This is a genomic window from Marinobacter guineae (genome assembly GCF_002744735.1).
Classification (GTDB): Bacteria; Pseudomonadota; Gammaproteobacteria; order Pseudomonadales; family Oleiphilaceae; genus Marinobacter; species Marinobacter guineae.
Genome location: NZ_KZ319343.1, coordinates 114144 through 171814, shown reverse-complemented (window position 1 = coordinate 171814; position 57671 = coordinate 114144). Strand labels below are relative to the sequence as shown.

Below are 57671 nucleotides of genomic sequence, written 5' to 3'. Positions count from 1 at the left end.
TGCCGCACTGGCCGCCATCTGTTCCCTTGGCATCTCGGGGTGGGCGGTTCTGGCACTGGGCGAATCCGCCGATGATATCGTCCGTGCCGGCTCCCTGGGCATACTCTACTTTGCAGCGGCCGTCTTGTTGCAGTATATCTCCCGCCGAATGATGCGAAGTGAAGCCCTGGCGACCAGCCGGGCCCGCAGCATTGCCGAGCTGGAGCAGATCAACCAGCAGATTATCCAACGCATGCGCACCGGCATACTCGTGCTGGACCGGTTTGGCCAGATCCGTTTGGCCAATGCGGCCGCCGAAGAACTTCTGTACGGCGCGCCAAAAGCCTCGGGTACGGGTCATACGTACGCAACCGTGCTGCCCAAGCCCCTGAAACTGGGCCTGGATGCCTGGCTTGAGGACCCCACTCGCCGTATCGAACCCTTCCAGCCCTCCCCCACATCTCCGTTACTGCAGGCAAACTTCACTCAACTGGATCAGGAGCGAGGCGACCAGATCCTTGTATTCATTGAAGACATGAGCAAGGTCACCCAGCAGGCACAGCAGATGAAACTGGCTTCTCTTGGGCGACTCACCGCAGGTATCGCACACGAGATTCGCAACCCCTTGGGCGCGATCAGCCATGCGGCACAGTTGATGGAAGAAGCCCCGAACCTGGAGCCCGGCGACCGCCAGATGCTTGGTATCATTCGGCGCCACTCCCGCCGGGTGAATGGCATTATCGAGAATGTTCTGGACCTCTCCCGGCGCCGGGCCGCCGATGCGGATCTTATTGAGCTGGCGCCCTGGCTCCAGGAATTCAGGGAAGACTTCCTCCAGACACAGGACGACGACTGTACGGCTGCCAATATCATTCTGAAAATCGATCCGCAGCTGCCTCCCGCACGGTTCGACAGAAGTCAGATTGAACAGGTGATGGTGAATCTTTGCGATAACGGTTTACGCTACAGTGAACAGCACTCCGGCCAGCGAAAGATCGGAATACATGCCGGGGCAACCAGTGATGGCAAACGAGCATATATCGATGTCCGTGACTTGGGCCCCGGAATTGCTCCGGAAAACCGAAGCTCGGTTTTTGAGCCGTTTTTCACGACAGACAAGACCGGAACCGGGCTCGGACTTTATCTGGCACGGGAACTGTGCGAGGCTAACCAGGCGCACCTTTCCCTCGTAGAAGATAACAAGCCGGGCTGCTGTTTCCGCATTACGTTCGCTCATCCGGGGCGAATGATCTGACCCGACGCCGGCGGATATCGGGCGTATGAATAACGACATGGAACCGAAGACAAAAGATGACCACATACACAGCGCTGATCGTTGACGACGAACCGGACATCCGGGAACTGCTAGAAATTACCCTGACCCGGATGGGGATAAAAACAGTCACGGCACCCGACCTCACCACCGCTCTGGCGTTGCTGGAACATAACAAACCGAACCTCTGCCTCACCGACATGAACCTGCCCGACGGCAATGGCATTGAGCTGGTTCAGTGGATCCAGCAGCATGCTCCGGCCACTCCCGTTGCCGTCATTACTGCGTATGGCAATATGGATACCGCCATCGAGTCCCTTAAAGCTGGCGCCTTTGATTTTGTGTCCAAGCCAGTTGAACTCCCGCGCCTCCGGGAACTGGTCAACAGTGCACTGAAGCTGTCGGAACCCAAGACGGATACCGAAGACGCCGCAGATGAGCCCGGCCTTCTGCTCGGAAAATCCCCCGAAATACGAAAACTGCGAAACCAGACCCGGAAGCTGGCCCGAAGCCAGGCCCCGGTATTTATCAGTGGCGAGTCCGGCAGTGGTAAGGAATTGGTCGCCCGAATGATCCACCTGCAGGGCCCTCGCCGTGAAGGGCCTTTCGTTGCCGTTAACTGTGGTGCGATTCCCTCGGAACTGATGGAGAGCGAGTTCTTCGGGCACAAGAAAGGCAGTTTTACCGGTGCGGTGGAAAACAAGGACGGTCTGTTCCGCTCGGCCAACGGCGGCACTCTGTTTCTGGATGAAGTTGCAGACCTGCCGCTGGCCATGCAAGTGAAGCTGCTCCGTGCCATCCAGGAAAAAGCTGTCCGCCCCGTGGGCGACACCAAGGAAGTACCGGTGGATATCCGGGTGCTCAGCGCCACCCACAAAAACCTGCCGGAACTTGTTCAGGAAGGCAGCTTCCGCCAGGATCTGTTCTACCGGATCAACGTGATCGAGCTGGCCGTTCCGCCGCTGCGGGAGCGCGAGAATGACATCCCCCTGCTGGCCGGCCACATTCTTGACCGCATTGCCCGGGAATATGAGTGCGATCCCGCCACGCTAACTCCCGCTGCCATTGATCGCCTCAAGGGCTACGATTTCCCCGGAAACGTGCGGGAACTGGAGAATGTTCTGGAGCGCGCCTTTACCCTGTGCGATGCCGACCAGATTGATGCTGACGACTTGCACCTAGGGAATGGCGTGCAACATGCGGCGTCGCCCTCCCAGATCATTGCGGAGGGCCAGACCAGCGAAGGTGAGAATTTTACCGTACCGGATGGGGAAATCGATCTGGAGGGATACCTGGAGAAGATCGAACGGCAAGCCATCGAGAAGGCGCTGGAAGCGACCCGGTGGAACAAGACGGCGGCGGCGAAGCGGTTGGGGATCAGTTTTCGGGCGTTGCGGTATCGGTTGAAGAAGTTGGGGATGGAGTGATCTCCATCCCAGAAGATGCTGTTCGGGGGGACGCAATCACTTTTTTTCCGGTAAACTCTCAGGCGCTTTTCTACAGGATGTAAAAAAGCGCTTCTCGATCAATTACCAATCAACATGGATGTTGACTATGCAGCTTCTAATGAAAGCCAGGGGCTTCACTCTGGTTGAACTCGTTCTGACCCTTGCACTTTTGGCCTTCCTGGCTGGTATCGCCAGCACCTCCTGGACGCGCTTGATCTCCGAAACCCGTCATACCGATATCGTTAATGGCACGTATCGAATGTTTGCTTTGGCGCGATCCTACGCCGTACATCAGAAAACCCTCACAACCATTTGTCCGCTCTCTGCTGCACTGCGGTGCATTGATGACTGGAATAGGCCGGTGTCTGTTTTCCCCGACAGAAACAACGACAAACGCCCGGACAATGGCCGCATCCATAGAGTTTTCAATCTTACGAAAAGCAATTCGAGGCTTTACTCAAGAACAGCGGGAAGGGGCTACTTTCAACTGGCTCCCAACGGCATGAGTCACGGCACCATGGGAAGTCTTGTTGCATGCTCTCAATCTGGCGATCAGAGTGCAGCAATGAGCTACCTCGCACTTAACATCGGTGGGCGCCTGAGAACCCTTCGTGATAAGGACGGCGATGGTGCGATCAGACTTCCATGGGGCACCACAATCACCTGCCCGAGCACCTGATCAACAGATAATTTCACAACTGGCAACAAAGCGTGACTTTCGTCACAACCCGAAAAACCAGATGCCGCTTATTCCCCGACTTCAACCGTTCGTCGGTTGGCCGATGCATCCCGCTGGCACCTTTGATCTACTACTCTGAGGCTAACCAACGGGATATGGCATGTTGAAAAGAACGGCAGGTTTCACGCTAATTGAGTTGCTTATTACCATGGTGGTGCTAGCGATCATTGCCACCGTCGCGATCCCCGGTTTCGGCAGGTTAATTGAAGGTAACAGATTGGTATCCGGTACCAACCTGCTGGTGTCGTCGATCAAACTTGCCAGAACGGAAGCTATAAAGCGTGGCACTACAGTCACTTTCAGCTCTGATGGTGGCTTGGCCAGTGGCTGGTGTGTCCACGACGGTGATGCAACCGGAGACTGCGCCAATGACCAGATTCGCGGCTTCGAGTCGCCGGGCAACCTTACCTTCACTGAGACAGCGGGCGACCTGGTGTTTGACCGCCGGGGATTTCTTGTGCCCCAAACCGCCCAGACCTTTACCGTCGCACCAAACGCTTGTGCCAGTGGAGACATCACCTTCCGGACAATCCGAATCAGCCCGGTCGGACGAACAGAAATAGACGACGGAGTATGCCCGTGAGCCAAGCATTCCCTGTGCAAACCAAACCAAAGCATTGTGCGACAACACTCAAGTCACAAGCCGGCATTGGCCTGATCGAAATTCTGGTCACGGTCCTAGTACTCGGCATTGGCATACTCGGGGTCGCCTCCACCCAGGTTGTCTCCCTGCAGATGAACTCCCAATCGCAAAGCCGGAGTCAGGCTGTCTTGCTGGCAGAAGATATCCTGGACCGGATTCGCGCTAATGCAGACAACCCGGGCGCTTATGCTTTGGCTCAGGGCAATGCTCAGGGTGGTGACAATGGCGCCTGTGATACCTCATTCGTCCCGGCCAACGCCACGGTGGCAGCGAACGATATTGCTGCCTGGGAGAACAGTCTTGCCTGCCTGCTTCCGGCTGCACAACGTACCGTGGCGGTGAATGGCAACACAGTAACGGTATCGATCGACTGGGATCAGGACGACCAGGCCATGAACCCCGTAGTAGTGAGGACACAGATTTGATCATGTCAAAGCCCGCACCTTCTCGCCTTCCGGCACCAAAGTTTGCGACCGGCCAATTGGGCTTGTCACTGATTGAACTGCTGATATCAATGGCACTTGGACTTCTGCTGACCCTTGGCGTCACCCAGATTTACCTCAGTGGCAACGAAACCTACCGCCAGACCCAGGGCCTGGCCCACGCGCAGGAGAGCACCCGGTTTGTGTCGGCGGTCCTCAATCCTGATCTCCGCACGGCCGGTAGCTTCGGCTGCCTGGCGGAAATGGGGCGGCCGCTTGATCAGGTGGTTGATAACCGATTGAATGGCGGTCTGACAGTACCTTTGACGCAGGCGGTTCAAGGGTGGGAATACACTGGTACCGGCCCTGGTGACAGCATAACTTTGGCGGGCGCTCTAGCCACTCCCACAGCCGGAAACTGGACCTCTGGCACAGCGGGCGCGAACCTCCCCGCCAATCTCGTGGGTTCCGTTGTAACTAATTCCGATGTAATCATAGTTAATGCCTTGACGCCGCTGGGGGTGCCGGTGAATGCAGCCAACCCGCAAAATGGCAACAGCATTAACCTGACGGGGAGCTCCGGGGTTGATGTAAACAGGGTGGTTCTCGCAACCCGAGGAGACTGTTCCGAGGGAGAGCTTTTCCAGAAAAGCAACAACGCGAGCGCCAGTGCAATCACCATGGCGGGCGGTAATGTCAACCCTGGTAACAATGGCAATAATTTCAACCTGCCCTACGACCCCCAGACCAGAGTTTACGAGTTCACTTCGATGGCCTACTACATCGGGCAGGGAACTAATGGGGAGCCGGCACTTTTCCGTAGGCTGATGACGCCTCTCCAGGCCCCACAGGAACTGGTTTCAGGCGTGGAAACGCTACAAATATTGTACGGCGTGGATACCAACGGAACTAATGCCGCAGACAGTTATCTGCCTGCAAACCAGGTGGCTGACTGGGATTCCGTCGCGAGCGTTCGTTTCTCGGTTTTGACCCGGAGCCAGGATGAGGTCCTTGATGAGGAAAATGACCGCAGCTTCGACATGCTGGGCAGCGAAGTCGCTCAGGCGAACAACGGAGATCGGCGGGTCCGGCTCGTGTCCGTTAGCACAACGGCCCTGAGGGGGAGGATGTAATGAAAGCACTCGATAGACCGGTGACCTCGATCGGATCATTCCCCCGCTCCAACAAGCAGAGAGGCGCGACGCTCATCGTCGCCCTTGTCATGCTGCTTCTGATCTCACTACTTGCGATAGGTGGCATGCAGGGGTCAGTAATGCAGGAGCGCATGGCGAGCAATGCCCATGACGGGGCGATGTCATTTCAGGCATCAGAAGCGGCTTTGAGACAAGGTGAAAACGATATCCTGAATACTCTGGTGACTCGCCAGAACGCCTACAACGAGACCTTGCTCGCCAGCCCGTGGGACTGGGACGGCGCCAACCCTGCCGCGTCCGGTACCGGAAATGCCGGACCTGATGTAAGTGCACAGCCTGTCTATCATCTCGCTCGACTGGCCGATGTCTGCCCAATTGAACCGGGCCAGCCCTGCTTTGAACGTTATCTGACTACATCACGCGCTCAAGGGGGGAGTAATGAAGCAATCACCGTCCTTCAATCAACGGTTTTGCTACCACCCGAATGATCGATGGTTTCTGGAAATAGCTACCATTTGCAAAACATCAAAACGATTTGCTGACTCCAACTGGAGAGTTCGCCATGAAGACATCCAAGCAAAAATTACCCAACCGCTCCCGCTTTACTAAGCTTGGCACATTTGCGGCCAGCCTAATGCTAACGATATGCACGGCACAGTCTGCACTGGCACAGGTCAACATTGCCCAGGTACCCCTATTCCTGAAGGAATCTGTCGATTCAAACCTGGTCTTTATTTATGACGATTCAGGATCCATGGCATGGCGCTACATGCCCGATGATCTGGGCAATCGGGCGGGAAACAACTACTACTACTCAAGCCGCGTCAACAAAGTTTACTACGATCCTTCAGTAACCTACCGGCCTCCTTACAAGCCCGACGGCACCGGCCGTTACCCTAACTCAAGCTATACCAACGCCTGGGTGGATGGTTTCAATACTTCGGCTGGTACAGACGATCTCAGCGACTACATTCGCTTTGACCAGATCGGAAGCATTGAAGAAGGCTTCTACATGCAATTCAACTCCTCCACGAGTTGTGACAGCAATCCCAGACAAGACAATTGTTATACCTCCGTTTTGTTAAACAACGCTTCAGCGGAAGTCAAGCAGAACTATGCAAACTGGTTTTCCTACTACAGCACACGAACCTTGGCGGCAAAGTCCGGAATCACTGAAGCGTTTTTTGATCTGCCTGAGAATATTCGAATTGGCTATGGCGCCATCAACGTCAACGACAACACTATTGACGGAGTGAGTGACACCGACACGTTAGTAAGTGGAGTGCGTCCTTATACGGCGGCCCGGCGTCAGCAGTTTTTGACTTGGCTGCACAACAAGAACGTTAATGGTGGCACACCACTCAGGACGGCCCTAAAAGACATAGGCGAGTACTACTCCCGAACCGACAACCAGGGCCCATGGGGAGAAATTCCGGGCACAAACGACAATACCTCTCACATCGAGTGCAGACAGAGCTTCGCCCTGCTCATGACAGATGGTATCTGGAACGGCAACAGCCCTAGTGTGGGAAATGTCGACAATACAGCAGGACCTTCCCACACCAACCCGGATCCGAATGGCTCCGACTTCAGCTACCAGGCTGTGTCGCCCTTCACAGATAGCTATTCCGATACGTTGGCCGACGTCGCCATGAAGTATTGGAAAAGTGACCTGCGCACAGACCTTGGTGACAAAGTCCCGGTTACCTCAACGGACCCTGCATTCTGGCAGCACATGACCACGTTCACTATCGGGCTAGGTGTCATTGGTGATATCAAGGAAGCAGATGCAATTGCGGCGCTCGACTCAACCAAGGGAATCACAATTAGCTGGCCAGAACCCGGTTCGAACCAGAGCCCCCAAAACATCGACGACTTACTGCATGCGGCGATAAACGGTCGCGGAGGTTACGCCAGTGCGCAGAATCCAACTGAGTTCACTACCGAAATTCAGGGTTTCCTCGGGGATGTAATAGCTCGCTCACAAACGTCGGCTTCCGCCGCCGCAGTAAGCTCTGCGGTATTGCGAGCGGATTCCCTCGGCTTCTTCGCTGGTTTTCGCAGTGAAGACTGGTCTGGCACCCTGACAGGTTTCAATTTTGATCAGGGTACCGAGATTTGGAATGCTGAAGATATACTTGCACAAACTCTTCCTGCTGACCGCAAACTGATTACCCATAATGGCAATCAGGGAATTGAACTGGAATTTTCATCAGCCAGTTCCCTTTCCAATCTCTCAGCGGCTCAGCAGGATGCTTTGAATGCTGATCCAACTCTGAATACCGCCCAGGATAATCTTGGACACAAACGTCTCGCCTGGCTTCATGGAGATAACAACGCCGACCCAACATTCAGAGACCGAGAGGTCCAAGATGCTGGTGGCGCAAAAGTTCTGCGGCTTCTCGGCGATGTCATCAACGCCAATCCACAGTTCGTTGGCAAAACCAACTATGGTTTTGCTCGTCTTGGCGGTGCTGAAGGTTCCAGCTACGGCTCGTTTCGCTCAACCTCATCTTATCAGAATCGTATCGACGTACTTTATGTACCAGCCAATGACGGCATCCTTCATGCGTTCAACAGCGAAACCGGCAAAGAGCTATTCGGCTATGTACCCTCAGAGCTGTTACTCCCTTCCGGATCAAACACTTACGCTCGAATATCAGAGCTCATGCAACCCAATTACATTCACAAGTACTTCATGGACGGCACTCCAAGAGTCCAGGATGCCTACATAGACAAGGACGGCAACGGCTCCAAGGAATGGCGCACTCTCCTTGTGGGCACCATGGGTGCGGGAGGAAAAACTGTATTCGCACTTGACATAACCGAGCCTGGATCTTTCTCGCCAGCGGACGATGTACTTTGGGAATTCCAGCACGCAAATCTCGGCTATGGCGTGACAGACCCGCAGATTTCCCGTCTCGACGACGGAACTTGGGTGGCCATCTTCGGCAACGGGTACAACGGCACCAGTGGCCAGTCCAGCCTGTTCGTGGTTGACCTTGAGTCCGGCACGCTCCTCAAAGAGCTACAGACTGGGGCTGGCAGCACATCAAGCGTGAACGGCCTCGCTTCTGCAACTATTACCAGCTTCCCCGAGACAGACGCTGTGACTCGATACGCTTACGGCGGAGACCTTCTGGGCAATCTATGGCGCTTCGACCTCACTGGCAAACTGGCAAACTGGTCAGCGACCAAGGTGTTCACTGCCTCTAGTCCTGCGGGAAATTCTCAGCCAATCACCGTTGCGCCACGGGTTGCCCTCAACCCGAACAAAAAGAATGAGATTGTCATTGGATTCGGAACCGGCAGTTTTCTGCGCAGCGGTGACGAAGGTGATTATGACATACAGTCACTCTACGCCATCAAGGACGACCTTTTTGCATCCGGGCTGGGGCGATCAGACCTTCTTGAGCAGACCATCGCCCAACAGAAGGACATTGTCGTAAACAAGGCTTCCGGCAATGGCACCAATAGCTTCACTGTTCGCGACACGTCCAACAACGAGCTCACCAATGAAGATGGCTGGTACCTGGATCTTGCCTACAACTCAAACAAGTTGGGAGAGCGAGTAATCAGCCGAGCGACCTTCCCTTTCGGAGTTAACCCGGACCGGATCCGCTTTACCACAGTAATCCCGGACAGTGATCCATGCGGCAGCGGACGAACGGGCTTTATCATGGACCTTAAGCTGACATCTGGAGCGCCGTCAGAAACTCCAGTATTTGATCTGAATAGCGATGGAACCTTCAACACGGGCGACATGGTGGGAGGCTTTAACGGTGGCGGTGGCTCCGGTGGCGGTGGCTCCGGTGGCGGTGGCTCCGGTGGCGGTGGCGGCGGTGGCGGCGGTGGCGCGCCTAGCGGCATCCAAGTAGGCTTTGGCGGCGAAAACCGTACCATCGCAACCGACGACGGCGGTGCCGAAGTCTTAATCCCGGGCCTCGATCCGACACAACTCTCCCCGGGAGATCCTTGCGAGGACGGTGTCTGCGCAAGGTCTCTGGACTCAAACATCGGGCGTCAAACCTGGGAGCAGCTTCGTTAAGAAGCTGCTCCACCCCAGACCGGGTCAAACCTTCTTTTTGAGTAGCAGGAAAACATTATGATAACTCGTTTACATTCAATTTTATCAGGTAGGGTTTACTCCGTAATCCTGTTTTCACTTGCAGTTTTTATAGCGGGTTTTCTGGTCTCGCCGACTACCAGGGCCCAGGAGGAAATGGCAGATGATTCTTCGCTGTCACTCAACGATGAGTTTTTTGAGGGAACTGTCAATTTTGTTCATTCGGACTCATCCATGTTGATTGTCGATGATTATTCGTTTGTTCTGGATCGCGTTATTCGATTCAATGACGCCTCTTGGTCGAGGGAGCAGGTTATCCAGCGAATTGAACCTGGCAATCGAGTGGGTCTGGAGCTCGGAGGCGTGGCGGATGATCGATCCGGCGCCCGCGTTGTCCGCAGCATTACAGTAATTGGTCAGTGAAACGAGACCCTGCAAAACGACAAACCACTTGGCAAGGGACAAAGATTTTGAAAACAAAGTTGCACACCGGCTTTACCCTGATTGAACTGATGATTACGGTTGCGATCATCGCAATCATTGCGGCCATCGCGTTTCCGCTCTATCAAAACCAGATTGAGCAAACCAGAAGAACCACCGCACAATCAGATCTACTCGAACTGACGCAGTGGATGGAGCGTCGGTATTCTAACGGGTTTGACTACCGCGATGCCGGGAACAATCCTGTTTTGCCATTCAACCAGTCACCACAGAACGGAACGGCCTTTTACAACATCAGCTTCGTGGGAAATGCGACTCGAGATACGTTTACCTTGCAGGCAGTCCCGACGGGAGGTCAGGCAAACGACGATTGCGGAACTCTTACGCTCGACGAGCAAGGGAATCGAGGAGCGGCTCAGGCAGGCTGCTGGTAATGCGATAGAGAAAAATCGAAGCCATTGGACTCACGTGATCTCAATGGCTTCGATTCGAAGTTCTTTTGGCATCGAAAACACAATATTCTCCTCCCTGCCCGCAATCTCTTCGGGAACACTGCCACCAAGCTCCCGAAGACGGCTGATTACATCGTTGACCAAAACCTCCGGGGCTGATGCGCCGGCAGTCACACCCACAGCCTTCTTGCCTTCCACCCACTGAGCGTTAATCTGTGACGCCTCATCAATCAGGTAAGCCGGCGTTCCCATTCTCTCCGCTAACTCCCTCAGGCGGTTAGAGTTCGAGCTATTCGGCGAGCCCACTACCAGCATCAGATCACAGTCACCGGCCAGCTGCTTCACAGCATCCTGGCGGTTCTGGGTCGCATAGCAGATGTCGTCCTTGCGAGGCCCCTGGATTTCGGGGAATTTGGCACGCAGGGCGTCGATGACACGAGCGGTGTCGTCCATGGAAAGAGTGGTCTGGGTGACATAGGAAAGCTTCGCGGGGTCTTTCACTTCCAGCTTGGCCACGTCTTCCTCGTTCTCCACGAGGTAGATCTCGCCACCGCTACTGTGGTCGTACTGCCCCATGGTGCCTTCCACCTCTGGATGGCCGTGGTGGCCGATCAGGATGCACTCGCGGCCGTCGCGGCTGTAGCGCATGACCTCCAGGTGGACCTTGGTGACCAGTGGGCAGGTGGCATCAAACACTTTCAGGCCGCGGCGGGCGGCTTCGTTCTGCACCGCCTGGGAGACGCCATGGGCGCTGAAGATGACGAGTTTGTCGTCCGGAACTTCGTCCAGTTCATCAACGAAGATAGCGCCGCGGTTGCGGAGGTTGTCCACCACGAATTTGTTATGTACAACTTCGTGGCGCACGTAGATCGGCGCGCCAAAGACATCCAGGGCGCGGTTGACGATTTCAATGGCGCGGTCTACACCGGCACAGAAGCCACGGGGGTTAGCGAGTCGGATCTGCATATCAACCTGCTGCGTTAGTTAGTGGGCCGGTCCGACCGGCTCCACATCAATAATCTGTACTTCAAACGTCAGTGTACGCCCGGCCAGGGGGTGATTGAAATCCACCTCCACTTCGTCGCCTTCCACGCGGCTGACAACACCGGGTAACTCACTCTGGCGGGCATCAGCGAACGAAATCATTACGCCTGGTTCAAGCACCATATCCGGGCTGAACTCGTGGCGCTTGAATGCTTGCACGTTGTTGGGGTTGTGCTGGCCAAAGGCTTTTTCCGGCGGTACCTGAAAGCTGCCCTGATCACCGGCCTTCATGCCCATCAGATAGGCCTCGAAGTTTTCGGGCAGGTTTTCATCGCCGATTTCGAGGGTGGCCGGTTCTTTTTCGAAGGTGGAATCGATCACTTCACCATCCGGAAACTTCAGGGCGAAATGCAGTTTGACCCGGGTACCCTTGTCTACAGGCAGTTCGTTCATAAGAGCTAGTCACTCCTTTTGGCATCCCCGTCGGAATCGGCGGGTTTGCGGAACATATCAAGAATCATCATGGCAGCACCGATGGTGATGGCGGTGTCGGCGAGGTTAAAGGCAGGGAAGTGCCAGTCCTGCCAGTACAAATGCAGGAAGTCGACCACATAGCCATGCACCACCCGGTCGTAAACGTTGCCCAGGGCGCCGCCGAGAATGAGTACGATGGCAACGGCAGTCCAGGTTTCGTGGCGCTGCAGGTTTTTCAGCCAATAGATCAGCACAACGCTGACTACCAGGGCCAGGGTTACGAAGAACCAACGCTGCCAGCCATCGGCACCGGCCAGAAAGCTGAAGGCTGCTCCCGTATTGTGGAGCAGCGTCAGATTGAACATGGGGATAACCGGAACCGGGTCACCATAGGTCAGCATGGCCGTGGCCATGGCTTTGGTGCCGAGATCCAGAATGATCACCAGCACAGCCAGCCACAGCCACTTCAACTTGTTACCGACGTCCTGCTGCTCAGACATAGCTGCGTCCATCAGGCGTAGGAACGGGCTTCACCCGGCCCTTCCACGTTGGTGACGCAGCGGCCACAGAGGTCGACGTACTTCGCGTTACGGCCGACATCTTCCCGGTGGTGCCAGCAACGCTCGCACTTGGTATAGGCAGCCGGTGTCACCTTCACCCGAAGGCCTTCGTGGGAGGTCATCTCGGCATCGCCTGCCTCGGACACCGGCTTTACTGTGGCCTCAGAGGTGATCAGGACGAAACGCAGCTCTTCACCAAGGTGTTTCAGGTCTGCCGCCAGGTCCCCTTCACAGTAAAGGGTAACTTCCGCACTCAGGGAGCCTTTGATCTCTCCCCGCGCCCGAGCCTCTTCCAGGCGTTTGTTGACGGCTTCCTTGACGCTGTAGATCTCGCGCCAGTAGTCGCGGCCCAGCTCGTCGTTTTCCGGAAGCGCGGTCAGGCCTTCATACCAGGTTTCGTAGAACACGGTATCGCCGCGCTTGCCGGGCAGGTGCTGCCAGATTTCGTCAGCCGTGAAGCTGAGAATCGGCGCGATCCAGCGAACCAGGGCCTCGGCCACATGATACAGGGCCGTCTGGCAGGAGCGACGGGCCAGGCTGTCGGCCTGTGTGGTGTACTGGCGATCCTTGATGATGTCCAGATAGAAGCCGCCCAGCGTGGCTTCACAGAAGTTGTAGACCTTCTGATAGATTCGCAGGAAGGCATAGTTGCAATAGTCTTCGTGGAGCTCTTCCTGCAACTGCAGGGCGCGATCCACCATCCAGCGATCCAGGGCAATCATGTCCTCCGGCGCCACCATGTGCTGCTCCGGATCAAATCCGGTCAGGTTGCTCAGCAGGAAGCGGGAGGTATTCCGGATCCGGCGGTAGCCATCGGCGGTCTGGCGCAGGATGTCCTTGGAGACGGTCATTTCGCCGCTGTAGTCGGTTGCGGCCACCCACAGGCGCAGGATGTCGGCACCCAGCTCGTTCATGACCTCCTGGGGCGCGATCACGTTACCCAGGGATTTGGACATCTTGTGACCCTTGCCATCGACGGTGAAGCCGTGGGTCAGGACCTGCTTGTACGGAGCCACACCGTTCATGGCGATGGAGGTTTTCAGGGACGACTGGAACCAGCCACGGTGCTGGTCGGAACCTTCCAGATACATATCCGCCGGGAACTGGCCCAGTTCCTCGCGTACCCGCAGGACCGACTCGTGGGTCACACCGGAATCGAACCAGACATCCAGGGTATCCGTCACCTTCTCGTACTGCTCGGCATCGCTGCCCAACAGGGAAGCCGCATCCAGATCGTACCAGGCGTCGATACCGCCCTCTTCGATCTGCTGGGCCACCTTTTCGATCAGGTTCTGGGTGTCCGGGTGCAGCTCCTGGGTCTCCTTGTGGATAAACAGGGTGATGGGCACGCCCCAGGTGCGCTGACGGGAGATGCACCAGTCCGGAGACTGGTTGAACATGGCCTCAATACGGTTCTGGCCCCAGGAAGGCACCCAGCGAACACCCTTGATCGCTTTCAGCGCGTCGGCGCGCAGGTTTTCCTTGTCCATGCTGATAAACCACTGGGGCGTCGCCCGGTAGATCAGCGGAGTCTTTGTGCGCCAGCAATGAGGATAGCTATGCCGGAACTTTTCCGAGCGAACAAGCTTGCCTTCACGCTCCAGCGCGCTGCAAACGGGCTCATCGGCCTTGTATACATGCACACCGGCCAGTTCACCGGCCGCCGAGGTGTAGGTGCCGTCGGCCTGAACCAGGTTGATGGTACCGATGTTGTAGGCCTTGCCCACTTCAAAGTCTTCCATACCGTGATCCGGAGCGGTATGGACAGCACCGGTGCCGGCCTCGGTGGATACGTGATCCCCCAGAATGACCGGCACCTGCTTGTCGTAAATCGGGTGCTGTAGGGTCAGGTGCTCAAGCGCGGCACCGGAACAGGTAGCCAGCACTTCATACTGTTCCACCTCCCAGCGGGCCATGATGCCTTCAACCATATCGGCGGCCAGGATCATCCGCTCTGGTCCCTGGCCCACATCGGCCTGGACCAGCGCATAGTCAAGCCCGGCATTCAGGGACACCGCCTGGTTGGCCGGGATGGTCCAGGGTGTGGTGGTCCAGATGACAACCGACACATCGCCCTCACCCTTATCCGTACCAAAGAGAGAAAGCACTTTTGCCTGATCAACCGCCGTGAAGCGAACGTCGATCTGGGTAGAGGTTTTATCCTGGTACTCAACCTCGGCTTCTGCCAGTGCGGACTGACCCACCACACTCCAGTAAACCGGCTTGTAACCACGAACCACGTGCCCTTTGGCAACGATTTTACCCAGGGCGCGAACGATACCGGCTTCCACCTTCGGATCCATGGTCAGATAGGGCTTGTCCCACTCTCCCATCACGCCCAGGCGAATAAAATCTTCCGTCTGACCGGCGATCTGCTTGGTCGCATAATCCCGGCAGGCCTGACGGAAGGTCTTGTAGTCCACCTTCACGCCTGCCTTGCCAATCTCCTGCTCCACCTTGTGTTCGATGGGCAGGCCATGGCAGTCCCAGCCCGGCACATAGGGTGCGTCATAGCCCATAAAGCTGCGGGATTTGACGATCATGTCCTTCAGAATCTTATTGACCGCATGACCAATGTGAATGCTGCCGTTGGCGTAGGGAGGGCCATCGTGGAGAATGAACTTGTCCCGCCCCTCACGCTGCTTGCGCAGGTTGCCGTAGACGTCGAGATCCTGCCAGCGCTTGAGCATTTCCGGCTCGCGCTTGGCCAGGTTACCGCGCATTGGAAAGGCGGTTTCCGGCAGATTCAGGGTATGCTTGTAGTCGCTCATGGTTTGTGTGCGTACTCTCTTGGTCGGTGTTGGCTTGGTCAGTGTTGGTCAGTCTTTTATTCGTTGGGGCGCCGCCAGGCGTTTCAATGCGCGTTTCGTTCGGAGCCGTTTGCGGAAATCCACGAACGGGCATCCTCGAAATCCCGGGCAATCTGTTCTTTCAATTCATCAACGGAAGCGAACTTTTCCTCGTCCCGTAGCCCGTGCCGGAACACGACTTCCAGATGCTGGCCATAAAGTGTGCCAGTATAGCCAAACAGGTGCACTTCCAGGGACGGCTGCTTGCCATCCACCGTCGGCCGCAGGCCTATGTTGGCAACGCCATCGTACACGGCGCCGTCATCCAGTGTGGTGGAGACCACATATACGCCCCGCAGTGCTGGCAGCCGGTGCAACAGAATATTCGCCGTTGGCGCACCGATCTGGCGCCCCAACTGCCTGCCGTATACCACCCTGCCCCGAATGCGGTAGGGATGCCCGAGCAAAGCCTCAGCCTGCTCCAGCCCGTTCACCGTGAGCAGTTCCCGCACACGGGTGCTGCTTACCCGCTCTCCTTTAACTGTTACCGTGCGGGTATTCTCAACCGTGAACCCGGCATCCGGGCCGACCTTCTTCAGAAGCGCAAAATCCCCGGCCCGGTCACAGCCAAACCGGAAATCGTCGCCCACCACCAGGTGTCGGACGGCCAGCCCTTCGATCAGGATGTCTTCGATAAAACCCATGGCCGAATAGCTGCGGAAGGCCTGATTAAAACGCAGGCACAGAACCATGTCGACGTCCTCGGCCAGCAGTTCCTCGAATTTCTGCCGGAACCCCATTAACCGTGGCGGTGCCTCGCTACCCTGGAAAAACTCCCGGGGCTGGGGCTCGAAAATCATCACCACTGAAGGCACACCAAGGGCTTTGGCCTTGCTTCTGACCTGATCAATAATGGTCTTGTGGCCCAGGTGTACACCGTCGAAATTACCGATGGTGGCGACACACCCGTTGGCGAGCGGAGAATCCTCCCGCCGGGACAGCTTTTTCAGGTTGGTCAGGCCCCGGATCAGACGCATGTAATGCGAACCTTCAATTGCCAGCTGGCTTTCAGCGTTTACCTTTTACCGCAACGCTGGTGAGAAAACGCGCGATTATACCTTACCTCTGGCGGAAATGTCTTACCCGAACCCCGGCCAGCGCCAGGGCAACGAAGTAAACCGCCACACCAGCACCCACCAATATCGCCATATCTGCCGCACGCTGATAACCACCGTTCGCCAGCCATACCGCCACCGGCGGGTTCAGCCACAAAATAACAGCGGCCAACGCACCATTGGCAAACAAAATCTGCAGCAGGAAACGGGGCCAGCCGGGCTGGCCCTGCCACGCACCTTCCTTGCGCAACCCCCGCCACAGCAAATACCCGTTCAGCCAGGCCGAAAGGGAGGTTGCCAATGCCAGTCCGGCATGGGCGAGAGGGAATACAAGAATCAGGTTGAACACCATGTTCGCCACCATGGCGATGACACCAATCTTGACCGGAGTTTTCGTATCCTGGCGGGCAAAGAATCCCGGGGCCAGAACTTTAATCAGCATGAACGCCAACAACCCCGCGGAGTATGCCAGCAAGCTCTGAGCCGACATCGCTACATCCCGGTCGGTCACCTCACCATAATGGAACAGGGTGGCGATCAGTGGTTCGGCCAACAAGGCAAGCGCCAGGGCTGCTGGCAAACCAATCAGCAGGACCGCACGGACTGCCCAGTCCAGGGTTGCCGCAAACTGGTCCGGCGAAGCCGCCGTGTGTTTGCGGGACAGGTTGGGAAGAATCACTGTGGCGATAGCAATGCCAAAAACACCCAGAGGCAATTCCGCAAGGCGGTCAGAGTAGTAGAGCCAGGAAACGCTACCGGTCTGTAGAAACGACGCAAGTACGGTGTCGAGGAGAAGGTTGATCTGGCTGACCGACACCCCGAACAGTGCCGGCACCATCAATTTGAGGATTCGGCTGACGCCTTCGTGGCGATAATCCACCCGAGGCCTGGGCAGCAGGCCGAGGCGCATGAGAAAAGGCAGCTGGAAGAACAACTGCAGAGCACCGGCAATGAAGACACCCCAGGCCAGCGCCATGACCGGCTCATCCATCAGCGGCGTCAACCAGATAGCAGCTGCGATCATGGCCAGATTCAGCAGAACCGGGGTAAAGGCCGGCACGGCGAAGCGATCATAGCTATTGAGGATACCGCCAGCAAAAGCGGTCAGGGAAATCAGAAATAAATAAGGAAAGGTGATGCGCAGCATGTCGCTGGTGAGCGCAAACTTCACCTCATCATCGAGAAACCCCGGCGCAAAAATGGCCGTCAGTACCGGTGCCCCCAGAATGGCAACCAGTGTCACACCCAATAATACCAGGCCCAGCGAACCGGCCACGGCATTGACCAGCCGCTGCACATCAGAACGAGACTGATTTTCCCGGTAGGACGACAACACTGGTACGAAGGCCTGGGAAAAAGCGCCCTCGGCAAACAGCCGGCGCAGAAAGTTGGGAATCTTGAAGGCAACAAAAAAGGCATCCGCGCCGGCTCCGGCGCCAAAATAACGGGCAATCACCATGTCCCGAACCAGGCCAAGCACCCTGGACAGCATGGTCATGATGCCCACAAGCCCAGACGACCTGAGCAGGCCAGGTGCTTTGGGTAATTGCTTTTGTTCCGGGGGTAATTCAGGTTCCGAAGGCATGCAGGCTCTGGTCTGGCATAGTGGACATGGATAGATTGCGGCGAGTTTACCACAGGCCTTCTGTGTCAGGGCATGAAATGGGTTTTAGCCTTGACATTTCGAGGTTTGAGCGGCATAGTTCCGCGTCATTAATTTCGACGCGCTGGTTTTGGCGCGCCCGCGATGTAACGAATCATTCAGCAACGAATTTGAGATTTTCAGGAGTTTTACGGTGGCAAATTCCCCGCAAGCCAAGAAGCGCGCACGTCAGAACGAGAAGAACCGCAAGCACAATGCAAGCCTTCGTTCCATGGCTCGTACTTACATGAAAAAGATCCAGTCCAAGATTGAGGCCGGCAACTACGAAGAAGCTCAGGCTGCTTTCCAGCAGGCCCAGCCGATTCTGGACAGCATGGTCAACAAAGGTATCTTCGCAAAGAACAAGGTTGCTCGTCACAAGAGCCGCCTGAGCGCAAAGATCAAGTCTCTGAAAAGCGCATAACTCGCTCTACTTCAGATACATAAAAAAACCGGCCAACTGGCCGGTTTTTTTATGGGCGGGAAATAAGCATCACACGACAATGAGATTGTCCCGGTGAATCATTTCCTCGCCGGAAATATAGCCCAGAACATCGACAATCCGGTCACTGGATCGCCCCGCAATCGCCCTGGCCTCATCAGCATCGTAATTCACGAGCCCCCGGGCAATCTCTTTGCCAGCCTGGTCAATGCAGGACACCATTTCGCCGCGGCGGAACTGACCGGCCACGCCCTTTACTCCCACCGGAAGAAGGCTCCGCCCGCCGAGACACACCACCTTTACAGCACCATCATCCAGGGTCAACTTGCCCCGGGTCTGCAAATGGCTGGCCAGCCACTGCTTGCGGGCAGCGATCCGGCCCTGCTCGGGAAGCAGCAAGGTGCCAATCACATCACCCTGCCGTAGCCGGCCGATCACACCCTCGATACGACCACCAACGATAACAGTAAACGCACCAGATCGGGCGGCCAGGCGAGCAGCTCGCAACTTGGTCAGCATGCCACCCCGCCCCAGCACCCCGGCACCACCCCCGGCCATGGCATCCAGTTCATGGTCACCAGCCTTACCCTCAGTGACCAGACGGGCGTCGGCGTTCTTCCTGGGATCCCTGTCAAACAGTCCAAGCTGATCGGTCAGGATAATCAGCCCGTCCGCCTCGATCAGGTTTGCCACCAGCGCGCCAAGGGTGTCGTTGTCACCGAAGCGGATTTCGTCGGTCACCACGGTGTCGTTCTCGTTGACGATCGGCACTACGCCAAAATCGAGCAACGCCCGGAGCGTGCTGCGGCCATTGAGGTATCGCTTGCGGTCCGAGAGATCATCGTGGGTCAGTAGAATCTGGGCAGTGTGGATATCGTGCCGCTTGAACTGGGCCTCCCAGGTCTGCACCAGCCCCATCTGACCGACTGCGGCGGCGGCCTGCAGTTGGTGCAATTGCTCCGGCCTTACGGTCCAGCCAAGGCGACTCATCCCCTCGGCCACCGAACCGGAGGAAACCACGACCACTTCCACACCTTCTTCAACCAGCTCCGCAATCTGGTCCACCCACAAGCCCAGAGCAGCAACGTCCAGCCCCCGGCCATCATTGGTCAGCAGGGCGCTTCCGATCTTGATAACCAGGCGACGGGCCTGGCGCAACTGTAGGCGTTCAGTCATGGTGCGTGAGCGGTCTCTCTGGCGTTAATCCTGCTTTACTCAGGCGCGTAAACCACTTCGACGTCGTAGTCATCATCGTCGAAGTCATCGTCATCGTCGTCCTCACGGGCAGCACGGCGGGCCTGACGCTCTGCCTCGATACGGACCCGGGCCTCGTCATCCATCTGCCGCCGGCGCCGGGCTTCGCGCTCCGCAACCTCGGGGTTCTGGGCCTCTTCCTCGGCCTGCTCTTCGATCCAGCGCATAACCGCCTGAACCAGAGGCTTGGTACCCTCGCCACTGAGGGCGGAAATCCGGAACACCGGCCCCTCCCAGCCAAGCTCATCAACAATAGCCTGGCAATGAGCGTCGCGGTCTTCCTCGGCCAACATATCCACCTTGTTCAGCACCAACCATCGGGGCCGGCTGGCGAGGGTTTCACTGAACTTCTCAAGCTCGTGCGCAATAGCCCGGACAGCATCCGCCGGCGAAGAGCCATCGTAAGGCGCCACATCCACAAGATGCAGCAAAAGCCGGGTGCGGACCAGATGCTTGAGGAACCGGATACCGAGCCCCGCACCTTCAGCGGCCCCCTCAATCAGGCCGGGGATGTCGGCAATCACAAAGCTCTGATGCGCCTGCACACTGACGACCCCGAGGTTAGGCACCAACGTGGTAAAGGGATAATCCGCCACTTTCGGGCGGGCCGCCGACACCGAGCGGATAAAGGTGGACTTGCCGGCATTGGGCATACCCAGCAGCCCAACATCTGCCAACACCTTCAGCTCCAGCCGCAGGTTGCGCAGCTCGCCTTCAGAGCCCTTGGTGGTCTGCCGGGGCGCGCGGTTAACCGAGGACTTGAAGCGGGTGTTACCAAGACCATGAAAACCACACTGGGCAACCTTCAGACGCTGCCCTGCATGGGTCAGGTCCCCAAGCACCTCATGAGTATCCATATCCACAACCGTCGTGCCAACCGGAACGGGCAGGATAAGATCCTCACCCTTGGTACCGGTGCAGTTTCGGCCAGAGCCCGGCTCACCATTCTGAGCTTTGTGTTTGCGTTGAAAACGGTAGTCAACCAGTGTATTGAGCGACTCGTCCGCTTCCAGAAACACGGAACCACCATCGCCCCCGTCGCCACCGTCGGGGCCACCCTTGGGAACGTATTTTTCACGCCGGAAGCTCAGGCAGCCGTGACCGCCCTTGCCGGCCTCCACAATGATGGTGGCTTCGTCTACGAATTTCATTAATCAACCCTTTGCGCAATGCGCATAAACTAAAAAGCCCCGCAGCCTCAAGGAAGCTTTGCGGGGCTCCGGATCGCTCTGACCTTCCTATTCTATCAGGATATCAGCGCCACCCAAGGTTCGACAGAACCGGATCGCCGCTGCTTACGCAGCAGGAACGATGCTCACGAACTTGCGACTCTGCGGGCCTTTGACTTCGAACTTCACCTGGCCATCTGCTTTCGCAAACAGGGTGTGGTCCTTGCCAATGCCAACGTTGCTACCAGCGTGAAAACGAGTGCCACGCTGACGAATGATGATACTGCCTGCAGAAACAGTCTCACCGCCAAAGCGCTTCACACCAAGTCGTTTCGACTCGGAATCGCGACCGTTACGGGTACTACCTGCTGCTTTTTTGTGAGCCATTACAAGCCTCCTTAATATAAGGGGTTACTCGAGGGTCTTAGCCCTGGATACCCGTGATCTTGACTTCAGTAAACCACTGACGGTGGCCCTGACGCTTCATGGAATGCTTACGACGACGGAACTTGATGATGTTGATCTTGTCGTGACGGCCGTGGCTAACCACTTCCGCAGTCACTTTGGCACCATCAACAACCGGCGCACCAACCTGAACCTTATCACCATCGGCGATCAGCAGAACGCGATCAAACTCGACGTTACCGCCGGTTTCCACTTCCAGCTTTTCCAGCTTCAGGGTTTCGCCTTCTTTTACACGGTGCTGTTTACCACCGCTAACAATAACTGCGTACATTTACTCGTTCTCCACGATTGACCCATCCCTGCTCTTATCCACCTGGTTCTAAGGGAAGCGCTCTGGCGACCCTATAGCAGGGAGCGCAGGTTGGGATGAGTTGGGCGCGTGATTGTACGAGAACACGCCCGGCTAAGCAAGTTGAAAATAGGGTGAACATGGGGTCAGATGAACGCTTTCATCTGACCCCGACTTAACGTTGACACCTCAACCGGCAATACCTAGCATTGCTGCGTCCTCCCCGAAATATCAACAGAAACACCAGCAAGGGATCCACAAGCCGCATGACAGCCCAGCGTATTTACGACACCGTGGCCGACGACTTCAGCCGCGTTAATGATCTGATCATCCGGCGGCTTTCCTCAGACGTTCCCCTGGTGGAAAAAATCGCCCATTACATCATCGAAAGCGGCGGTAAGCGACTGAGACCATTACTGGTTTTACTTTCCAGCCAGGCTGCAGGCTACGGCAAAAACGACCATCTGAAGCTAGCTGCCGTCATTGAATTCCTTCATACCGCCACCCTGCTCCATGACGATGTGGTAGACACCTCGGACATGCGACGGGGCCGGAGCACCGCCAATGCACGCTGGGGAAACGCCCCGAGCGTGCTGGTAGGTGATTTCCTCTACGCCCGGGCCTTCGAGATGATGGTGGAGCTAAAAAGCCTGTCTATCATGGAGGTTTTGTCCCACGCCACAGCCGTGATTGCCGAAGGTGAAGTCATGCAGCTGATGAACGTGAAAAATCCGGACCTGACCGAAGGCCAGTACATGAAGGTCATCCACAACAAGACCGCCATGCTGTTTGAAGCCGCTTCCCACACTGGTGCCCTGCTCGCCGAGGCCAGTGACGACCAGGAGCGGGGCCTGAAAGACTACGGCAAGCATCTGGGCCTGGCGTTCCAGTTGGTAGACGACATTCTGGATTACCGGGGTGATGCACAAGCCATGGGCAAAAACGTCGGCGACGACCTGGCTGAAGGCAAAACCACCCTGCCCCTGATCCACGCCATGGCCCATTGCACCGATGACGAGCGCCAACTGATCCGTCAGGCCATTCGCAAGGGCGGGCTGGACGAGTTACCCCGGATTCTGGAGATCGTTGAGAACTCCGGCGCCATTGAATACACCATGTCCAAGGCCCGGGAACAGGCCAGCCTGGCGAAAGCCTGCCTGACTGCCCTGCCGGCCTCAGGCCACAAAGAAGCAATGGAGCTGCTGACCGAAGTTGCGGTCGCCCGGGTCAGCTGATTTGAACATGGGGCAGATGAAAGCGTTCATCTGAGCTCGGCGTCCGGCCCCGGCTTCAGCCCAAGTGTTCACGCCCATGAGGCGCATCAAAGTTCAGCTCAGGACCGACCGGCACAATCTGGGTCGGGTTGATAGTCCGCTGGCTGACATAGTAGTGGCGCTTGATTTGCCCGATATCCACCGTCTCCGCAACACCCGGTACCTGATACAGATCCCGCAAATACGCAGAAAGCGCCGGGAAATCGCCGATCCGCTGGCGATTGCATTTGAAATGGCTGTAATACACCGCATCAAAGCGAATTAACGTGGTGAACAGCCGCCAGTCCGCCTCCGTTAACTGACCGCCCACCAGGTATCGCTGACCAGACAACCGATCCTCCAGCCAGTCCAGCGACTCGAAAAGTGCCTTGTAGGCTTCCTCGTATTTATCCTGTGCTGTCGCAAAGCCTGCTTTATACACACCGTTGTTGACCGTGTCGTAAACCCGGGCATTCACCTCCGCAATCTCGCCCCGCAGAGCCTCCGGGTAAAAATCCAGGTCGGTACGAACGCCATCAAGCCGATCAAACGCCGAATTGAACATCCGGATAATCTCGGCGGATTCATTGCTCGCAATCGTCTGCTTTTCCTTGTCCCACAACGTCGGCACCGTCACCCGCCCGGAATACTCAGGCGCCGCCTTGGTATAGACCTCATGCATAAACCGGAAACCATGCAGATGATCCCGATGCTGCTCACTCTCAGGCCGGAACTCCCAGCCATTCTCCACCATGTCCGGATGCACCACCGACACGGAAATATGCTTCTCCAACCCCTTGAGCTTTCGGAAAATCAACGTCCGGTGCGCCCAGGGGCACGCCATGGACACATAGAGGTGATAACGTCCGGACTCGGCCTTGAAACCACCTTCACCATCCGGTCCCGGCGAACCATCCGCCGTCACCCAGTTCCGGAACCGCGCCGCTTCACGTTCAAACTTGCCGCCGGTTTTATCGGTGTCATACCACTGGTCATGCCATTTGCCGTCAATCAAAAGCCCCATAAATCCTCCGATGAAAATTCCTGCAGGTGCGACCCTGTTCCGGGAGCGGGCCGGCACAAAGCCTGCCGAGGGTATTGAAGAAGGCCTTTGCAAACCGTGCATTGCCAGGGATGGCAATGCCGAGCCCCCAGGGACGGGTTCACGGCGTGTTTGCAAAGGCCTTCTTCAATACCCGCTGCCACCAGATAAAAACAGCCCGGTTAGCTGTCCTCCAAAGCCTGATAATTTGAAGGAAGAATAACGGCGACCCTGCTACCCTCTCAAACAAGCATTTCTGGCCAACAACCTCAGATAATTCGAACATGCATACAGCCATCACCATAGACGCCCTCAAAGTCCTTGATGCCATCGACCGCAAAGGCAGCTTTGCCGGCGCCGCAGGCGAACTCTTCCGGGTGCCCTCTGCCATCAGCTACACCGTGCAGAAGCTTGAAGAAGACCTGAACGTTGCTATCTACGACCGCACCGGCCACCGCGCCAAACTGACTCCGGCAGGCCACTACCTTCTGGAAGAGGGTCGTACACTTCTTGAGGCGGCAGAGAACCTCGCCCACACAACACGCCAGGTCGCCCAGGGCTGGGAAACCAGACTACGGATTGGATTCAACTCATTGCTGCCAGCAGAATGCCTGTTCCCGGCAATTCGGGAATTCTATGAACTCGGAGTGCCGGTCGACGTGCAAATCGTAGAGGAAGTCTTCGCCGGCACTTGGGACGCCCTGCAAAGTCGGCGGGTGGACCTGATCATCGGCGCGGACAATTTCAGCAAACCGGCGGGAAACTTCACGACCCAAGCTCTTGGTGAAATGCCATTTGTGTTTGCTGTCGCTGCCGAGCACCCTCTTGCAACTGCCGAAGAGCCTCTTTCAGAAGAGGATATCTCGCGATACCCTGCAGCCGTGGCGGCAGACACCTCGCGCTCTCTGCCCCCGGGACATGCCGGCATTTTTCGCCGGCAACGGACCCTGACCGTCGCCAACATTGACCAGAAGATTGCCATTCAGGTCGCAGGGCTTGGGGTTGGATGGCTACCCGAGTCGAGGATCAGCCAGCAGCTGAAAGACGGTAGCCTGGTCGCCAAGCAGGTGCACGAGCCCCGCCAGCCCATCATGTTGCACCTCGCCAGACATGCGGAAGACCAAGGCAAGGCTCTTATGTGGTTCTGGGAACGGCTTGGCAGGGAAGAAGTTGTACAAACAACGCCGAAGGGAGCCCTGTGATGCGGCAGCTGTCGGAACTGGACGCCTCATTCCTTTACCTCGAATCGGAAACGACCCCGATGCACATAGGTGGGGTCTATCTTTTTGACGCCAGCGAACGCGAAACACCACTAGCCTTCAGTACCTTTGTTGCCTACCTCCGCAGCCGGCTCCACGTGGTACCGGTGTTCCGCCAGCGTCTCAAAGAAATCCCCCTGCGCCTGGGCCGCCCCTACTGGATTGACGACCCGGACTTCAGCATCGAGCCGCCACCTCGCCTACGTCAATCTCGGCGAACACGGCCGCAAAGCCAGCCTGATGACACTGGCCTCCAAGATTCTGGAGGAACCCCTGAAAAGAGACCGCCCCCTGTGGCACATAACGTTCGTGGATGGTTTCAAGCTTGATGAGGAGGATGCTGGCAGTGCTGGTTTTGCGTTGATCGTGAAGTTACACCACGCGGCTATCGATGCCTTCAGCGGCGAAGAAATCATCGGAAAGTTACTCGAGTACACCCCGGAGCCTCGCTCGATTACTCCACCCCGACCCTGGCACCCTCGGCCAGAGCCTTCAGAAGAGCGGGTCATGCTGCAGGCAGGCGCGAATATCCTTCGGACGCCGCTGCAGTTCACCTCGCTGGCGGTCAATGCCGCCGAAGCCACTGCACGGGGACTGATTCAGAAGCAACTGCGCAAACTACCGCTGCCATTGCCACTGTTTTCTGCTCCCCACAGCCCGTTTAATCGGCAGATTACCGCAAACCGGCAGATAATCGCGGCCAGCGTTCAACTCTCGCGACTGAAAACGATCAAGGCATCGCTCGGCGACGTCACTCTGAATGACGTGGTTCTCGGCCTGTGCGCCGAGACTCTCCGACGCTACCTGATCAGCGAAGGTGCCGACGCCAGCAAATCCCTGGTGGCAATGACTCCAATTTCTGTTCGCTCAAACAGCTTGCGCAGGGCAACCGGAAACCAGATGTCCGCCATGCTGCTGGACCTTGCCACTAATGAGCCAAACCCTGCGCAACGGATTCGCCGGATTCACTGGAACGCAGTAGCTTCGGAGCCATACCGGGAGGCCATAGCCGCCGATCGACTCACGGAACTCCTGCCGTCGACCATGCTTGCCCTATCCGCCAGGCTATACTCGGAGTTGCAGATTGCCCAGCGCTACCAGCCGGTATTCAACCTGCCAATCACTAATGTTCCCGGACCACAGGTACCGCTGTATTTACAAGGCGCACGTCTGGTTCAGCAGTACAACACGGCGCCATTGTTCGACAGTATGGGGCTTGTGATAGTGGCAGTAAGCTATGAAGGCAGGCTGACACTGAACTTCACCACCTGTCCGGACGTGGTCGCGAACGGGGATTCATTGCAGGCCCATGTGGCTGAAAGCCTGGATGCGATTGAGGAGGCTATGCAACGGCTCGGGGCAGACGACAGCCATGGGCTAATAACCGCAAGCTCAACCCAGACCCTGGCAGATGATGCAATGACAGCACTGGAGGGACTTCTGAAGAAAACCTTGAGCCGTTTCCGGAGCTGAGTACGGCCCGGAAACGGCTGCGCAGGATCAGATATTATTCAAACGCCCAACGGAGAAACGCTTTTTTCTCCTCGTCACTGGCGGTTTCCCATACGGCCTTGAGCTGGTCCAGGGCGTTACCACCGCTCGCGGAGGTGCCATCAGACGGCGACTCAGGGATGGGAGTCCGGGACGCAGTGATCGCCTCAGCCGGGTCCCAGACGCTCGAACTTGCCACTGACTGCCCCGACGAAGAAACCACACTGGCAGAAAACTCAGGCATCATCCGCTCCGCTTCCTGCCGGGTGTCCGGCCGATCATACTCAAAATGGTAGATCTCACCAGCCGCAGCCTCAAAACGCGCCACCTGAGGCTCACTTTCGATAACGTGAACTTTCGATTCGCCGTTGCTGACCACTCCGGTTTTCGCCCAAATGGTTTTGTAAACAAAGACCACCTCGTTTTCACCGGGAAGCAAAGCGTAGTCCAGTGCCAGATCGTCCATCAGAAAATTAGTCATACTACGGTCGTTCACCCGGACCACCCGGATTTCACCCGGTGTCTTGAGCGTAGCCGCGCGCTCAGCGGCCTCAGGATTACCATCCCAGGTTTCCACCACACTGACACTGGAAGCACAACCCACCAGAAACAACGCAAGCGATGCTGCCAGCCCGGCACGAAGACTGACGGCGTGTTTATGCCAGCCTCTCATCATCGATTCGAAAACACGGTTTACGTGACAGATTCTCATTTAATCTCCTTGGCTATGCGGAACAAAACAGACTCAGGCTCGCGCCGGACCCGTAGCATTCTGACGAGTGCATCTGACAAGGGCAAGACAATGGCATCGCTTTAGCGACCTGTCCCGAGCCAGGGTCTTTGATCCCGTTTGAGACGCATCCCGTAAAAATGTAAAAAAATGTTGAATTTGTCCGGAATTGGATTAATTTTAAACAGATCGGCAGACATTAACGCGGCGCCCCAAAAAAACAGAACAGAAAAGCGGGCACAGGAGACACCATGGATACCCAATGCAGAACCGGAGAACAAGGGCCGGTTCCCTTTCGCAGTAGTCGATTCTTCTGTGTGGGGAGCAAATGGTACTTCACTACCCGGGAAGGCTTTGACAGTGGCCCTTTTGCTTCACGGGAGCGAGCCGAGACGGGCTTAAAACGGTTTTTACACGTTGTTCGATTGTTACCTGAAGAGCAGCAACTCCATTAACAGGGGGCCTCAGTGAGGCCCCCTGAATCATTACAGGCATTCCGGGGGCATGAGAGCTTATAGAGAATTCCCCGCTCAGACGTTCAGCAACCTGGGCTCAGGGACTACCCTTGAAATGGTCGAACCCGGTATCTGCACCACACGGCTTACCATCGAGAACCAGCCCGGGCCGGGATTCGACAGTACCGATCACCGACAGTTCGTTACGGATCGCGTCTGGGGCAGTTCTCCAGCACTCTGCCGGGATGGTCAGGCACAGCTCATAGTCATCACCGGACCGCAGCGCATAGCCCAGCGCTGCATCGCCTTTCAGACGTTTCAGATGCGGTGATACCGGTATTCGGGCGCTGTCGATTCTCGCGCCGACTTCAGAGGCCTCAAGAATATGCTCCAGGTCCGCAAGCAGGCCATCTGAGACATCAACAGCGGCACTCGCAACGCCTCGGGAGGAGATGCCAAGCGCCAGCCTGGGCCGCGGTGAATGATAACGATCCAACACGGCTGCAATGTCTGGCGAAGGGTTCGCCTCGTTAAGGTAATCCAGCGCAGCACCGGCGTCTCCAAGTGTTCCAGAGACCGCGACAAGGTCGCCCGGCCGGGCGCCCGTACGTCGAATGGCGGCTCCCTGCTCAACCGTTCCATGTACCTGAAGAGTCAACGTAAGCGGGCCGGAGGTTGTATCACCGCCAGCCAGCACTAACCCGAAGGCCTTACTGGCCCTTCTGAGCCCACCAGCAAAGCCAGCAAGCCATTGCTCGTCTGCAGTGGGTATGGTCAGAGCCAGAGTGAAGCACTCCGGGCTTGCCCCCATGGCGGCCAAATCACTCGCCGCTACGGCCAACGCACGCCAGCCAAGGTAATCCGGACGATAATTCCTGGGGAAGTGGACACCCTCGACCAGGGTATCCATGGAGAAGACTAGATCCCGGCCTGCCGGAATTCGCTGAATCGCGCAATCATCCCCCGGCCCCAGAATCAGGGTCCGGGATTTCTGCTGCCCGGCGAGCGGCAAAAAATACCGCCGAATCAGCTCAAACTCACCCATCGGCTAGCGGGAGCGGGAGCGGGTCTCGGCGAGCCGGAGCCGACCGCTCAGCTTGTCGAGGATGCTGTTGACGAATTTATGGCCTTCGGTGCCGCCGAAGCGCTTGGCCATTTCGATACCTTCGTTGATGACTACCTTGTAGGGCACATCAAGGCGATGCTTCAGTTCATAGGCTCCGAGCCGGACAATGGCCAGCTCCACCGGATCCACCTCATTGATCGGGCGGTCCAGAAACGGCTCAATCAACTTGTCCAGCTCACCCTGCTCCCGGTGCACACCACGGAGCAGGTCACGGAAGTACAGCAGGTCAACCTTGCTCGTGTCATTGTCGACCATGAACTCGGCCTCAATGTCAGAAATGGCCGTCTTGCTGAAATGGCGCTGATAAAGCCCCTGCATGGCCAAAGCCCTGGCGCGGCGTCGATCACCGGCTTTCGGCTGGCCGGACGGTGCCGGCTGTGGTGATGTACCTTCAGTTTCGCTCATTACTCACCCAGTTTCTTGAACAGGCTGACCATTTCAAGTGCCGTAATGGCCGCTTCGGCGCCTTTGTTACCGGCCTTGGTGCCCGCGCGCTCGATAGCCTGTTCGATGGAATCCACCGTCAGCACGCCAAAGGTCACCGGTACGTCTGTGTCGAGACTGACCGCGCCAATACCGCTTGAGGCTTCACCGGCAACGTATTCAAAATGCGGGGTTCCGCCACGAATGACGGCACCCAGCGCAATGATCGCATCGTACTCGCCCGTTTCCGCTACGCGTTTGACGGCCAGGGGCATCTCATAGGCGCCGGGCACCCGCACGATGGTGACATCATCATCGGAAATTCCGTGACGGCGCAGAGTATCCAGCGCGCCTTCAACCAGACTTTCAACAACAAAACCGTTAAATCGGCCGACCACCAGGGCATAGCGCCCGCTGCACTCGGTAAAATCACCTTCAATTACTCTGATATCTGCCATTAATGGCTCCTTCACGTGTCGCGGTAACAGGGCCGCGACCGGGTTTATCATTCAGGGGTATAGGGGACGTATTCAACCACTTCCAGATCGAAACCGGAAATTGCCGAGAACTTGATCGGCGGGCTCAGCAGGCGCATCTTGCCGACACCGATGTCCCGGAGGATCTGGGAACCGGTCCCGACGGTGAAATAAACACCAGAGCTGCCTTTGCCTGAGGCCCCCTGGCCTTTATCAAAAAATTCGTGGATGCGATCTTCCAGGTTATAGCTGTCTTCGGCGCTGTTCAGCAGAACAACCACACCCTTGCCCTCGGCTGCCACTTTTTCAAGGGCGTGGTGCAGAGGCCAGCTTCGGGAATCCTTGCGGCGGGCACCCAGAAGGTCTCGCAAGGTATCTGTAATGTGAACGCGCACAAAGGCCGGCTCGTCCGGGGAAATATCCCCCATCACCATGGCAAGGTGAGTCGCACCCTGGATATTGTCACGGTAGGTACGAAGGCTGAAAACACCGTATTCGGTGTCCAGGTCGTTCTCTTCCACACACTCAACGGTGCGCTCGTTCATGGTGCGGTAATGAATCAGATCGGCAATGGTGCCCATCTTGAGATCGTGTTCTTCGGCAAATCGCTCCAGGTCTTCCCTGCGGGCCATGGAGCCATCGTCGTTCATGATCTCGCAGATAACCCCTGCCGCCTCGCAACCAGCCAGGGCAGCAAGATCGCAGGACGCCTCGGTGTGGCCGGCGCGGCTCAGGACTCCACCCGGATCTGACATCAGGGGGAAGATATGACCGGGCTGAACCAGGTCACTGGCCTTGGCGTCCCGGGCCACGGCAGCCTGAACCGTGCGGGCACGGTCGGCCGCGGAAATACCGGTAGTCACGCCCACCGCGGCTTCAATGGACAGAGTGAATTTGGTACCGAAACCGGACGCATTCTGCTGAACCATCAACGGAAGACCAAGCTGATCACAGCGGTCCCGGGTCATGGGCATGCAAATGAGGCCGCGGCCAAAACGGGCCATGAAATTAATGGCTTCCGCCGTGCAATGCTCGGCGGCCATCACCAGATCGCCTTCGTTCTCGCGATCCTCGTCGTCCATCAGTATGACCATTTTGCCCTGACGGATATCTTCAATGATGTCTTCAATACTGTTCAGTGCCATATGGTTTTGCACCCTTGCGGAGTTCCGGCAGCCGTTTGCTGATGAAACCTCCTGAATGTATGGATTACCGGCGAGCGAGAATCAGGCGCTGATCCTCCCCCACCTGACGTCGGTCCAGCACCTTCCATTGTACTTTATCTGCCATGGTTTCCAGCGGCAGGTGCGCGGTCGGACGCCCTGTACTACCGAGGAACACCGGCGCCTGATAGAGCCAGAGTTCATCTACCAGACTTTCGCTGATGAACGTACCGGCCAGTGTGGGGCCCGCCTCGACCAGCAGTTCATTGATGCCGAGCTCGCCCAGGGAGTCCAGCAGTTCGGCCAGATCAATGCCGTTGTCTTTCCAGGCCACGCCGGTCAGACTGATGCCAAGTGCCGCCAGATCCTGGGCCGGCGCCGTCGCCAGCGTTGATGACGCACAGAACAGCTGCACATTGCCGCCCCGAAGGATCTTCGCCGAACTGGGCGTGCGCGCATCCCGGTCTGCGATCACCCTCAGAGGCTGCCTCGATGGCTCCGTAGCATCACCGATATCTCCCAGTTCTTCCCGCCGAACCGTCAACGATGGATCGTCAGCCAGAACGGTACCGACACCTGTGAGAATTGCATCGCTGATGGCTCTCAGGCGCTGCACATCCCGACGGGAATCGCTGCCGGTTATCCACTGGCTCTCGCCGGAGGCCATTGCGGTTCGGCCATCCAGGCTGGCTGCCATTTTCAAACGCACCCAGGGTCGGCCGGTATTCATGCGCTTCATGAAGCCCGGGTTCAGGCGCACAGCTTCGGCCGCCAGCAGCCCTTCGGTAACCCGGACCCCGGCTTCCCGGAGCATTTCCAGCCCACGCCCCGACACCGAAGGGTTCGGGTCCTTTGTCGCCGCATAGACATGGGCCACTCCGGCGTCGATCAGGGCCCTGGCGCAGGGCGGTGTGCGACCGAAATGGCTGCACGGCTCGAGAGTCACATAAGCCGTGGCACCCCGGGCATCCGGGCCAGCCTGGCTCAGCGCACGGATTTCGGCATGGGCTTCGCCGGCACGTTCATGCCAGCCTTCCCCGAGCACCAGATCGCCCCGGGCAATGACGCAGCCGACCCGGGGGTTGGGATGCGTCGAGTACCGACCGCGCCAGGCAAGCTGGACAGCCCGCGCCATCATGGCCCTGTCGCGGTTTTCGATCATGCCTTTCCTTCGGGAGAGTGGTTATCCGCCAGCGCCTTGGCGACCTCGGCAGCCTCACCGTTGCTTGCCGACAGCCGCTCGATTTCTTCCTTGAATTCGTTGATATCCTGGAAGCTGCGGTATACCGACGCGAAACGGACGTAAGCCACCTTGTCCAGCTGGCGCAATTCGGTCATTACCTCTTCGCCCAGCTGCATCGATTTCACTTCCCGCTCGCCCGTTGCCCGCAGGCGATACTTGATGCGGTTCAGGGCAGCGTCAATCTGCTCAATGCTTACCGGCCGTTTTTCCAGCGCTTTCATAAGCCCCGAGCGCAGCTTTTCCTCATCAAAAGGCTGCCGGGTGCCGTCCTGCTTGACCACCCGGGGCATCACCAGTTCGGCGGACTCAAAGGTGGTAAACCGCTCACGGCACGACAGGCACTCCCTGCGGCGGCGCACCTGATCACCCTCGGCCACGAGCCGGGAGTCAATCACCTTGGTATCTGCTTCACCACAGAAAGGACAATGCATAGTCAGGAGCTCCGAAGAGGAAGCCGGGTTGATCGATAATCGATCAACCCGGCGGGTCTGGCCTGTAGTCTAGCTATAAAAAGATCAGCCGTAGACAGGGAAACGGGCACACAGAGCACTAACCTGCTCACGAACCCGGCTGTTTACCGCCTCATCTTCCAGATTCTCGAGAATGTCGCAGATCCATCCAGCCAGATCACGAGACTCGGCTTCGCCGAAACCACGGGTGGTAATGGCCGGAGTGCCGATCCGCAAGCCGGAGGTTACGAACGGTGAACGCGGATCGTTGGGAACCGCATTCTTGTTGACTGTGATGTGGGCACGGCCAAGCGCCGCATCGGCGTCCTTACCGGTAATATCCTGCTTGATCAGGCTCAGCAGGAACAGGTGGTTCTTCGTACCGCCGGACACCACGTCAAAACCACGCTCAACAAACACGTCAGCCATGGCCGAGGCATTTTTGACCACCTGCTTCTGGTAGGTCTTGAACTCATCGCTCATGGCCTCCTTGAAGCACACCGCCTTGGCGGCAATCACGTGCATCAGCGGGCCACCCTGGCCGCCCGGGAACACCGCAGAGTTCAGCTTCTTCTGCAGATCCGCGTCGTCACAGGCCAGAATCAGGCCGCCACGGGGGCCGCGGAGGGTCTTGTGAGTAGTGGTCGCGACCACATGAGCGTGCGGAATCGGATCCGGGTACACACCTGCGGCTACCAGGCCGGCAACGTGCGCCATGTCGACAAACAGGAAAGCGCCGATTTTGTCCGCAATTTCGCGGAAACGGGCGAAGTCCAGCTCCTGGGAATAGGCAGAAAAGCCGGCAATGATCATTTTCGGCTTGTGTTCAACGGCCAGGGCCTCCACTTCGTCGTAATCGATCAGACCGGTTTCCGGGTTCAGGCCATACTGTACGGCGTGATAGATCTTGCCAGAGAAGTTGACGCTGGCGCCGTGGGTCAGGTGGCCGCCGTGGGCCAGGCTCATACCGAGGACGGTGTCACCAGGCTTCAGAAGCGCCATGAACACAGCAGAGTTGGCCTGGGAGCCGGAATGCGGCTGTACGTTGGCGTAGGCTGCGCCAAAGAGCTCCTTGGCGCGATCAATCGCCAGCTGTTCGGCAATATCCACAAACTCACAGCCGCCATAGTAGCGCTTGCCCGGATAGCCTTCAGCGTACTTGTTGGTCAGCACGCTGCCCTGGGCTTCCATCACCCGGGGGCTGGTGTAATTTTCAGACGCAATCAGCTCGATATGAGCTTCCTGACGCTTCTCTTCCGCCTGCATGGCGTTCCAGAGCTCGTCGTCAAAGCCGGCGATTTTCATTTCACGATTAAACATGGATGCGCTGCCCCTGTGTGCTTGGCTGGCCCGGAGAGCTTTGGAAATCTCCGCAGGCTCCCTTAAAAATTGGGCCGCTATTCTATCTTACAAACGGGTAAAAAATCACCCATTTATACCGTCCGCAGATACCGGCATGCGGCCACCTCCGGTTTCCGCTCAATTGCTATCACTGATCGGTTTCGATACCTTACCGGATCAATAGCATGCAGTCCGAACAAGGGCGATCAATATTTGAATTCACGAACCTGTTTGGTAAAGAGGTTTAAGCCGACATGGCCCAATACGTATACACCATGAATCGCGTGGGCAGAGTGGTTCCGCCCAAGCGGGAGATCCTGAAAGACATTTCGCTGAGTTTTTTCCCCGGCGCCAAAATTGGCGTACTCGGCCTCAACGGTTCCGGTAAATCCACCCTGCTACGCATTATGGCGGGCGTGGACCAGGATTACATTGGCGAAGCCCGCCCCCAGCCCGGCATCAACGTGGGCTATCTGCCCCAGGAGCCGGAACTGGACGAAGAAAAAACCGTGAAGGAAATTGTCGACGAGTCGGTCTCCGGGGTTCATGACGCCCTGGCGGAACTGGACAATGTCTACGCGGCCTATGCCGAACCGGATGCGGATTTCGACGCCCTGGCCAAGAAACAGGGAGAATTGGAAGCCTACATCCAGGCCACTGACGGGCACGACATTGAACGCAAGATGGAAGTCGCCGCCGACGCGTTGCGCCTCCCGCCCTGGGATCAAAAGGTCAGCGTTCTGTCCGGTGGCGAGCGCCGCCGGGTGGCTCTCTGCCGCCTGCTGCTCTCCGGCCCGGACATGTTGCTGCTGGACGAGCCTACCAACCACCTGGATGCCGAATCCGTCGCCTGGCTTGAACGCTTCCTGCACGATTACGAAGGTACCGTGGTTGCCATCACCCACGACCGTTATTTCCTGGACAACGTTGCCGGTTGGATTCTGGAACTGGATCGCGGCCACGGCATTCCGTTCGAGGGCAACTACAGCCAGTGGCTTGAGAACAAGGAGAAGCGCCTGGAGATGGAGTCCAAGCAGGAGGCCTCTCACCAGAAAGCCATCAAGGAAGAACTGGAATGGGTTCGCAGCAATGCCAAGGGCCGTCAGTCCAAGAGCAAGGCCCGTCTGGCCCGCTTTGAGGAGATGAGCTCCCAGGAATTCCAGAAGCGCAATGAAACCAACGAGCTGTACATTCCGCCCGGACCTCGCTTGGGCAACAAGGTGATCGAAGTGGACGGCATCAGCAAATCCTTCGGTGACCGCCTGCTCTACGAAAACGTATCTTTCAGCGTACCGCCCGGCGCCATTGTGGGCATTATCGGTGGTAACGGTGCTGGCAAGTCCACCCTGTTCAAGATGATCGCGGGTTATGACAAGCCCGATTCCGGTGACATTACCGTGGGTGAAACCGTGGAACTGGCGTATGTCGACCAGATGCGCGACCTGGATGGCAGCAAAACCGTCTGGGAAGAGCTCTCCGACGGCAACGATATCATCAAGGTGGGCAACTACGAGACCCCGTCCCGGGCGTACGTGGGACGCTTCAACTTCAAAGGCAGCGACCAGCAGAAACGGGTTGGCGACCTGTCCGGTGGTGAGCGTAACCGCCTGCACCTGGCCAAACTGCTCAAGGAAGGCGGCAACGTTCTGCTGCTGGACGAGCCCACCAACGACCTGGACGTGGAGACCCTGCGCGCCCTGGAAGAAGCCCTGCTCAACTTCCCGGGCTCCGCCCTGGTGATCTCGCACGATCGCTGGTTTCTGGACCGGGTAGCGAGCCATATCCTGGCGTTCGAGGACGACGGCGAAGTGGTGTACTTCGAAGGCAACTTCACGGAATACGACGAAGACTTCAAAAAGCGCAAGGGCGATTCTGCAATGCAGCCCAAGCGCATGAAGTACAAGAAGCTGGCCTGATGGCAAAAGCAAAAACTGCCTACGTCTGCACCGAATGTGGTGCAGACTATTCCAAGTGGCAGGGTCAGTGCACCGCCTGCCAGGCCTGGAATACCATCAGCGAAATCCGCGGCGTCAGCAGCAATGCCAAAGGCTCACGCGGCACCCGATTTGATGGCTTCGCCGGCAGCCTGTCGGAAGTCCAGAGCCTGGACGACGTCAGCCTGGCGGAGCAGCCCCGCATCAGCTCCGGCATGCAGGAGTTCGACCGGGTTCTCGGCGGTGGTTTGGTGGAAGGCTCGGCCGTGCTGATGGGCGGCCATCCCGGCGCCGGCAAGAGCACACTACTGCTTCAGGCCGTCTGCCACTTGGCGGCCAGCGTCCCGGCGCTGTACGTTACCGGTGAGGAATCCCTGCAGCAGGTGGCCATGCGCGCCAAGCGGCTGGGACTGCCCACCAAAGACTTGAAAATGCTGTCTGAAACCAGTGTTGAGCGGGTGATGCAGGTAGCAGAAGCGGAAAAACCGCGAATTCTGGTGGTGGACAGTATTCAGGTGATGCACGTGGCCGATACCGAGTCGGCCCCTGGCAGTGTGTCCCAGGTGCGCGAAAGCGCCGCCTTCCTGACCCGCTTTGCCAAGCAGACCGGCACCATCCTGTTCCTTGTCGGGCATGTCACCAAAGACGGCAGCCTGGCCGGCCCGAAAGTACTCGAACACATGATCGACTGTTCTATCCTGCTGGAAGGCTCTAGCGACAGCCGCTATCGCACACTTCGCGGCATCAAGAATCGTTTCGGTGCGGTGAACGAGCTGGGCGTTTTTGCCATGCTGGAGCAGGGCCTGAAGGAAGTAAAGAATCCCAGCGCCATATTCCTCAACCGTGGCGAGGAAGCCGCGCCCGGCAGTGTGGTGATGGTGGTCTGGGAAGGCACCCGCCCGATGCTGGTAGAGATCCAGGCCCTGGTGGACATGGCCCAGGGTGGCTATCCAAGACGTGTAGCGGTTGGCCTGGACCAGAACCGGCTGGCAATGCTCCTGGCGGTACTGCACCGCCACGGTGGCATGCATGTATCTGATCAGGATGTGTTCGTGAACGTGGTCGGAGGTGTCAAGGTGAACGAAACCAGTGCCGACCTGGCGCTGCTGGCCGCCATCGTCTCTTCGTTCCGCGACCGAGCCCTGCCCCAGGATCTGGTAATTTTCGGGGAAGTCGGCCTATCGGGAGAGATACGTCCAGTACCGAGCGGCCAGGAACGAATCTATGAAGCCGCCAAGCACGGCTTTACCCGAGCCCTGGTGCCCAAATCCAATGCTCCGCGCAAGGCCATAGAAGGCATGAAGGTGATTCCGGTGACCAAGCTTAGTGATGCGCTTTCTGCTCTGGAAGAGCTTTAGGCCTGCTTTCTTGGGAGTTAACGGAGAGGTTGGCGGGGGCTCTTCCAAAAACCGCTACGAGCACTTCCATGTGCGCTTGTTTCCGGCCATCCATGGCCTCCAACATTTTTGGAAGAGCCCCCGCCAACCTCTCCTGCATACAGCCTAGCAAGACTCCAACTATCAAGACTCTGAAGTATCGATTACCAGATCAACGGCGTTGGTCGGATTAGGCGAAGCCGTAACCTGACAAACCCACCTAATCAATAAGATGGGCGAACTCCCTGTCCAACAACGCTTGATCGCCGAGGTTAAGTTCAACAAGACGCTTAAGATGGGTAGCGCTGTCGAGGTCGATATACTGGCACTTGAAACCAAGCCTGTGCGGCTCCACATGCCGGAGCTCTACCGCCATAACAATCCCCGCTTCATGATCATTCAGGTGAACAATCACCTCACAAGGCTGCTTCAACGGAACGTTCCATCCCTCCGGTCGTTTTACCAGAACGCCTTTCAGTGAAATATCGAGCACTTCCGTTGTCCAGACAGATTCCTGGCAGTGAAGCTCACAGGGCGCGTCGAATTCGATTCTGTGGAACCGACGTTTTTCGGGATTTTTGGCGGGCAAGTGGTTACTCCTGTTTACCGATCTTGGTTTACCTGACTATAGACCGGACAGAAGGCTGCATCCAGAGGAGTTTTTTGGGTGGGTCAGAGGTTGTCGGGTTACGGCACGCTTTGCGCGCCTAACCCGACCTACGATGCTAGGAAGCAGCTAACTCCAGAATCAGCGATGATACTCAGGGCTCAATTCAACAACAGCCTCGATAAATGCCCGAGCATGCTCCGGATCCACATCCGGTGTAATGCCATGCCCAAGGTTGAAGATATGCCCGGTGCCTGAACCATAGCGGCGCAGGATATCCGCTACTTCCTGGCGAATCCGCTCAGGTGGGGCGTACAGCATGGCCGGATCCATATTGCCCTGGAGCGCAACCCGATCACCGATGCGGGCGCGGGCGTTGCCAATATCCGTGGTCCAGTCCAGACCGACAGCGTCTGCACCGGAATCAGCGATGGATTCCAGCCATTGACCGCCATTCTTGGTAAACAGAATGACCGGTACCCGGCGGCCCTCGCTCTCGTGAATCAGGCCGTCGACAATTTTCTTCATGTAGCGCAGCGAGAACTCTTCATAGGCCCAGCTGCTGAGCACACCGCCCCAGGTATCAAAAATCTGAACCGCCTGGGCGCCGGCCTTGATCTGGCCGTTCAGGTAGTCGATAACCGCATCTGCCAGATGGTCCAGCAAACGGTGCATCACCTCAGGCTGGCCGTACATCAGCTTCTTGGCTTCCCGGAAATCTTTGGAAGAACCGCCTTCGATCATATAGGTCGCGAGAGTCCAGGGGCTGCCGGAGAAGCCAATCAGGGGCACGCTGCCGTTGAGGGCGCCACGAATGGTCGAAACCGCATTCATGACGTAATCCAGATCTACTTCTGCGTCTATTTTCGGCAGTGCCGCAACATCAGCCTCGGAACGAATGGTGTTGCGGAACTTGGGGCCTTCCCCGGTTTCAAAGTACAGGCCCAGCCCCAGCGCATCCGGAATGGTGAGAATGTCCGAAAACAGAATCGCAGCATCCAGGGGGTAACGTTCCAGAGGCTGCAGGGTGACCTCGCAGGCCAACGGGGTATTCTTGCACAAGCTGAGAAAATCTCCGGCCTTCGCCCGTGTTGCGCGGTATTCCGGCAGGTATCGCCCTGCCTGTCGCATCATCCATACCGGGGTACGGTCAACGGGCTGGCGCATAAGGGCGCGCAGGAAACGGTCATTTTTCAGCTCGGTCATAGGAAATCCAGCGTTGTCTGTACAAAAGGGTCACATCAGATGGGGAGCCATGATACCCCGATTGCGGCAATAAAAAAGGGCGGCTTTCCCTTAGGATGCCGCCCTTCTGATCAGGATCAAACCTGCACTCAGATATCCAGGTAATCCATGATGCCTTCGGCAGCCTGGCGGCCTTCCCAGATAGCGGTTACGACCAGATCCGAGCCACGGACCATGTCGCCACCGGCGAAGATTTTCGCGTTGCTGGTCTGGAAGGCAAACTCGGCTTCCTCAGGTGCGGTCACTCGCCCTGAATCGTCGGTTTCCACCTTCAGGTCATCGAACCATTCGGCCGGGCTGGGACGGAAACCGAAAGCCACCAGAACCGCGTCAGCCGGAATGACCTCCTCACTGCCCGGCACCACTTCCGGACGGCGGCGGCCGTTTTCATCGGGTTCACCCAGACGGGTCTGGATCACTTTGACACCTTCAACCCGGTCTTCACCGAGGATGGCGATTGGCTGCCGGTTGAAGAGGAACTTCACGCCCTCTTCCTTGGCATTGGCCACTTCCTTGCGAGAGCCCGGCATGTTGGCCTCGTCCCGGCGGTAGGCGCAGGTCACGCTTTCGGCCTGCTGACGGATGGAGGTGCGATTGCAGTCCATGGCGGTGTCACCACCACCGAGAACAACGACTCGCTTGCCTTTCATGTCGATGAAGTCCGCCTCGTCTTTTTCAAAGCCCAGACGACGGTTAACGTTGGAGACCAGGAACGGCAACGCGTCGTAAACTCCCGGCAAGTCTTCACCTGGGAAACCACCCTTCATGTAGGTGTAGGTGCCCATGCCCATGAAGACGGCGTCATATTCGTCAAGGATGTCCTGCAGTTGAACATCCTTGCCCACCTCGGTGGACAGACGGAATTCCACGCCCATTTCCTCAAACACCTTGCGGCGACGGGTCATGACCGACTTTTCCAGCTTGAACTCGGGGATACCGAAGGTCAGCAGGCCGCCGATTTCCGGGTAAATGTCGAACACAACCGGCTTCACGCCGTTGCGAACCAGAACATCGGCGCATCCCAGGCCGGCCGGGCCAGCACCAATGACTGCGACCTTCTTGTCTGTCCACTTAACTGCGGACATATCCGGCTTCCAGCCAAGGGCGAAGGCGGTGTCGGTGATGTACTTTTCGACCGACCCGATGGTGACCGCGCCATAGCCGTCATTCAGGGTGCAGGCGCCTTCACACAGGCGGTCCTGGGGACACACACGACCGCAGACCTCAGGCAGGGAGTTGGTCTGGTGACACAGCTCAACCGCCCGCATAATATTGCCCTCGGACACCAGTTTGAGCCAGTTCGGGATGTAGTTGTGAACCGGACATTTCCACTCGCAGTATGGATTACCACATTCCAGGCAACGGTGGGCCTGAGAGGAGGCATGGTCCGCCGTAAACGGGTGGTAAATCTCACCAAACTCTTTCTTCCGCTTTCTGGCCGGTACCTTCTTCGGGTCAATCCGCCCTACTTCGACAAACTGGAAGTCGTTACTCAGTCGTTCTTTCATTTTGATGCTCTCATCAACTCAATTTCGACAGAGGTGGCAGCCAGGCCGCGCACCCCGAACCCTGTTTGACCCGTCGCCTTATTCCGGACGCGCACGGGTGCTGGCCAGGAGGCTGCGGAGGTTGGCAGCCTTGGGTTTCACCAGCCAGAAACGGCCGATATAGTCGTCGAAATTCTCAAGAATGTGCTCAGCCCACTCACTGCCGGTTTCCGAGATGTACTCCCGGATTACACCGCGCAGGTGATTGCGGTATGACTCCATGTCTTCACTGGAAATCCGCTGAATCTCCACCAGTTCGTGGTTGTACTTGTCCACAAAGGTGTTGTTGACATCCATCACGTAGGCAAATCCACCGGTCATGCCGGCGCCGAAGTTGTGCCCGGTGGACCCTAGAACGGTGACCAGGCCGCCTGTCATGTACTCACAACAGTGATCCCCGGTACCTTCAACTACAGCGTGAGCGCCGGAGTTACGAACCGCGAAACGCTCACCGGCCGTTCCCGCCGAAAACAGCTTGCCGCCGGTGGCGCCATACAGGCAGGTGTTGCCGACAATCGAGGTTTCCTGGGTCTTGAAGGTGCTGCCACGGGGCGGTTTCACAACCAGCTTGCCGCCGGTCATGCCCTTGCCCACATAGTCGTTGGCATCGCCTTCGAGGATCAGGTTGAGGCCACCCACGTTCCAGACACCAAAACTCTGACCAGCGGTGCCGTTCAGGTCAAGTGTGATCGGTGCATCGACCATGCCCTGGTTGCCATGCAGCTCGGCGATTTCACCAGACAGACGGGCACCGATGGACCGGTCGCAGTTGGTTACCCTGTAGGACCAGGCACCGCCGCTCTTTTCCTTGATCGCCGCAGCGGTGTCCTGAACCATCTGCTCCGCCAGCGTACCTTTGTCGAACGGATGATTCCGTTCCACCTGGCAGGTCTGTGGCTTGTCTGCCGGAATATGGTCATTGGACAACAGACGAGTGAGATCCAGCTTCTTCTGGCGCTCGGTGTCGCCCGGCAGCCGCTCCAGCAGATCCACACGTCCGACCAGTTCTTCCAGAGTGCGCACGCCAAGCTTCGCCATCCACTCACGGGTTTCCTCGGCCACGAAGCGGAAGAAATTCATCGCCATTTCCACCGTGCCCTTGAAATGCTCTTCGCGCAGGTAGTCATTCTGGGTGGCAACACCGGTCGCACAGTTGTTCAGATGACAGATGCGCAGGTATTTACAGCCCAGCGCCACCATGGGCGTGGTACCAAAGCCAAAGCTCTCGGCGCCAAGTATTGCACCTTTGACAACGTCCAGGCCGGTCTTGATGCCACCATCGGTCTGCAGGCGAATCTTGCCACGCAGATCATTGGCCCGAAGCGCCTGCTGGGTTTCCGTCAGACCCAGCTCCCACGGAGAGCCCGCGTAGCGGATCGACGTCAGCGGGCTTGCCGCCGTACCGCCGTCATAGCCGGAAACCGTGATCAGGTCTGCGTATGCCTTGGCGACACCGGCCGCGATGGTGCCGACACCCGGCTCGGACACCAGCTTCACGGACACCAGGGCCTGCGGGTTGACCTGTTTGAGGTCGAAGATCAACTGGGCCAGATCCTCAATGGAGTAGATATCGTGATGTGGCGGCGGCGAAATCAGCGTTACGCCAGGCACCGAGTAGCGCAGGCGTGCGATCAGGTCGTTGACCTTGCCACCTGGCAACTGACCGCCCTCACCGGGCTTCGCGCCCTGGGCCACCTTGATCTGCATAACATCAGCACTACGCAGGTATTCCGCCGTAACGCCAAAACGACCGGAGGCAACCTGCTTGATCTTGGAGCGCTTCTCGGTGCCGTAACGGGCAGGGTCTTCACCGCCCTCACCTGAGTTGGAGCGGCCACCGAGAGTATTCATGGCAACAGCCAGGGCTTCATGGGCCTCCGGCGACAGTGCCCCGAGGGACATGGCTGCGGAGTCAAAGCGCGGGAAGATATTCTCGACCGGCTCCACCTCTGAAATATCAATCTGCTTGATATCCTTGCGGAACCCCAGCAGGTCACGCAGAGTCGCCACCGGGCGCTCGTTCACCAGCCCGGCGTACTCCTTGTAATGGCCGTAATCGCCGCTGGTAACGGCCTCCTGCAGCTTGCCCACCACATCCGGGTTGAAGGCATGATACTCCTGGCCATGGATGTACTTCAGCAGACCACCCTGGGAGATCGGCTTGCGAGGCTTCCAGGCAACGGCCGCCAGTTGCTCCTGATCCTGCTGGAAATCATAGAAACCGGCACCCTGGATACGGCTGGGCACCCCAAGGAAACACAAATCAACAACATCATCGGCAAGACCGATCGCCTCGAACAATTGGGCACCACGGTAGGACGTGATGGTAGAGATGCCCATCTTGGACAGGATCTTCAGCAGACCCTTGTTAATGCCCTTGCGATAATTGTTCTTCGCATCAATCGGATCCATCAGCAATTCACCGGTACGGATCAGATCATTGAGAACCTGATAGGCAAGGTACGGATAGACCGCCGTGGCACCAAAGCCAAAGAGTACGGCGAAGTGGTGGGGATCCCGGGCCCAGCCGGTCTCCACAATGATGTTGGAATCACAACGCAACCCCTGTTTGACCAGATGATGGTGAACCGCTCCGGTCGCCATCATGGCATTTACGGGCAACTCACCTTCTTTCAGGTCCTTGTCAGTCAGAACCAGAAGAACCTTGCCATCACGAACAGCCTGCTCGGCTTGATCGCAAACCTCACGGATAGCCTCCTCAAGACCCTGCTCGGGGCGGTAACTCATGGAGATACGCGCCACTTCAAAGCCCGGTCGGTCGTTGTTGGAAATTTTGAGGAACTTGGCCGGTGACAACACCGGTGTGGTAAGAATGATCCGGTCCGCGTGATCCGCAGTTTCCTCGAATACGTTTCGCTCGGCACCCAGACAGGTTTCCAGTGACATAACGATCGCCTCACGCAGAGGGTCGATCGCCGGGTTGGTGACCTGGGCAAATTTCTGGCGGAAGTAGTCCGCCACGTGGCGCACTCTGCTGGACAGAACCGCCATCGGGGTGTCGTCACCCATGGAGCCGACTGCCTCCTGGCCATTCTCCGCCAGCGGCCGCAGAATCTGGTCACGCTCTTCGAAGGACACCATGAACATTTTTTGGTGCACCAGCAATTCATCGGAATCCATCAGTCTGAAGTCAGGTGTTTCCTGGTTCAGCGTGGTTTCAACCCGCAATGCGTTTTCACGCAGCCAGCGTTTGTAGGGTTGCGCGGTCTTGAGGCGCTGATCGATGTCGCGGGTATGCAGGACTTCACCGGACTCGGTGTCAATGGCAAGCATCTGGCCCGGGCCGACACGACCCTTGGCAACCACATCATCAGGCTGGTAGCCGTAGGTTCCGATTTCGGAGGCCAGGGTGATGAAGTCGTCCTTGGTAATTACCCAGCGCGCGGGCCGCAGGCCATTCCTGTCCAACATACAGACGGCGTAACGGCCGTCAGACATAACCAGACCAGCGGGACCGTCCCACGGCTCCATGTGCATGGAGTTGTATTCGTAAAACGCCCGAAGTTCTGAATCCATGCTGTCGACGTTCTGCCAGGCCGGCGGAATCATCATCCGGGCGGCGCGGAACAGGTCTACGCCACCGGCCAGCAGTACCTCCAGCATGTTGTCCATGCTGGAGGAATCGGACCCGGTGAGGTTTACCAGCGGCTGCAGGGTCTGCAGGTCCGGAAGTTCTGGGGAGCTGAACTTGGCAGCGCGGGCGATGGCCCAGTTACGGTTGCCATCAATGGTGTTGATCTCACCATTATGGGCCAGGTACCGGAACGGTTGGGCCAGCGGCCAACGGGGCATGGTGTTGGTGGAGAAACGTTGGTGGAAAACACAGATAGCTGTTTCCAGGTCAGGGTCGCCCAGATCCTTGTAAAAATTGGCAAGATCCGCCGGCATCATCAGGCCCTTGTAGGCCAGAGTCCGATGGGAAAGGCTGCAGATATAGAACTCGGGATCATCCGCCATATCGCCTTCGGCGTGGCGACGACCCACAAACAGGCTGATCGCAAACTCACGCTCCTCCTTGCCGGCAGGAACTACGAACACCTGTTCGATACGGGGCAGGCAATCAAGAGCCATGGGCCCGAGGCAGCTATCATCCACCGGCACTTCACGCCAGCCCAGGATCTCAAGACCCTGTTCGACCAGCCGCTTTTCAATAGCTTCTCGGCCAGCGGCGGCCCTGGCTTCATCCGGGTTCAGGAATACCTGGCCCACGGCAAAAAGGTCACCTGGCTCCTTGCCAAAAGCTGCCTTGGCGGCTTTCTTCAGGAAGCCGTCCGGGCTCTGGATCAGAAGGCCACAACCATCTCCGGTCTTTCCGTCTGCAGCGATACCACCTCGGTGGGTCATGCAGGTCAGAGACTCGATGGCAGTTTGCAACAACTTGTGGCTCGCCTCGCCCTTCATGTGGGCGATCAGACCGAACCCGCAGTTGTCCCTGAATTCGTCGGGATGATACAAACCTGTCATCATAAGCGTTCTCTCACGTAGAAATGCTTTTCAATCAAAGAGTTAATTGGCGCTCGGCCATACAACCACCCTTTGACACTGAAAATGGGGGCTGGCTATTTTACACACGTAGAAATACGTACTCAAATCAGAGTTGAGTTATTGTGGGAAGCCAAAAACGGAATTACCAATCGACAGGTTATGGAACAACGAGTTAGCGCCAGACCAGGTCCTACTACAAACTGTCGATAGATCGAACCCATGGCGACCGGGAGACCAGTTCCTGGGGCAAATCAGATACAGCCTCATTCGCCGCCTCTCGGGTGGGGAATTCACCATAGAATACCATAAACCAGGGCTGCCCCTGTCTTTCGCCAACTGTGTAGACAATCTCACCGAGCTGTGAGTGGCGCTCTACGATTCTAAGTGCCGTTTGCTCCAGGTTGCCGGCCACAAGCTGAATCGTCCACCCTTCGCGGGCTCTGACCTGCTCAAGCGGCACAAAATACTCAGGATTTTCAGGCGTAAATGCCGGCTCTGACTCTGGCTCTGGCTCTGGCTCTGGCTCTGGCTCTGGCTCTGGCTCTGGCTCTGGCTCTGGCTCTGGCTCTGGCTCTGGCTCTGGCTCTGGCTCTGGCTCTGGCTCTGGCTCTGGCTCTGGCTCTGGCTCTGGCTCTGGCTCTGGCTCTGGCTCTGGCTCTGGCTCTGGCTCTGGCTCTGGCTCTGGCTCTGGCTCTGGCTCTGGCTCTGGCTCTGGCTCTGGCTCTGGCTCTGGCTCTGGCTCTGGCTCTGGCTCTGGCTCTGGCTCTGGCTCTGGCTCTGGCTCTGGCTCTGGCTCTGGCTCTGGCTCTGGCTCTGGCTCTGGCTCTGGCTCTGGCTCTGGCTCTGGCTCTGGCTCTGGCTCTGGCTCTGGCTCTGGCTCTGGCTCTGGCTCTGGCTCTGGCTCTGGCTCTGGCTCTGGCTCTGGCTCTGGCTCTGGCTCTGGCTCTGGCTCTGGCTCTGGCTCTGGCTCTGGCTCTGGCTCTGGCTCTGGCTCTGGCTCTGGCTCTGGCTCTGGCTCTGGCTCTGGCTCTGGCTCTGGCTCTGGCTCTGGCTCTGGCTCTGGCTCTGGCTCTGGCTCTGGCTCTGGCTCTGGCTCTGGCTCTGGCTCTGGCTCTGGCTCTGGCTCTGGCTCTGGCTCTGGCTCTGGCTCTGGCTCTGGCTCTGGCTCTGGCTCTGGCTCTGGCTCTGGCTCGACAGCTTCCGGCTCTGTCACAACCTCTGTCAACAGGGTTTCAGGCTCTGGAAGTGGCTCGACCACCGGGGGCTCGACGTCTTCGGTTTCGGGGCCAATGGTTATGCTCTTGCGGGCTGGTTCAATCGCCTTCACTGACTCCTCGGCCACTGACTCATCGTACTGACGGGAAACAAACCACCACGAGCCAGCCAGTAGCAACAGGGCCAGCGCCGGCCAGCCGATCTGTTTCCAGGGCAGCCGCTGAGAACGCATCGCAGGCGATGTGGCCACCATATCCATCCAGACCCCGGGCGTTACTCGCTTGAGTCTCGCAAAGCTGCCCTGACTCAGAGCGTGAATTTTCGCCACCCGTGTAGGACTGAGTAGCTCACCGGCCTTCCCACCCGCCGCATGAACTCTCGGCTCAAGAAAGGCAACGACTTCGTCTTTCGTCAGCGGGCGCAGATGAATCTGGTGTACAGAGGTAGAAGCATCATCAAGTGCTAACATCTCAACCAGATTATCGCTTCCTGAGAAAACAGGAACCGCTGAAGACCCGCGTTCCGAAGCCAGATAGGCAGAAAGAATAAGCCTGAGTAACTCCACTGGCGCTCGGTCGGCATCGTCAATCAACAGCACCATCCGCTGGCCTTTCCGGACCCGGGATTCGGACCATTTAAAGAAACGGTAGACAAGATCCCGGGGATTCGCATCCGAACCCATTCCCGACCTCGCAACCGTTTTCAGGTCCCTGGCAAGGGCTTGGGTGCTGGTCAACGCTGACGTGGGAATCCGGTGAAAGTCGAGGCGGGACGACTCGCTTCGCACCAGCTCCGCCAGAATTCGGCTCTTGCCGGAGCCTGCCGCACCGGTGAGCAAAAGCGCCATGTCGCCGAACCCACAAAGGTGGCGCAACGTTTCCAGCGCATGATGACGCATGGCATCCGGAAAAAACGGCGTCTCCATTTCCAGAGGATTGGCGCGAAGACCATAGCGTTGCTGCAGCCTGGGAAACAGGCCGCCGCCATCAAGACTGTTCAAGCTTTCCTCGGTCATGGGTCTTCCCTGTCTGCCATTCCTTTATCGCACGCCACGCAAAACCATTGAAGCCAATGGCCTGATCTCACTCCGGGCTGCAAAAGCGGTCGAAGGTTAATGCCAGATTTTCGGGGCTTGCCCCGGAGGTTATGACGGCATCACCAAGGGAGCGGAGCAGAACAAGCCGGAGCTGCCCATCGACATTCTTTTTGTCGACCGCCATCAGATTCATGAAATCATCCGCAGTCATCCCGGCTGGCGGCTTGCCAGGCAACCCGGCACTCAGAATGAGACGGGTTATCCGGTCGCAATCGGCCCGGGAAATCATTCCTTCAAGGGCAGAAAGCTCCGCCGCCATTATCATGCCGGTCCCCACTGCCTCGCCATGGAGCCAGTTGCCATAGCCGGCAAAGGTTTCAATTGCGTGGCCAAAGGTGTGACCAAGATTGAGTATGGCCCTGAGACCACCTTCACGCTCGTCCAGGGCAACCACCTCCGCCTTGCAGGCACAGGACCGGTAGATAGCTTCGGCAAGCGCACCGGCATCAAGGGCAACGAGAGCATCCACCCTGTCTTCAAGCCAGGCAAGAAAATCCAGATCCCGGATGAGCCCATATTTGATCACCTCAGCCAGGCCGGCCGACACTTCACGTGGGGGTAAGGTCTGAAGGCTTCCGGTATCAATCAGCACGGCCTGCGGCTGGTGGAACGCGCCGATCATGTTTTTACCCAAGGGATGATTGATTCCGGTTTTGCCACCTACAGATGAGTCCACTTGTGATAACAGCGTCGTCGGTATCTGGATAAACGGAACGCCCCGTTGATAGCAAGCCGCAGCGAAGCCTGCCATGTCGCCGACAACCCCGCCTCCAAGCGCGACCAGAGTGGTTTTCCGGGTATGTCGACGCTCCAGAAGGCCATCAAAGATCCGGTTGAGGGTTTGCCAGTCTTTGTATTTCTCACCGTCAGGAAGCACAACCGTATCGATACGCTTCCCGGGAAAGCAGCCCTTCGCACTTTCAAGATACAGTGGCGCAACGGTTTCATTGGTCACAAGCATGACCTGGGAACCGCCGACAAAACGCGACAGATCGCAGGTACCGAGAAGATTCTGGCCGATAAAAATAGGGTAGCTGCGCTCCCCCAGTTCGACCGAGAGTTCACGAAGCAGGTTAGACATGATTTCGACCTTCCTTCCGGATCTGCCTTTTGTGACGCGGAGTTCTCGGATTCAGCCGATTAACCAGCTGCCGAACCACAAGCCTGGGGCTTTTGCGATCTGTGTACATGATTATATCTGCCAGGCTTGAATACAGCGGATCCCGGATTGAGAAAAGATTTCTCAGGACGGCTTCCGGATCATCGTTCTGCAGCAATGGCCGGTTACGATCTTTCCGCGTTCGCTCAACCTGCTGCTCAATCGACGTTTTCAGGTAGATCACAATCGCGTCCTTTTTAAGCAGAGGATGGTTCTCAGGCCGCATCACTGCACCACCCCCAGTGGCGAGCACCGTGTTGTTCTCGTTCGCCAATTCGTCAAGCATGGCAGTTTCCCGCTGACGAAATCCGTCCTCACCTTCGACATCAAAAATCCACGGTATGTTGGCCCCGCAACGCTGTTCAATGATGCGATCCGAATCGAGAAAACGATAGCCCAGCTCCTTGGCGAGCATCCGACCAATCGTGCTTTTCCCGGCCCCCATGGGACCAACGAGGACAACGCGTTTTGGCAAAGACATAACTTCCGCTCAGTTTCATTCAGGCGGGTGAGAATATCACAGGGCCGGTGCTTGCATAAGTTCCGTACCCGGCCGAAGGGAAATTCAGGCACAAAAAAGCCGCCGGTTCGACGCGGCGGCTTTTATCGGGGCCTCTGTTACCGGACAAGATCGCTCTTGATGATCTTGGGGGTTATGAAAATCAACAGCTCACTGCGCTCATCAATTTTCTCGGTACGCTTGAAGAGACGCCCCAGGTAGGGAATATCTCCAAGGAATGGGGTTTTAGTGGTCTGGGTTGCAACCTCGGACTGGAAGATACCGCCCAGCACCACCGTCTCACCGTTGCCCACTAGAACCTGGGTGGTTACCTGGTTGGTATTGATCGAAGGAATACCGGCGGTAACTTCACCACGGGAGTCCTGGTTAACCACCAGATCCATAATGATCTTGTCATCCGGGGTGATTTGTGGCGTCACTTCAAGAGAAAGCACGGCTTCCTTGAAAGATACCGATGTCGCACCGCTGGAAGACGCTTCCTGATAAGGAATTTCCTCACCGGATTTGATTGAGGCTGTCTGGCGATCGGCAGTCACGACGCGAGGCTGTGAAACCACTTCGGCCTGACCGTCGCTCTCCAGAGCCGACAGCTCCAGGTCAACCAGGAAGTCATCGCTACCCCAGCCAATGGCAAACGAGGAGGCGCCTTCACCGGTAACGCCGAGGTCGACCGCCAACGCACCCGGGAAGGTGATTGTGCTGCTGTTTCCTGCTGCAGCATCACGGGCTTCCTGCAAGGATTGTTGCGAGCCACCGACAGTGAATACATTATCGCCACTTACATCATAGGCAGCGCCACCCCAGCGAATACCAAGGTTCTCCGCCACGTTGGTCTGAGCCCGGACAATTCGCGCCTCGATGGACACCTGCCGCACCGGCACATCCCAGGTAGACACGAGCCGACGAATTTCCTCAAGTTTCTCCGCGGTTTCACGAACACTGATGGTGTTGGTACGGACATCGGAGGAGATAAATCCGCGGTCTGAAATCAGCTCCTCATCTTCCTTGATCAGCGCAACGATGTCTGCGGCCTTGGCGTAGTTGACCTGAACAATGTCCAGCCGCACCGGCGCCAGCTCGGCGATCTGCTTATTGGTCTCGAGTTCCAGTTTCTCCCGGGCCGCAATTTCGTCGGCCGGAGCCACCAGCAGCACGTTACCAATCTGGCGTTTGTCGAGCCCTTTGGTCTTGAGAATCAGATCCAGAGCCTGATCCCAGGGTACATTCTGCAAACGAAGGGTAATGCTGCCGCCCACTGTGTCACTGGCAACCAGGTTCAGGCCCGTGAAGTCCGCAATCAGCTGAAGAACCGAACGAACCTCGATATCCTGGAAGTTCAGGGAGAGCTTCTCACCGGTATACGGGAACTTCTCTTCACGGCGTGACTCTGCCTCTTGTTCAGTAAGCTTTTCCACACTCACTGTGAACTGGCTGCCAGACTGATAGGCAATGTAATCGTAATTCCCGTCCGGGGTGATCTCGACCACTGCATTACCACCTTCGACAAAGGTATCGATGCGGGTAACCGGCGTTGCAAAATCAGTAACGTCCAGCCGGCGACGCAAGTTGGCAGGAACGGAGATGCCATCCATAGTCAGCCGGATTTTGCCCGCCTGTTCCGACAGGTCCACAGGCGTGCTGGAGCTGCCAAGATCGACGAGAACCCTGCCTTCACCATCTTTGCCACGGCGGAAATCCACACCGGCAAGGGCGTTGACCGAAGTAGACCCCGATGCTCCCGAGTCACTCCGGGAGGACGAAGCAGGCGCGTTAGCCACGGCTCCCTGAGCCTCGCCACCAATGGTCATAATCAGTGAATCACCACTTCGAACCGTATCGTAAGGAACCAGCTCAACGAGGTTGAAAATCAGCCGGGTTCGGTCCTTGGTCTCTACCACCGTCATACTCTGGGCGTTACCAGACCCCAGAGGTATGCTGCGGCTGTCCAGACCACTGGTTGTGTCCTGCAGATCGACAGCGATCCGAGCCGGACGCTCAATGGTGTAGCCGGTGGGTTCCGGAGGTGGCCCATCGAATTCCAATGTCACTTCAAGCCGTTCGCCCGGTAGCGACGAAAACGACACGTCTTCCAGCGTGACCGCGTTGGCCAGGCCGGAGAACAACCCAAAAGCAATCACGCTGACGTATACATTGAGTTTTCTGAACATCGCTAGCCTCGACCCTAAACTTTTTTGTACGTGCATGTTTCTTTCAACTTTCATCCAGCCGCTCCTTAGCCTGCGCCTTCTTCGAGGGTCAGGGAGCGAGGACGCTCGACCCAGCCACCGCGGCCATTGGGAACGATTTCGATAAGCTCAATACGGGTTTCACTGACGCCGACGATACGGCCATAGCTCTGCCCCATATAGTTCCCGGTCCGCACCCTGTGGATTCCGCCGGTGTCGTCTTCGACAAGAGCGAACAGGTTGCCTGATGCGCCCTGAAGAGTACCGACCATCTGAAGCGACTTGAGATCAAAGTTCTCAAGCACCTCTCTCGGCCTGTCCAGATCGGGCTCAACATCACTGACCGGTTTCTCATCCACCATGGTCAACTGAACGTCGATCGGCGGCTCAAACGGTGCCCGCCGGTCTGCTGCCGAGTAACTGAATGCTTCATAGGCCTTGAACTCGGGCAAAGGCTCCACGTAACCCCGTGGTTTCGCCCTCGTTTCGGCCATGAACTTGTCAAGATCTGCAAAGCCGCTGCCCTGGGAACAAGCAGTCAGGAGAGACACCAGACACACACCCAGCCAGGCTTTTACCGCAAGCTTCGCTGTCATGCTCATTCTCCTGCCCGGTAGCGGTAAGTACGAGCCACAACCTGCATATCAAGCCGCTCTCCGTCTCCGCCAGTTGGTTTGATGGTCAAGTCGTGCAGAGTCACGATCCGTGGAAGGCTTGCGACGCTGCTGACAAAGGACGCCAGCTCATGATACGAACCGGAAACCCGGATATTGATCGGCAGTTCGGAATAGAAATCCCTGCGCTGCTCCGGCTGAAGCGCCACTTCCTGAAGCGCCAGACCACTGCCCAGGGCAGTATTGGTGATGTCTTCCAACAAACCGGGCACTTCCGTCTCACTGGGCAACTGCCGCACCAGAGCCCCGAAGGTTTCTTCCATCTCCGCCATCTGGGCCTTGAAGACTTCAAGATTCGCCACCTGGTAGGCTTTCTCTTCGTACTTCTTCCGAAGTTCCTGTTCCGTTTTCTCGACGCGATCAAGCTGGACGTACTGATCCTTGATGAAGAACCAGTATCCGCCCCCGATGATGAGCCCGAAGATGATCAGAACGACAATGGCCTTGATCGGTGCCGGCCAGATACCCGCGTTATTGACGTCGAGATCGTTAATATCAAATTCGTTAAGGCTTTTGAGTGAGTCCGCGAGGCTCATTACTTATCCTCCCCTTCGGGCTCAGGTGTTTTTTGTTGTACCGAGAGGTTGAACTGGCTGTAACCGGCCCGGCGGCTATCAGCTGCAGAAACGTTGGACAGATTGGGATTTGTGAACCAGTCTGACTCTTCGAACTGACGCATCAGCGTGGAAACCCGGCTGTTGGACTCTGCCATACCTACGATATCGAGGCGGTCTCCGGCGCGTTTGAGATCGGTGTAGAAAAGTCCATCAGGCAGTGTTCTGACCAACTCATCAAAAACCCGAACAATGACAGGACGTTTGCCCTGAAGATCCTGAATGACCTGCATCCGCGCAAGCAGCTCATCCCGTTTCCGCTTTAGGTTCTCGATTTCCTTGATCTGCTGATCCAGCTTTTTGGCCGCGGTTTCAATATAAGCGTTCCGCGACTGCTGGTAAGCGATCCGGCTGTCCATATCGGACTTCCAGAGGAATACCAGGCCACCGGCAATGATCGCCGCACCAAGAATCATCACGACGAACTGTTTCTGCTTTTCGGCACGAAGTTCTTCACGCCAGGGTCGGAGGTTAATCTTTGCCATCAGTCGAAGCTCCTCATTGCCAGGCCGCAGGCAATCATCAGAGAGGGAGCATCATTACTCAGCGCTGATGCATTAACCCGTGACCCCACTGCCATATCTGCAAACGGGTTTGCCACCAGTGTCGGTGTTCCTGTTTTTTCTTCGACCATTTCAGTCAGCCCCTGAATAGAGGCAGTACCGCCTGCCAGAACCACATAGTCGACGGCGTTGTACTGGCTGGCACCGAAGAAGAACTGAAGCGCCCGGGCCACCTGCTGCACCACAGCTTCACGGAACGGCGTCAGAACCTCTGACTCATAGTCATCGGGCAACCCACCCTGCTTCTTTGCAAGCCCGGCCTCTTCGAGAGACAACCCGTACCGGCGCTGGATTTCCTCAGTCAGCTGTTTGCCGCCGAAAATCTGTTCCCGGGTGTAAACTGTCTTTCCGCCGGCCAGAACACTAAGCGTTGTCATGGTTGCACCAATGTCGACAATAGCAACCACCAGCTCCTCACCCTGTGAATCGAGCTGCGGCTCAATCAGCGCGTATGCCCGCTCCAGTGAGTAGGCCTCGACATCAACAACTTTGGTGGTCAGTGAGGCGATCTCGAGCGCGTCTTCCCGTATGTCGACATTTTCTTTCCGGCACGCGGCCAGAAGCACATCAACCTGATCGGGATTGCTTTCTGAGGGACCCTGCACTTCAAAGTCGATGGCCACCTCATCCAGCGGGTATGGAATATACTGATCAGCCTCGAGGGTGATCTGATCTTCCATCTCGAACTCGTTGAGGCCACCATCCATCTGGATGACCTTGGTGATAACCGCGGAGCCGGAGACTGCGACCGCAACCTGCTTTACGCTGGTGCGGGACTTGGAGGCAACGCGCTTTAGCACTTCGCCCACCGCCTCGACATCCGTGATATTTTTTTCGACCACAGCGTTCGCCGGTAACGGCTCCACTGCGTAGCTTTCGACCTTGTACCGGTCGCCCTGCTTCGACAGCTCCAGAAGTTTGACCGAGCTGGAGCTTATGTCCACGCCCAGCACTGCACTGGATTTCTTTCCTAACAATCCGAACACGCGCTCACCCTATACCTGGTTAGATGCACCGGGTTACGTAACTTATGTGTTTTTTATTTAAGAGAATTTCTTCAGTATTCCGTCTACAATGCGTGTTCTTCGTTAAATTGAGAACCATTGCAGCGGTGAAGCGACCCTTCCTAAAGCAATTTCTCAAATGATAGACCTATATCCAACAGTTGTCAGAAAAAAATGTCTCATTTGTTGCGTACATCTCGCCTTCTTGCCTGGCTGTTTCTTACCGGACTGAGTGCCGCCGTTATCGTAACCTCAGGCTTCTATCTTTATCTTCGCCCCGGGCTTCCACCGGTTGCTCAGCTGCTGGAAATAAAGCTCCAGACGCCGCTGCGGGTGTATACCGAAGACAAGAGATTAATAGCAGAATTCGGTGAAAAGAGAAGGGCACCGATCACAATCGAACAGATCCCAACAATTCAGTTACAAGCCTTTATGGCCGCTGAAGACTCACGTTTTTACGAACACTTCGGGGTCGACATCAAAGGCCTGGCGCGGGCTGCCATCGAACTGGTCTCAACCGGGGAGATCCAGTCCGGCGGCAGTACCATCACAATGCAGGTTGCAAAAAATTACTTTTTGTCACGCGACAGAACCTTTATACGGAAGTTCAACGAGATACTTCTGGCTCTTCAGATAGAACGTGAGCTCGACAAAAACCGGATTCTTGAGCTCTATCTGAACAAGATTTATCTCGGCAACCGGGCTTACGGGATTGCCGCCGCAGCACAGGTTTATTACGACAAGCCCGTCTCTCAGCTTTCGCTCGCGCAGATGGCCATGCTCGCAGGCCTTCCAAAAGCCCCATCCGCCTTCAACCCGCTGGCCAACCCCGAGCGCGCGATGATTCGCCGGAACTGGATTCTGGGGCGAATGAAGGAGCTGGGATACATCACCCCGGACGCCTATGAGCTTGCACTTTCAGCCCCACTCACAGCCAGCTACAACAGCACCGAAACGGAAGTTGACGCTGATTATGTTGCAGAAATGGCCCGTTCCGAACTGGTTCGGCGCTACGGCGATGAGGCCTATACTGACGGCTATACCGTTACGCTCACCGTTGACAGTGCGAAACAGCAGGCTGCCACGGAAGCCCTCAGGGATGGCCTGGAGGCCTACGACCGGCGCCATGGATTCCGGGGGCCTATAGGCCAGATTGATCCGGAGACTCTGGCCGGCAGCGACCTGTCCGACATTGTGCAAAACTATCCACGGGTGGAATCCCTGATACCCGCCGTCATTACAAGCGTTGACGACAAGACCCAAAAGGTCCGTGTCCACGCTCGGATGCTAGGTGCCGCCATCATGCCTTTCGAAACCATGATGTGGGCAAGACGCTATAAAACCGAGGACCTCACTGGCCCGGAACCCGAAAAGCCCTCAGACGTGGTCGCAGCGGGTGACGTTGTCTATGTGCGCGCTCAGACGCCAAAGGCGGTGGCAACGACTTCCGAAAAGGAAAACGCAAACAGCAGCGAAAACACGGAGACTGCGCAGCCGGCCATCCCGGCAATCGTATCACTCGCGCAGATACCCCGCGTTGAAGGCGCGCTGATCTCTCTGGACGCCCAGACCGGGGCCATTCAGGCCCTCACCGGCGGCTACAGCTTCGGCCAGAGCAAATACAACCGGGCCATCCAGGCACAAAGGCAACCCGGCTCGACCTTTAAGCCCTTCCTATACCTCAGTGCTCTCGAAAGCGGCATGACACCCGCAACCATATATAACGATGCGCCGATTGTATTTGATGACGACGAACTCGAGTCCGCGTGGCGACCACAGAATTCATCCGGGCAATTCTATGGCCCAACCCGACTTCGCGAAGCCCTCTATCGCTCGCGAAACCTGGTTTCCATCCGGCTACTGCGCGACCTTGGCATCCAGAAAACAATTGACTACCTGGAGCAACTGGAAATCCCGGTCGAGAACATGCCGGACAACCTGTCACTGTCCCTAGGGAGCGGCCTGCTTACCCCCATGGAGCTTGCCAGAGGCATGGCGATAATTGCCAACGGCGGGTATGACGTTGAACCTTATCTGATCGAGACCATCAAGGATGTCCGCGGCGAAATCGTTTACCAGGCTCCGGAAACCGTTCTGTGCGACCAAAACTGCAACGAGATCGCAGAAAAGGCCCAAACAAATGCTGAAACCCGCGAAACGAGTGGGGAGGCAGAGCCTGCGGAAAATGCTGATAATACACCGCAGGTACGAGTGATGCGCCGACTCGCAGATGAACGCTCAGTATTCATTCTTCACTCAATGATGCGGGACGTTATCCGTCTGGGCACAGGCCGCCGGGCCCGGGCACTGGGGCGAGATGACATTGCAGGCAAGACAGGCACCACCAACGAACAGAAAGACACCTGGTTTGCAGGCTTCAATCATGAGCTGGCTACAATAACCTGGGTTGGACTCGATCAGCCGGCACCTCTGGGCAGAGGCGAGTTTGGCGCTAGCACGGCATTACCCGTCTGGCTGGACTATATGAAAGTCGCCCTTGATGGTGAGCCCCCTTCCTTCATGCCCCGCCCCAACGGCATCGTGAACATCCGTATCAATCCGAAGACCGGACAGAGGGCGAGACCGGGAGAAGACGGCGTGTTTGAAGTCTTTCGGGAAGAGGATGCACCACCACCGCTGCTGTCCGAAGAAGAGAGCGACCGCAACGGTAGCTCCGGGGAAGACGATCTTTCGCGCAGAATTTTCTGATCCAAACAGAACAGGCAATAAAAAACCGGCGGGATCACCGCCGGTTTTTTATTGCCTCGAACAACGTATCAGATGATGTCGTCCATGGTCTTGAGCGGGTAATGCGCAGGGTATGGGTTACGAGCAACTCCGGAATCCACGGCAGCCCGGGCAACCGCTGCGGGCACTACTTCAAGCAAGCGGACATCCATCGGCTTGGGAATGATGTATTCCTTACCGAACTCAAAGCTCTCTGCACCGTAAGCCTCACAGATCTCCTGCGGCACAGGCTCCTTGGCCAGTTCGCGAATTGCGTTTACGGCTGCCACTTTCATCTCTTCATTGATCACCGTGGCGCGAACGTCCAGCGCTCCACGGAAGATGAACGGGAAGCCCAACACATTGTTGACCTGGTTCGGGTAATCGGAACGGCCGGTCGCCATGATCAGATCACTGCGAGCTGCCCGGGCAACTTCCGGGTTGATT

At 57.1% G+C, this 57671-nt stretch carries 49 protein-coding genes and 1 pseudogene (2 of these 50 cut by a window edge); 18 read left to right on the top strand and 32 right to left on the bottom strand.

The window, feature by feature from the left end; all coding sequences use genetic code 11:
* From CLH62_RS19525 to CLH62_RS19480, 10 genes are all read left to right on the top strand, one after another.
* Positions 1 to 1234, top strand: partial view of a sensor histidine kinase gene (locus tag CLH62_RS19525; RefSeq protein ID WP_099619860.1) — the 3' portion only. Its footprint begins 422 nt before the window's first position; the window shows 1234 of its 1656 coding nt (coding positions 423-1656); its start codon lies off the left edge, out of view; its stop codon occupies positions 1232 to 1234.
* A gap of 56 nt (positions 1235 to 1290) precedes the next feature.
* Positions 1291 to 2679: a sigma-54-dependent transcriptional regulator gene (locus CLH62_RS19520; protein WP_099619859.1), complete on the top strand. Its 1389-nt coding sequence runs from the start codon at positions 1291 to 1293 to the stop codon at positions 2677 to 2679.
* A 127-nt stretch (positions 2680 to 2806) separates the two neighbouring features.
* Entirely contained in the window at positions 2807 to 3379 is a 573-nt protein-coding gene (locus CLH62_RS19515; RefSeq protein WP_170005832.1) for a GspH/FimT family protein, read from the top strand.
* Positions 3380 to 3539: 160 nt separating this feature from the next.
* Positions 3540 to 4022 (top strand): GspH/FimT family pseudopilin, encoded by a 483-nt coding sequence (locus tag CLH62_RS19510; protein WP_099619857.1) that lies wholly within the window; start codon positions 3540 to 3542, stop codon positions 4020 to 4022.
* Positions 4019 to 4507 carry a type IV pilus modification protein PilV gene (gene pilV, locus CLH62_RS19505; protein ID WP_170005831.1) on the top strand — a complete coding sequence of 163 codons (489 nt, stop codon included), beginning with the start codon at positions 4019 to 4021 and terminating at the stop codon, positions 4505 to 4507. The genes CLH62_RS19510 and pilV overlap by 4 nt, the downstream gene beginning before the upstream one ends.
* Before the next feature lie 2 nt (positions 4508 to 4509).
* Positions 4510 to 5637 carry a PilW family protein gene (locus CLH62_RS19500; RefSeq protein WP_099619855.1) on the top strand — a complete coding sequence of 376 codons (1128 nt, stop codon included), beginning with the start codon at positions 4510 to 4512 and terminating at the stop codon, positions 5635 to 5637.
* Positions 5637 to 6146 (top strand): pilus assembly PilX family protein, encoded by a 510-nt coding sequence (locus tag CLH62_RS19495; RefSeq protein ID WP_099619854.1) that lies wholly within the window; start codon positions 5637 to 5639, stop codon positions 6144 to 6146. Before CLH62_RS19500 ends, CLH62_RS19495 begins: the two co-directional genes overlap by 1 nt.
* 74 nt (positions 6147 to 6220) lie before the next feature.
* On the top strand, positions 6221 to 9706 hold the full coding sequence (locus CLH62_RS21290; RefSeq protein ID WP_099619853.1) for a pilus assembly protein: 3486 nt from the start codon (positions 6221 to 6223) through the stop codon (positions 9704 to 9706).
* Positions 9707 to 9880: 174 nt separating this feature from the next.
* Entirely contained in the window at positions 9881 to 10147 is a 267-nt protein-coding gene (locus CLH62_RS19485; protein ID WP_099619852.1) for a hypothetical protein, read from the top strand.
* A gap of 47 nt (positions 10148 to 10194) precedes the next feature.
* The gene (locus CLH62_RS19480; RefSeq protein WP_099619851.1) at positions 10195 to 10599 is read left to right on the top strand and encodes a type IV pilin protein; all 405 of its coding nucleotides are present in this window, start codon (positions 10195 to 10197) and stop codon (positions 10597 to 10599) included.
* A gap of 30 nt (positions 10600 to 10629) precedes the next feature.
* Here the strand turns inward: CLH62_RS19480 and ispH are convergent, their stop codons facing one another.
* From ispH to murJ, 6 genes are all read right to left on the bottom strand, one after another.
* A complete protein-coding gene (ispH, locus tag CLH62_RS19475; RefSeq protein WP_099619850.1) occupies positions 10630 to 11583 on the bottom strand; it encodes a 4-hydroxy-3-methylbut-2-enyl diphosphate reductase in 954 nt (317 codons plus the stop codon).
* Positions 11584 to 11601: 18 nt separating this feature from the next.
* Positions 11602 to 12054, bottom strand: a complete 453-nt coding sequence (gene fkpB / locus CLH62_RS19470) for an FKBP-type peptidyl-prolyl cis-trans isomerase (RefSeq protein WP_099619849.1) — start codon at positions 12052 to 12054, stop codon at positions 11602 to 11604.
* A 5-nt stretch (positions 12055 to 12059) separates the two neighbouring features.
* The gene (lspA, locus tag CLH62_RS19465; protein WP_099619848.1) at positions 12060 to 12587 is read right to left on the bottom strand and encodes a signal peptidase II; all 528 of its coding nucleotides are present in this window, start codon (positions 12585 to 12587) and stop codon (positions 12060 to 12062) included.
* Positions 12587 to 15406 carry an isoleucine--tRNA ligase gene (gene ileS, locus CLH62_RS19460; protein WP_099619847.1) on the bottom strand — a complete coding sequence of 940 codons (2820 nt, stop codon included), beginning with the start codon at positions 15404 to 15406 and terminating at the stop codon, positions 12587 to 12589. The genes lspA and ileS overlap by 1 nt, the downstream gene beginning before the upstream one ends.
* Positions 15407 to 15489: 83 nt before the next feature.
* Positions 15490 to 16461 carry a bifunctional riboflavin kinase/FAD synthetase gene (ribF, locus tag CLH62_RS19455; RefSeq protein ID WP_099619846.1) on the bottom strand — a complete coding sequence of 324 codons (972 nt, stop codon included), beginning with the start codon at positions 16459 to 16461 and terminating at the stop codon, positions 15490 to 15492.
* Positions 16462 to 16543: 82 nt separating this feature from the next.
* The gene (gene murJ / locus CLH62_RS19450; RefSeq protein WP_099619845.1) at positions 16544 to 18124 is read right to left on the bottom strand and encodes a murein biosynthesis integral membrane protein MurJ; all 1581 of its coding nucleotides are present in this window, start codon (positions 18122 to 18124) and stop codon (positions 16544 to 16546) included.
* A gap of 211 nt (positions 18125 to 18335) precedes the next feature.
* Between murJ and rpsT the strand changes: the two genes are divergently transcribed.
* Positions 18336 to 18605, top strand: a complete 270-nt coding sequence (gene rpsT, locus CLH62_RS19445; protein ID WP_099619844.1) for a 30S ribosomal protein S20 — start codon at positions 18336 to 18338, stop codon at positions 18603 to 18605.
* Between the two features lie 69 nt (positions 18606 to 18674).
* Here the strand turns inward: rpsT and proB are convergent, their stop codons facing one another.
* From proB to rplU, 4 genes are all read right to left on the bottom strand, one after another.
* Positions 18675 to 19799 carry a glutamate 5-kinase gene (gene proB, locus CLH62_RS19440; RefSeq protein ID WP_099619843.1) on the bottom strand — a complete coding sequence of 375 codons (1125 nt, stop codon included), beginning with the start codon at positions 19797 to 19799 and terminating at the stop codon, positions 18675 to 18677.
* A 35-nt stretch (positions 19800 to 19834) separates the two neighbouring features.
* Positions 19835 to 21028: an Obg family GTPase CgtA gene (gene cgtA / locus CLH62_RS19435; RefSeq protein WP_099619842.1), complete on the bottom strand. Its 1194-nt coding sequence runs from the start codon at positions 21026 to 21028 to the stop codon at positions 19835 to 19837.
* Positions 21029 to 21172: 144 nt separating this feature from the next.
* The gene (gene rpmA / locus CLH62_RS19430) at positions 21173 to 21433 is read right to left on the bottom strand and encodes a 50S ribosomal protein L27 (RefSeq protein ID WP_088829262.1); all 261 of its coding nucleotides are present in this window, start codon (positions 21431 to 21433) and stop codon (positions 21173 to 21175) included.
* Between the two features lie 37 nt (positions 21434 to 21470).
* Complete coding sequence (rplU, locus tag CLH62_RS19425; RefSeq protein WP_099619841.1) at positions 21471 to 21782, bottom strand: 50S ribosomal protein L21; 312 nt, start codon at positions 21780 to 21782, stop codon at positions 21471 to 21473.
* Positions 21783 to 22066: 284 nt separating this feature from the next.
* Between rplU and ispB the strand changes: the two genes are divergently transcribed.
* Positions 22067 to 23035, top strand: coding sequence for an octaprenyl diphosphate synthase (gene ispB / locus CLH62_RS19420; RefSeq protein ID WP_099619840.1), 969 nt, complete (start codon positions 22067 to 22069; stop codon positions 23033 to 23035).
* Between the two features lie 55 nt (positions 23036 to 23090).
* Here ispB and CLH62_RS19415 read toward each other — a convergent pair whose 3' ends face one another.
* Entirely contained in the window at positions 23091 to 24077 is a 987-nt protein-coding gene (locus CLH62_RS19415; RefSeq protein WP_099619839.1) for a glutathione S-transferase family protein, read from the bottom strand.
* Between the two features lie 302 nt (positions 24078 to 24379).
* Here CLH62_RS19415 and CLH62_RS19410 point away from each other — a divergent pair, with 302 nt between their 5' ends.
* A complete protein-coding gene (locus tag CLH62_RS19410; RefSeq protein WP_099619838.1) occupies positions 24380 to 25297 on the top strand; it encodes a LysR family transcriptional regulator in 918 nt (305 codons plus the stop codon).
* Positions 25297 to 26827 (top strand): annotated as a pseudogene (locus tag CLH62_RS19405) (WS/DGAT/MGAT family O-acyltransferase). Before CLH62_RS19410 ends, CLH62_RS19405 begins: the two are co-directional and overlap by 1 nt.
* Before the next feature lie 34 nt (positions 26828 to 26861).
* On the opposite strand, the gene CLH62_RS19400 reads toward CLH62_RS19405, so the two are convergent.
* Positions 26862 to 27557, bottom strand: a complete 696-nt coding sequence (locus CLH62_RS19400; protein ID WP_099619837.1) for a DUF2057 family protein — start codon at positions 27555 to 27557, stop codon at positions 26862 to 26864.
* 269 nt (positions 27558 to 27826) lie between these two features.
* Between CLH62_RS19400 and CLH62_RS21490 the strand changes: the two genes are divergently transcribed.
* A complete protein-coding gene (locus CLH62_RS21490; RefSeq protein ID WP_099619836.1) occupies positions 27827 to 28030 on the top strand; it encodes a DUF6316 family protein in 204 nt (67 codons plus the stop codon).
* A gap of 97 nt (positions 28031 to 28127) precedes the next feature.
* Here CLH62_RS21490 and thiL read toward each other — a convergent pair whose 3' ends face one another.
* The 7 genes from thiL to glyA all read right to left on the bottom strand — a co-directional run bounded on the left by thiL (position 28128) and on the right by glyA (position 34230).
* The gene (gene thiL, locus CLH62_RS19390; RefSeq protein WP_099619835.1) at positions 28128 to 29075 is read right to left on the bottom strand and encodes a thiamine-phosphate kinase; all 948 of its coding nucleotides are present in this window, start codon (positions 29073 to 29075) and stop codon (positions 28128 to 28130) included.
* Positions 29076 to 29078: 3 nt separating this feature from the next.
* Positions 29079 to 29561: a transcription antitermination factor NusB gene (gene nusB, locus CLH62_RS19385; protein WP_099619834.1), complete on the bottom strand. Its 483-nt coding sequence runs from the start codon at positions 29559 to 29561 to the stop codon at positions 29079 to 29081.
* On the bottom strand, positions 29561 to 30037 hold the full coding sequence (ribH, locus tag CLH62_RS19380) for a 6,7-dimethyl-8-ribityllumazine synthase (RefSeq protein WP_099619833.1): 477 nt from the start codon (positions 30035 to 30037) through the stop codon (positions 29561 to 29563). The genes nusB and ribH overlap by 1 nt, the downstream gene beginning before the upstream one ends.
* Before the next feature lie 47 nt (positions 30038 to 30084).
* Complete coding sequence (ribBA, locus tag CLH62_RS19375) at positions 30085 to 31200, bottom strand: bifunctional 3,4-dihydroxy-2-butanone-4-phosphate synthase/GTP cyclohydrolase II (protein ID WP_099619832.1); 1116 nt, start codon at positions 31198 to 31200, stop codon at positions 30085 to 30087.
* 64 nt (positions 31201 to 31264) lie between these two features.
* Complete coding sequence (gene ribD / locus CLH62_RS19370; RefSeq protein WP_099619831.1) at positions 31265 to 32380, bottom strand: bifunctional diaminohydroxyphosphoribosylaminopyrimidine deaminase/5-amino-6-(5-phosphoribosylamino)uracil reductase RibD; 1116 nt, start codon at positions 32378 to 32380, stop codon at positions 31265 to 31267.
* A complete protein-coding gene (nrdR, locus tag CLH62_RS19365) occupies positions 32377 to 32892 on the bottom strand; it encodes a transcriptional regulator NrdR (RefSeq protein ID WP_099619830.1) in 516 nt (171 codons plus the stop codon). The genes ribD and nrdR overlap by 4 nt, the downstream gene beginning before the upstream one ends.
* Positions 32893 to 32976: 84 nt before the next feature.
* Positions 32977 to 34230, bottom strand: coding sequence for a serine hydroxymethyltransferase (glyA, locus tag CLH62_RS19360; protein ID WP_099619829.1), 1254 nt, complete (start codon positions 34228 to 34230; stop codon positions 32977 to 32979).
* A 275-nt stretch (positions 34231 to 34505) separates the two neighbouring features.
* Here glyA and ettA point away from each other — a divergent pair, with 275 nt between their 5' ends.
* Both ettA and radA read left to right on the top strand, forming a co-directional pair.
* Positions 34506 to 36167, top strand: coding sequence for an energy-dependent translational throttle protein EttA (gene ettA / locus CLH62_RS19355; protein WP_099619828.1), 1662 nt, complete (start codon positions 34506 to 34508; stop codon positions 36165 to 36167).
* Positions 36167 to 37543 (top strand): DNA repair protein RadA, encoded by a 1377-nt coding sequence (radA, locus tag CLH62_RS19350; protein ID WP_099619827.1) that lies wholly within the window; start codon positions 36167 to 36169, stop codon positions 37541 to 37543. The genes ettA and radA overlap by 1 nt, the downstream gene beginning before the upstream one ends.
* 238 nt (positions 37544 to 37781) lie before the next feature.
* Here the strand turns inward: radA and CLH62_RS19345 are convergent, their stop codons facing one another.
* The 12 genes from CLH62_RS19345 to CLH62_RS19275 all read right to left on the bottom strand — a co-directional run bounded on the left by CLH62_RS19345 (position 37782) and on the right by CLH62_RS19275 (position 54479).
* Positions 37782 to 38150, bottom strand: a complete 369-nt coding sequence (locus CLH62_RS19345) for a PilZ domain-containing protein (protein WP_099619826.1) — start codon at positions 38148 to 38150, stop codon at positions 37782 to 37784.
* Between the two features lie 159 nt (positions 38151 to 38309).
* Positions 38310 to 39374 carry a uroporphyrinogen decarboxylase gene (gene hemE, locus CLH62_RS19340; RefSeq protein WP_099619825.1) on the bottom strand — a complete coding sequence of 355 codons (1065 nt, stop codon included), beginning with the start codon at positions 39372 to 39374 and terminating at the stop codon, positions 38310 to 38312.
* Between the two features lie 128 nt (positions 39375 to 39502).
* Entirely contained in the window at positions 39503 to 40921 is a 1419-nt protein-coding gene (locus tag CLH62_RS19335; protein WP_099619824.1) for an FAD-dependent oxidoreductase, read from the bottom strand.
* Between the two features lie 78 nt (positions 40922 to 40999).
* The gene (gene gltB, locus CLH62_RS19330) at positions 41000 to 45448 is read right to left on the bottom strand and encodes a glutamate synthase large subunit (protein ID WP_099619823.1); all 4449 of its coding nucleotides are present in this window, start codon (positions 45446 to 45448) and stop codon (positions 41000 to 41002) included.
* A 211-nt stretch (positions 45449 to 45659) separates the two neighbouring features.
* The gene (locus CLH62_RS21485) at positions 45660 to 47696 is read right to left on the bottom strand and encodes an SPOR domain-containing protein (RefSeq protein ID WP_143752390.1); all 2037 of its coding nucleotides are present in this window, start codon (positions 47694 to 47696) and stop codon (positions 45660 to 45662) included.
* Between the two features lie 67 nt (positions 47697 to 47763).
* A complete protein-coding gene (gene aroB / locus CLH62_RS19305) occupies positions 47764 to 48858 on the bottom strand; it encodes a 3-dehydroquinate synthase (RefSeq protein ID WP_099619821.1) in 1095 nt (364 codons plus the stop codon).
* On the bottom strand, positions 48851 to 49417 hold the full coding sequence (aroK, locus tag CLH62_RS19300; protein WP_099619820.1) for a shikimate kinase AroK: 567 nt from the start codon (positions 49415 to 49417) through the stop codon (positions 48851 to 48853). Before aroK ends, aroB begins: the two co-directional genes overlap by 8 nt.
* A gap of 137 nt (positions 49418 to 49554) precedes the next feature.
* Complete coding sequence (gene pilQ, locus CLH62_RS19295) at positions 49555 to 51624, bottom strand: type IV pilus secretin PilQ (protein WP_211285855.1); 2070 nt, start codon at positions 51622 to 51624, stop codon at positions 49555 to 49557.
* A gap of 65 nt (positions 51625 to 51689) precedes the next feature.
* The gene (locus CLH62_RS19290) at positions 51690 to 52238 is read right to left on the bottom strand and encodes a pilus assembly protein PilP (protein WP_099619818.1); all 549 of its coding nucleotides are present in this window, start codon (positions 52236 to 52238) and stop codon (positions 51690 to 51692) included.
* A gap of 2 nt (positions 52239 to 52240) precedes the next feature.
* Positions 52241 to 52852 (bottom strand): type IV pilus inner membrane component PilO, encoded by a 612-nt coding sequence (locus CLH62_RS19285; protein WP_099619817.1) that lies wholly within the window; start codon positions 52850 to 52852, stop codon positions 52241 to 52243.
* Entirely contained in the window at positions 52852 to 53415 is a 564-nt protein-coding gene (locus CLH62_RS19280; RefSeq protein ID WP_099619816.1) for a PilN domain-containing protein, read from the bottom strand. The genes CLH62_RS19285 and CLH62_RS19280 overlap by 1 nt, the downstream gene beginning before the upstream one ends.
* Entirely contained in the window at positions 53415 to 54479 is a 1065-nt protein-coding gene (locus tag CLH62_RS19275; protein WP_099619815.1) for a pilus assembly protein PilM, read from the bottom strand. The genes CLH62_RS19280 and CLH62_RS19275 overlap by 1 nt, the downstream gene beginning before the upstream one ends.
* Before the next feature lie 192 nt (positions 54480 to 54671).
* Here CLH62_RS19275 and CLH62_RS19270 point away from each other — a divergent pair, with 192 nt between their 5' ends.
* Positions 54672 to 57206, top strand: a complete 2535-nt coding sequence (locus CLH62_RS19270; RefSeq protein ID WP_099619814.1) for a penicillin-binding protein 1A — start codon at positions 54672 to 54674, stop codon at positions 57204 to 57206.
* A 68-nt stretch (positions 57207 to 57274) separates the two neighbouring features.
* Here the strand turns inward: CLH62_RS19270 and CLH62_RS19265 are convergent, their stop codons facing one another.
* Positions 57275 to 57671: the end of a malic enzyme-like NAD(P)-binding protein gene (locus tag CLH62_RS19265; RefSeq protein WP_099619813.1), read on the bottom strand. Its footprint extends 869 nt past the window's final position; 397 of the gene's 1266 nt are visible here — the last part of the coding sequence; the start codon falls outside the window, past its right edge; its stop codon occupies positions 57275 to 57277.

What these genes read in the sequence shown, in the direction of transcription:
- CLH62_RS19520 (WP_099619859.1), top strand. Translation starts at nt 1,291, where the DNA reads ATGACCACATACACAGCGCTGATCGTTGACGACGAACCGGACATCCGG.
- CLH62_RS19515 (WP_170005832.1), top strand. Translation starts at nt 2,807, where the DNA reads ATGCAGCTTCTAATGAAAGCCAGGGGCTTCACTCTGGTTGAACTCGTT.
- CLH62_RS19510 (WP_099619857.1), top strand. Translation starts at nt 3,540, where the DNA reads ATGTTGAAAAGAACGGCAGGTTTCACGCTAATTGAGTTGCTTATTACC.
- CLH62_RS19500 (WP_099619855.1), top strand. Translation starts at nt 4,510, where the DNA reads ATGTCAAAGCCCGCACCTTCTCGCCTTCCGGCACCAAAGTTTGCGACC.
- CLH62_RS19495 (WP_099619854.1), top strand. Translation starts at nt 5,637, where the DNA reads ATGAAAGCACTCGATAGACCGGTGACCTCGATCGGATCATTCCCCCGC.
- CLH62_RS21290 (WP_099619853.1), top strand. Translation starts at nt 6,221, where the DNA reads ATGAAGACATCCAAGCAAAAATTACCCAACCGCTCCCGCTTTACTAAG.
- CLH62_RS19485 (WP_099619852.1), top strand. Translation starts at nt 9,881, where the DNA reads ATGGCAGATGATTCTTCGCTGTCACTCAACGATGAGTTTTTTGAGGGA.
- ispH (WP_099619850.1), bottom strand. Translation starts at nt 11,583, where the DNA reads ATGCAGATCCGACTCGCTAACCCCCGTGGCTTCTGTGCCGGTGTAGAC.
- fkpB (WP_099619849.1), bottom strand. Translation starts at nt 12,054, where the DNA reads ATGAACGAACTGCCTGTAGACAAGGGTACCCGGGTCAAACTGCATTTC.
- lspA (WP_099619848.1), bottom strand. Translation starts at nt 12,587, where the DNA reads ATGGACGCAGCTATGTCTGAGCAGCAGGACGTCGGTAACAAGTTGAAG.
- ileS (WP_099619847.1), bottom strand. Translation starts at nt 15,406, where the DNA reads ATGAGCGACTACAAGCATACCCTGAATCTGCCGGAAACCGCCTTTCCA.
- ribF (WP_099619846.1), bottom strand. Translation starts at nt 16,461, where the DNA reads ATGCGTCTGATCCGGGGCCTGACCAACCTGAAAAAGCTGTCCCGGCGG.
- murJ (WP_099619845.1), bottom strand. Translation starts at nt 18,124, where the DNA reads ATGCCTTCGGAACCTGAATTACCCCCGGAACAAAAGCAATTACCCAAA.
- proB (WP_099619843.1), bottom strand. Translation starts at nt 19,799, where the DNA reads ATGACTGAACGCCTACAGTTGCGCCAGGCCCGTCGCCTGGTTATCAAG.
- cgtA (WP_099619842.1), bottom strand. Translation starts at nt 21,028, where the DNA reads ATGAAATTCGTAGACGAAGCCACCATCATTGTGGAGGCCGGCAAGGGC.
- rpmA (WP_088829262.1), bottom strand. Translation starts at nt 21,433, where the DNA reads ATGGCTCACAAAAAAGCAGCAGGTAGTACCCGTAACGGTCGCGATTCC.
- rplU (WP_099619841.1), bottom strand. Translation starts at nt 21,782, where the DNA reads ATGTACGCAGTTATTGTTAGCGGTGGTAAACAGCACCGTGTAAAAGAA.
- ispB (WP_099619840.1), top strand. Translation starts at nt 22,067, where the DNA reads ATGACAGCCCAGCGTATTTACGACACCGTGGCCGACGACTTCAGCCGC.
- CLH62_RS19415 (WP_099619839.1), bottom strand. Translation starts at nt 24,077, where the DNA reads ATGGGGCTTTTGATTGACGGCAAATGGCATGACCAGTGGTATGACACC.
- CLH62_RS19410 (WP_099619838.1), top strand. Translation starts at nt 24,380, where the DNA reads ATGCATACAGCCATCACCATAGACGCCCTCAAAGTCCTTGATGCCATC.
- CLH62_RS19400 (WP_099619837.1), bottom strand. Translation starts at nt 27,557, where the DNA reads ATGAGAATCTGTCACGTAAACCGTGTTTTCGAATCGATGATGAGAGGC.
- CLH62_RS21490 (WP_099619836.1), top strand. Translation starts at nt 27,827, where the DNA reads ATGGATACCCAATGCAGAACCGGAGAACAAGGGCCGGTTCCCTTTCGC.
- thiL (WP_099619835.1), bottom strand. Translation starts at nt 29,075, where the DNA reads ATGGGTGAGTTTGAGCTGATTCGGCGGTATTTTTTGCCGCTCGCCGGG.
- nusB (WP_099619834.1), bottom strand. Translation starts at nt 29,561, where the DNA reads ATGAGCGAAACTGAAGGTACATCACCACAGCCGGCACCGTCCGGCCAG.
- ribH (WP_099619833.1), bottom strand. Translation starts at nt 30,037, where the DNA reads ATGGCAGATATCAGAGTAATTGAAGGTGATTTTACCGAGTGCAGCGGG.
- ribBA (WP_099619832.1), bottom strand. Translation starts at nt 31,200, where the DNA reads ATGGCACTGAACAGTATTGAAGACATCATTGAAGATATCCGTCAGGGC.
- ribD (WP_099619831.1), bottom strand. Translation starts at nt 32,380, where the DNA reads ATGATCGAAAACCGCGACAGGGCCATGATGGCGCGGGCTGTCCAGCTT.
- nrdR (WP_099619830.1), bottom strand. Translation starts at nt 32,892, where the DNA reads ATGCATTGTCCTTTCTGTGGTGAAGCAGATACCAAGGTGATTGACTCC.
- glyA (WP_099619829.1), bottom strand. Translation starts at nt 34,230, where the DNA reads ATGTTTAATCGTGAAATGAAAATCGCCGGCTTTGACGACGAGCTCTGG.
- ettA (WP_099619828.1), top strand. Translation starts at nt 34,506, where the DNA reads ATGGCCCAATACGTATACACCATGAATCGCGTGGGCAGAGTGGTTCCG.
- radA (WP_099619827.1), top strand. Translation starts at nt 36,167, where the DNA reads ATGGCAAAAGCAAAAACTGCCTACGTCTGCACCGAATGTGGTGCAGAC.
- hemE (WP_099619825.1), bottom strand. Translation starts at nt 39,374, where the DNA reads ATGACCGAGCTGAAAAATGACCGTTTCCTGCGCGCCCTTATGCGCCAG.
- CLH62_RS19335 (WP_099619824.1), bottom strand. Translation starts at nt 40,921, where the DNA reads ATGAAAGAACGACTGAGTAACGACTTCCAGTTTGTCGAAGTAGGGCGG.
- gltB (WP_099619823.1), bottom strand. Translation starts at nt 45,448, where the DNA reads ATGATGACAGGTTTGTATCATCCCGACGAATTCAGGGACAACTGCGGG.
- CLH62_RS21485 (WP_143752390.1), bottom strand. Translation starts at nt 47,696, where the DNA reads ATGACCGAGGAAAGCTTGAACAGTCTTGATGGCGGCGGCCTGTTTCCC.
- aroB (WP_099619821.1), bottom strand. Translation starts at nt 48,858, where the DNA reads ATGTCTAACCTGCTTCGTGAACTCTCGGTCGAACTGGGGGAGCGCAGC.
- aroK (WP_099619820.1), bottom strand. Translation starts at nt 49,417, where the DNA reads ATGTCTTTGCCAAAACGCGTTGTCCTCGTTGGTCCCATGGGGGCCGGG.
- pilQ (WP_211285855.1), bottom strand. Translation starts at nt 51,624, where the DNA reads ATGTTCAGAAAACTCAATGTATACGTCAGCGTGATTGCTTTTGGGTTG.
- CLH62_RS19290 (WP_099619818.1), bottom strand. Translation starts at nt 52,238, where the DNA reads ATGACAGCGAAGCTTGCGGTAAAAGCCTGGCTGGGTGTGTGTCTGGTG.
- CLH62_RS19285 (WP_099619817.1), bottom strand. Translation starts at nt 52,852, where the DNA reads ATGAGCCTCGCGGACTCACTCAAAAGCCTTAACGAATTTGATATTAAC.
- CLH62_RS19280 (WP_099619816.1), bottom strand. Translation starts at nt 53,415, where the DNA reads ATGGCAAAGATTAACCTCCGACCCTGGCGTGAAGAACTTCGTGCCGAA.
- CLH62_RS19270 (WP_099619814.1), top strand. Translation starts at nt 54,672, where the DNA reads ATGTCTCATTTGTTGCGTACATCTCGCCTTCTTGCCTGGCTGTTTCTT.